Genomic DNA, 46,246 nt, shown 5'->3' with positions numbered 1-46,246 from the left:
ACTAAGACGTTGATAGGCTGGGTGTGTAAGTGCAGCGATGCATTGAGCTAACCAGTACTAATGATCCGTGAGGCTTAACCTTACAACACCGAAGGTGTTTTTAGAGAGATTTTCAGCGAAGTTCCGAGATTGGTTCTGATGGCTTCACGGAAGTGAGGCGGTTGGGATGAAACAGAATTTGCCTGGCGGCAATAGCGCGGTGGTCCCACCTGACCCCATGCCGAACTCAGAAGTGAAACGCCGTAGCGCCGATGGTAGTGTGGGGTCTCCCCATGCGAGAGTAGGACACTGCCAGGCATCAAATAAACGTTATCAGTGTGACGACTGGTAATGCGCAAATCGCAAAGCGCGAATTTGCCGGCATCGAGAGATGCAACGTAAAAGAATCGGTGGAGCGGTAGTTCAGTTGGTTAGAATACCTGCCTGTCACGCAGGGGGTCGCGGGTTCGAGCCCCGTCCGTTCCGCCACTTATTTAATTATGCCTGCTTTATTAGCAGGCATAATGTTAAGCGAGATTTAGGGGCGTAGCTCAGTTGGTAGAGCACCGGTCTCCAAAACCGGGTGTCGCGAGTTCGAGTCTCTCCGCCCCTGCCATATTAAGAACCCTTTGCGAAAGCAAAGGGTTTTTTTTTACCTATTATCCCTTCCCTTAGTGCATTCCCGCTTTGGAAAAGAGCGCTTTTGACGCATATGCCGAGGTTTGCTCGATCCTGGCTGCTTCATGTTCTTCCGAGCTTTACCCTGCACGCCTCCGGATTCTCTTATCGTTTTGCATTATCTTCTCTCAGAAGGCGATGGGCGGCTTTTGGCATGATAGACAGTCATTACCACGATGACGGCATTTAAGGCCGCCATAATGCTTTAGGCTGCGGTATTTAAAGGTATTTTAAGTAATTGCCGAATCAAAGGCTGTTGATCGCTGTTTTGCAACCAGACGGCATACAGTGGGCGGATAATCGGCGGGATCTCAGTAGTGGCCACCAGCTGCGGATACTCCTTTTCCCACTGGCTGGGCAGGAAAGCGCATCCGCCCGTGGTTTCCAGCAACTGACGCGTCAGATGAGCGGAGGTAGTCGTGAGGACCGGCACGTTATCACCTTCCAACATGCGGCTTTCCTGTTGGTGGAAGTCGGCTCCCCATTCCAGCTTGATGTAGGGCATTGGGGCCTGTTTGTCACGATACGCGGATGAGAACAGGCGTAATGAGAAATTGCTTAGCTGTTGGCTGGCCAATTCGTCCATCTTCGGCGGTTCGGTGGTGATCAGTAAATCGAGCTGCCTTTCATGCAGTTGTTTTACCAAAGAGTGCCTTAATGCCACCCTGGCTTCGAGCTGCAGCGCCTCGCGTTGTTGATAGAGCGCCTGCAACCAAGGGGTCAGATAGGCCTCCCACAGCGAAGCGGTAGCGCCGATCGACAACTCGGTGTGTTGCAGCGAACGCACGACCTCCTTCTTCGCCAACTGCCAGGTGTTCATCAGGCTTTCGGCATAGGGCAGAAGCCGCTCACCGGCAGGCGTCAGGCGGATATTATTGCGATGACGGGTAAATAAATTTGCGCCCAGCTGGTTTTCTAACTGACGGATGCGGAAACTGACCGCGGACTGCGTTAAGTACAAAGATTCTGCGGCTCTGCCAAAGTGACGCGTTCTACTGACCTCCAAAAAGGTTTTCAGTAATTCGGTATCCACACCTATCTCCAAAAAAATTTGTCGTTAAGATTTAAATGTTTTGTTTTACACGCTGTCAAGCCTATCTAATACTCCGCGCCATAAACAGCACGGCCATAAGAGAATTAGGAGCGTGTCAGATGGCGGATAGCTTCACCACGACCAATCGTTTTTTTGATAATAAACATTACCCTCGCGGGTTCTCCCGTCACGGCGATTTCACCATTAAAGAGGCGCAATTGCTAGAGCGTTTCGGCTACGCGTTTAACGAGCTGGACTCGGGTAAACGCCAGCCAGCGACTGAAGAAGAACAGCTGTTCGTCGCAGTGTGCCGAGGTGAGCGCGAAGCGGCTACCGAGCAGGAAAAAGTATGGGCTAAATATCTGGCGCGCACACGTCGCCCGAAGAAATTCCATACTCTGTCCGGCGGTAAACCGCAGGCTGACGCAGTGGAAGATTACAGCGACAGCGAAGACTAAAGACGATGGGGCCTGCGGGCCCCATTTTCATTCCAGACTACGATGCAGCTGTAACAACAGACGGTCCATACTGCGATAGCCCAGCGCTTCGCTGAGGTGGCGCCTGTCGAGCTCAGTATCTCCCGCCAAATCCGCCAGCGTGCGAGCCACTTTCAGGATGCGCTGCCAGGCGCGTACCGATAGCCCTAACGCGTTTAATGTCGCTTCCAGAAACTCGGCGTCTGCCGGCTGCAACACGCAATCCCGTTCTACTTCGCGGTTGCTCAACAGCGCATTGACTTTACCGGCGCGTTCGAGCTGGCGGGCGCGTGCCAGTTGCACTCTTTCCTGAACCAGCTCACTGCTTTCTCCCTGCGTTTGCCGCTTACTGAGCGTACCCGGCGGCAACAGCGGCACTTCGATAGACAGATCGAAACGGTCGAGAAAAGGCCCTGACAGCCGAGCCAGATAGCGCAACACCTGCTGCGGCGAGGCGCGGTTGTGCAACCCCTGATAATGCCCTGTCGGGCTGGGGTTCATTGCCGCGATCAACTGTACTCTGGCAGGGAAACAGACCTTGGCGTTGGCGCGTGAAATCACGATCTCGCCGGATTCCAACGGCTCGCGCAGCGCATCCAGGACCTTACGCTCGAATTCCGGTAGCTCATCCAGAAACAGCACGCCGTTATGCGCCATCGAGATCTCGCCCGGACGCGGCAGTGAGCCGCCGCCGACCAATGCCGCCATCGATGCGCTGTGATGCGGCGCGCGAAACGGCCTCTGGCGCCATGGCAGAGCGCTCAGAACAGGGTGTTGCAAGCTGGCGATCGCCAGGCTTTCCAGCGCCTCAGGCTCCGTCAGCGGCGGCAGTAAGCCCGTCAGTCGGCTGGCCAGCATGGTTTTGCCTGTGCCCGGCGGCCCAATCAGCAGCAGGTTATGCCCGCCGGCGGCGGCGATCTCCAGCGCCCGCTTGGCCTGCTCCTGGCCGATGATGTCGCGCAGATCGGCGTTTTCGTACGCATTGCCGGCTGCGGGGGGTGTGATGGCCACCGGCAGTTCGCCCTGGCCGAGTAAAAAAGCACAGACCTCCAACAGGTGTTGGGCGGTATGGGATTGTGACTGTGCGATCAGGCCGACCTCGGCGGCGTTGTCCGTCGACAGGATCAATTGTCGCCCGGCGTCAGCCGCCGCCAGCGCCGCCGGGATGGCGCCTCTGACCGCACGCAGTGCGCCGGACAGCGCGAGCTCGCCAAGAAACTCGTAGCGTGCCAACGGTGCGAGGGGCAGTTGCTCGGAGGCGGCGAGGATCGCCAGCGCTATCGGCAGATCGTAACGCCCGCCTTCTTTCGGCAGATCGGCCGGTGCCAAATTGACGGTGATGCGCCGGGCGGGAAAGGTGAAACCGTTGTTGATCAGGGCGCTGCGCACCCGATCGCGCGCCTCTTTTACCGTGGTTTCCGGCAGACCGACCAGCGTCAGGCCGGGCAGGCCATTGCTGATATGCACCTCCACCGTCACGGAAGGGGCCTGAACGCCGATGATGGCGCGGCTATAGATTACCGCCAGTGACATATCGCTCTCCTTGCTGAGGGCGGCATGATGCGCGATTTATCCAGGTACCGCGCGGCGTTCTTGGCATTTTTTCCATGAAACTCGCAGCATAATCACTGATTTTCATCGAATTGAACGAGATTGTGCGAACCGCCTCGCAACCTGCGGCAATACCCATTAACAATTCGCTGAAGGCTGCAACACATTAGCGGCCCATACGCATTGCAACCATAGGGTTAACGGGTGTATTTAACAATTGATTAAAAGAAAAATCACTTCTTTAACACACTCCGACCGCCGCCGCAGTCTGCCCGGCAGCCGCTAAACCTCCTGACTTCGTACTCTACGGTAGGGATAACACTATGTTTGGTTGGACCCCGCTGCAACGCAATGCGGCAATCGCCAGTTTTTCAAGCTGGACGCTCGACGCTTTCGATTTTTTCGTGCTGGTATTTTTACTCAGCGACATCGCACAATCCTTTCACGTCGGCCTGGAACAGGTCACGTTGGCGATTCTGCTCACGCTGGCGGTGCGCCCGATCGGCGCGCTGATCTTCGGGCGTGCGGCGGAAAAATATGGCCGCAAACCGATCTTGATGCTGAATATCGTCTTCTTCTCGGTGTTTGAGCTGCTCTCCGCCGCCGCGCCCTCGTTGACGGTCTTCTTGCTGTTACGAGTGTTGTACGGCGTTGCGATGGGCGGTATCTGGGGTGTGGCGTCGTCATTGGCGATGGAAACCATACCGGACCGCTCGCGCGGCCTGATGTCGGGCATTTTCCAGGCCGGCTATCCGTTCGGTTATCTGCTGGCGGCGGTGGTGTACGGCCTGCTGTTCGAAACGGTCGGCTGGCGCGGAATGTTCGTTATCGGCGCGGCGCCGATCCTGCTGCTGCCGTTTATTTATTATTGCGTGCAGGAGTCGCCGGTGTGGCTGGCGGCACGTGAGCGCAAAGAAAGTACGGCTTTATTGCCGGTGTTGAAGAGCCACTGGAAGCTATGCTGCTATCTGGTGCTGCTGATGGCGGCGTTCAATTTCTTCTCTCACGGCACGCAGGATCTGTATCCGGTGTTTCTGAAAGTTCAGCACGGTTTCGACCCTAAAACCGTCAGTATCATTGCCATTAGCTACAATATTGCGTCAATTATCGGTGGCGTTTTCTTCGGTTCATTATCGGAAAAAATCGGTCGTAAAAAAGCGATCATTATCGCCGTGTTGCTGGCCTTACCGGTGATCCCATTGTGGGCATTTTCCAGCGGTTCGCTAATGTTGGGGATCGGCGCTTTCCTGATGCAGTTCATGGTGCAGGGTGCCTGGGGCGTGATACCGACCTACCTGACCGAACTGGTGCCGGCCAACACCCGTGCGGTGCTGCCGGGGTTCGTGTACCAGCTGGGCAATCTGATCGCCTCGGTCAACGCTACGCTGCAAGCCACCATCGCCGAGCATCATGGGCATAATTACGGCTTGGCGATGGCGATCGTTGCCGGTACGGTGGCGGTGGCGATCGCCCTGTTGGTGTTCTTCGGCAAGGATACGCGCGGCAAGGCGATCACCGACGCGGTGAGAAATCCGGGCGTGCGCGCCAACGTGTGAAAGAGAGGCGATTCGCGTGAGGTATGACCAGATTGCGCCGAATAATAACGCAAAAAAAGTGTTGTCATGTCGCGCGCGGCTGTGGTACCTCTGTAAGCATTAGTTCTGAATGAGCACAGTGAACAAACCCATTATGAAAGCCTTTGCCCAAGTGATTAGCCTAGTCGTGATTAGCGTGGTGGTGATTATTATCCCACCGTGCGGGGCTGCACTTGGACGAAGAAAGGCTTAGCAAACAAGCCGGAATCGCAAGAGAACCCCCGCACCGTCAGGTCCGGGGGTTTTTTATTGGCAAGAGAAAAGTGGAGCAAGGGGCAGAACATGAAAAACAGAACAAAATCCTGCAGTTGTCGAAGTAAGGCGGGGAAATAACCATGAATGGCGCTCAGTGGGTAGTTCAAGCGTTGCGTACGCAGGGGGTGGATACCGTATTCGGCTATCCGGGCGGGGCAATCATGCCGGTGTATGATGCGCTGTACGACGGCGGCGTGGAACACCTGCTGTGCCGCCATGAACAGGGCGCCGCCATGGCCGCCATCGGCTACGCCCGCGCCACCGGCAAAGTCGGTGTCTGTATCGCCACTTCCGGCCCCGGCGCCACCAACCTGATCACCGGCCTGGCTGATGCGCTGCTCGATTCCGTTCCCGTTGTCGCCATCACCGGTCAGGTGGGGTCCGCGCTGATCGGCACCGATGCCTTTCAGGAGATCGATGTTCTCGGCCTGTCTCTGGCCTGCACCAAGCACAGCTTCCTGGTGGAATCGCTGGACGCCTTGCCGGGCATCATGGCGGAAGCGTTCGCCATCGCCGCCGGCGGCCGTCCCGGCCCGGTGCTGATCGATATCCCGAAAGACATCCAGCTGGCGCAGGGCGACCTGCATCCGCACCTGATGCCGGTCGATGAAGCGCCGGCGTTCCCGGCGGCGGTGTTGGCAGAGGCGGCCGAGCTGCTGGCGCAGGCGCACAAACCGATGCTGTACGTCGGCGGCGGCGTGGGCATGGCCCAGGCGGTGCCGGCGCTGCGCGAGTTCATCGCCGTGACCCGCATGCCGAACGTCGCCACCCTGAAGGGGCTGGGCGCGCCGGATGCGCAAGATCCGCTGTACCTCGGTATGCTGGGCATGCACGGCACCAAGGCTGCCAACCTGGCGGTGCAGGAGTGCGATCTGTTGATCGCCGTCGGCGCGCGTTTCGATGACCGCGTGACCGGCAAGCTGAACGCCTTCGCGCCGCACGCCAAAGTGATCCACATGGATATCGACCCGGCGGAGATGAGCAAGCTGCGCCAGGCGCATGTCGCCCTGCAAGGCGATCTGAAAACGTTGCTGCCGGCGTTGCAGCGCCCGCTGAACATCGCCGCCTGGCAGCAGCAGGTGATAGCGCTGAAAGCCGAGCACGTCTGCCGCTACGATCACCCCGGCCAGCCGATCTACGCGCCGCTGTTCTTGCGCCAGCTGTCCGCCCGCAAGCCGGCCAACAGCGTGGTGACCACCGACGTGGGCCAGCACCAGATGTGGAGCGCGCAGCACATGACGTTCGAACGCCCGGAGAATTTCATCACCTCCAGCGGCCTCGGCACCATGGGGTTCGGCGTGCCGGCGGCGGTGGGGGCCCAGATCGCGCGCCCGCAAGATACGGTGATCTGCGTCTCGGGCGATGGCTCCTTCATGATGAACGTGCAGGAGCTGGGCACCATCAAGCGCAAACGGCTGCCGCTGAAGATCGTGCTGCTGGACAACCAGCGTCTCGGAATGGTGCGCCAATGGCAGCAGCTGTTCTTCGACGGCCGCTACAGCGAAACCAACCTGTCCGATAACCCCGACTTCCTGATGCTGGCCGCCGCCTTCGGCATTCCCGGCCAGCGCATCAGCCGCAAGGATCAGGTGGAGGGCGCGCTCGAGGCGCTGTTCAACACCGAAGGCCCTTATCTGCTGCAGGTCTCTATCGACGAACTCGAAAACGTCTGGCCGCTGGTACCGCCGGGCGCCGGCAACGAAACCATGTTGGAGGAAATATCATGATGCAGCATCAACTCTCGATCCAGGCGCGTTTTCGCCCCGAAATGTTAGAGCGCGTATTGCGGGTCGTGCGTCATCGCGGCTTTCAGGTTTGTGCTATGAATATGGTTTCCCCGACCAACGCCGACAGCATCAATATCGAATTGACCGTTGCCAGCCCGCGCCCGGTCGCCCTGTTGTCATCTCAGTTAAGCAAACTGCTGGACGTCTCCTGCGTCGAGATCCAGCAGCCAACATCACAACAAATACGCGCCTGAGGCGCCGAGAAGGATAAATAACAATGACAAAGAAAGCCGATTACATTTGGTTCAATGGTGAGATGGTTCCTTGGGCCGAGGCCAAAGTGCACGTGATGTCGCACGCGCTGCATTACGGCACGTCGGTATTTGAAGGCGTACGCTGCTACGACTCGCATTTGGGGCCGGTGGTATTCCGTCATCGCGAGCATATGCAGCGCCTGCATGACTCGGCGAAAATCTACCGCATGCCGGTTTCGCAAAGCGTTGACGAGCTGATGGAAGCCTGCCGCGCCACGCTGCGCAAGAACAACCTGGTCAGCGCGTACATTCGCCCGCTGGTGTTCGTCGGCGATGTCGGCATGGGCGTCAACCCGCCGGCCGGTTACAAAACGGACGTGATTATCGCGGCGTTTCCTTGGGGCGCTTATCTGGGTGAAGAAGCGCTGGATCAAGGCATCGATGCGATGGTCTCCTCCTGGCACCGCGTCGCACCAAACACGATCCCCACTGCGGCCAAGGCCGGCGGTAACTATCTTTCCTCCCTGCTGGTGGGCAGCGAAGCGCGTCGCCACGGCTATCAGGAAGGCATCGCGCTCGACGTGCACGGCTACATTTCCGAAGGGGCGGGCGAGAACCTGTTTGAAGTGAAAGACGGCGTGATTTACACCCCGCCGTTCACCTCTTCGGCATTGCCGGGCATCACCCGTGACGCGATCATCAAGCTGGCGAAAGACATGGGCTTCGAAGTGCGTGAGCAGGTGCTGTCTCGCGAATCGCTGTACCTGGCCGACGAAGTGTTCATGTCCGGCACTGCGGCGGAGATTACGCCGGTACGCAGCGTGGACGGCATTCAGGTCGGGATCGGCAAATGCGGCCCGGTGACCAAACAGATCCAACAGGCGTTCTTCGGCCTGTTCAGCGGCAAGACAGAAGACAAATACGGTTGGCTGGATCCGGTAAATCCGTAACAAAAAGGTTCGCCTCAACGCGGACGACAAGACAGACAAGATAAGAATATCCAGGCGGTTCGTTCGCCGCCTGCCATAAATACATTTGGAGTGAAAAGAGCATGCCTAAGTACCGTTCCGCCACCACCACCCACGGCCGCAATATGGCGGGTGCCCGCGCATTGTGGCGCGCGACCGGGATGACCGACGCCGATTTCGGCAAGCCGATTATCGCCGTGGTCAACTCCTTTACCCAGTTCGTGCCGGGCCACGTGCATCTGCGCGATCTGGGCAAACTGGTCGCCGAACAGATCGAAGCCTCCGGCGGCGTGGCCAAAGAGTTCAACACCATCGCGGTGGATGACGGCATCGCCATGGGCCACGGCGGCATGCTCTATTCCCTGCCGTCGCGCGAGCTGATCGCCGACTCGGTCGAATACATGGTGAACGCCCACTGCGCCGACGCGATGGTGTGCATCTCCAACTGCGACAAGATCACCCCGGGCATGCTGATGGCGGCGTTGCGCCTGAATATTCCGGTGATCTTCGTCTCCGGCGGCCCGATGGAAGCCGGCAAGACCAAACTCTCCAACCAGATCATCAAGCTGGATCTGGTGGATGCGATGATCCAGGGCGCGAACCCGAACGTCAGCGACGCCGACAGCGAGCAGATCGAGCGTTCCGCCTGCCCGACCTGCGGCTCCTGCTCCGGCATGTTTACCGCCAACTCGATGAACTGCCTGACCGAAGCGCTGGGCCTGTCGCAGCCGGGCAACGGCTCGCTGCTGGCCACCCACGCCGATCGCAAGGAACTGTTCCTCAACGCCGGCAAGCGCATCGTCGAGCTGACCAAACGCTATTACGAGCAGGATGACGAAAGCGCGCTGCCGCGCAATATCGCCAACAAGGCGGCGTTTGAAAACGCCATGACGCTGGACATCGCCATGGGCGGCTCGACCAACACCGTGCTGCACCTGCTGGCTTCGGCGCAGGAAGGCGAGGTGGACTTCACCATGGAAGACATCGATCGCCTGTCGCGCAAAGTGCCGCACCTGTGCAAGGTGGCGCCGAGCACGCAGAAATATCACATGGAAGACGTGCACCGCGCCGGCGGCGTGATCGGCATCCTCGGCGAGCTGGACCGCGCCGGCTTGCTGAACCGCGAGGTGAACAACGTATTGGGGCTGACCCTGCCGCAGACGCTGGAAGCCTACGACGTGATGCTGACCCGCGACGAAAGCGTCAAGAAAATGTACTCCGCCGGGCCGGCCGGTATCCGCACCACGCAGGCATTCTCCCAGGATTGCCGTTGGGATTCGCTGGACACCGACCGCAAGGAAGGTTGCATCCGCACCCGTGAGCACGCTTACAGTCAGGACGGCGGATTGGCGGTGCTGTACGGCAACCTGGCGGAAAACGGCTGCATCGTCAAAACCGCCGGCGTGGACAAAGAAATCCTCACCTTCCGCGGCCCGGCCAAAGTGTATGAAAGCCAGGACGACGCGGTAGAAGCGATCCTCGGCGGCAAAGTGGTGGCGGGCGACGTAGTGGTGATTCGCTACGAAGGGCCGAAAGGCGGGCCGGGCATGCAGGAAATGCTTTACCCAACCACCTACCTGAAATCGATGGGGCTGGGCAAGGCGTGTGCGCTGATCACCGACGGGCGTTTCTCCGGCGGCACCTCCGGGTTGTCCATCGGCCACGCTTCGCCGGAAGCGGCCAACGGCGGCCTGATCGCCCTGGTGCAGGACGGCGACATGATCGCGATCGACATTCCTCATCGCGGCATCCAGCTGGATGTCAGCGAGCAGGAGTTGGCGGCGCGGCATGAGGCGGAACTGGCGCGCGGTGACGCGGCCTGGACGCCGAAAAACCGTGAACGTCAGGTGTCCTTCGCGCTGCGCGCCTACGCCTCGTTGGCCACCAGCGCCGACAAAGGCGCGGTGCGCGACAAGAGCAAACTGGGGGGATAAGCAGCATGGCGGTCTCTCAACCCCTACCCAGCGCCCCCTGCGGCGCGGAATATCTGCGAGCGGTACTGCGCTCGCCGGTTTACGAGGTGGCGCAGGTCACCCCGTTGCAGGCCATGAGCAAAATCTCTTCGCGCCTCGGCAACACCATTTTGGTGAAGCGCGAAGATCGCCAGCCGGTGCACAGCTTCAAGCTGCGCGGGGCCTATGCGATGATCGCCGGGCTGGACGAAGAGCAGAAGGCGCGCGGCGTCGTGACGGCTTCGGCCGGCAACCACGCGCAGGGCGTCTCCTTCTCCGGTAAACGGCTGGGGATCAAAACGCTGATCGTGATGCCGGTGTCCACCGCGGACATCAAGGTGGATGCGGTGCGCGGCTTCGGCGGCGAAGTGTTGCTGCACGGCGCCAATTTCGACGAGGCCAAAGCGAAGGCAATCGAGCTTTCCCATCAGCAAGGCATGACTTTCGTGCCGCCGTTCGATCACCCGACGGTGATCGCCGGGCAGGGCACGCTGGCGATGGAGCTGTTGCAGCAAGACGCGCATTTGGATCGGGTCTTCGTACCGGTCGGCGGCGGCGGCTTGGCCGCCGGGGTGGCCGTGCTGATCAAACAGCTGATGCCGCAGATCAAAGTGATCGGCGTCGAAGCGGAAGACTCCGCCTGTCTGCGCGCGGCGCTGGATGCCGGCCATCCGGTGGATCTGGCGCGCGTCGGGCTGTTCGCCGAAGGCGTGGCGGTGAAGCGCATCGGCGACGAAACGTTCCGCCTGTGCCGTGAGTATCTGGACGACGTGATCACCGTGGACAGCGACGCCATCTGCGCGGCGGTCAAAGATCTGTTCGAGGATGTGCGCGCCATTGCCGAACCTTCCGGCGCGCTGGCTTTGGCGGGGCTGAAAAAGTACGTCCAGCAGCACAACATTCAGGGCGAGCGGCTGGCGCACGTGCTGTCCGGCGCCAATCTCAACTTCCACGGGCTGCGCTACGTTTCCGAGCGTTGCGAATTGGGCGAACAGCGCGAAGCGCTGCTGGCGGTGACCATTCCGGAACGGCAGGGCAGCTTCCTCAAGTTCTGCCAACTGCTGGGCGGGCGCTCGGTGACCGAATTCAACTACCGCTACGCCGATGCTGACAACGCCTGCATTTTCGTCGGCGTGCGGCTGACGCGCGGCCACGCCGAACGGCGGGAGATCATCGACGAACTCAACGCCGACGGTTATCAGGTGGTGGATCTGTCGGACGACGAGATGGCTAAACTGCACGTGCGCTACATGGTGGGCGGGCGTCCGTCGAAGCCGCTGCGCGAACGGCTGTACAGCTTTGAGTTTCCGGAGTCGCCGGGCGCGCTGCTGAAGTTCCTGCAAACGCTGGGCACGCACTGGAACATTTCGCTGTTCCACTATCGCAGCCACGGTACCGACTTCGGCCGGGTGCTGGCGGCCTTCGAACTGGCGCAATCCGAGCCGGAATTCGAGCGGCACCTGCAGGCGCTGGGCTACGATTGCCACGATGAAACCGACAACCCGGCGTTCCGCTTCTTTTTGCAGGGGTGAGTCGGATTGATAAGTAACCGTGACGCATGAGTCAGTTTATGGGTTGCGCGGTTGTGATTTTGTCGTGCATTTTTATACTGCCAAAACTTCTGACGTATAGGGATGCACGACAATGAAAACTGCTTTTTCTACGCCGTTCGGTTCTCCCGAAGACGATTTGACCAACGCCGAGTTTGCCCGCCTGTTGGGCAATACCGGCGTACAAGAATTCTATCGCGATATTAATCTGCAAGCCTTGCAGGACTCGCTGGACTGCAGCCTCGCCTTTCATGGCGTGGGAATTATTTTTTCCGACGGGCAAAACTCATTTTTAGTCCGCCCGACGCAGCACACCGGTTACTCGAACGCTTCGCAGGTTACCCACGTGGTCATCAGCAAAACGGTGGCTCATACCTCGCGCGTTGCCGCGACCAATACGCTGTCGGAAGCGTTGAGCAAACCCAGCGTCAGCAAAGAGCTGGCCTCGGCCGCGCTGTCGTGTGGAACGCTGCTGGTATCGGTCTTTTTACTGGCGTCGGGCAGCGTCGCCGTGCCATTTACCGGCGGTACCAGCTCAGCGGTGGCTTATCTGGGCTATGCCGGCATGGCCGCCAGCGCGTTGCAGTGCGGTAATGGGCTGTACCGCGTCAACAAGCTTTATGACGGGAAAGGCGATGAATTGGCTCAGCTCGATTCAGAGCAGTGGTATATCGCCACCAGTACCGTGCTCGATGTGATCTCGCTGGCCAGCGCCGGGGCTGCCCTGAAGGAAGCGACGATGACCTATCGCGCCATGCGCCGCATTTCGGCGCGCAAGGCGACGGAGTGGCTGAAAAGCATGCCCCGCAGCGAAAGGAAGCGACTGACCGAAAACATCATTCGGGCGGAAAATCCGGGAATTTCCAACAACGTCTTGAAAGAGATGGTGAAGAACGGCCTGTACCCGAAACGCTACCCGACGGAAGCGATCCAAAACGGGCTGCGCCAGCAATTGCACTCGGCGCTCAATAACGCGTTGACGTTTGTCGGCAGCGGCATCAGCGGCACCCTGTCGGCGCCGGTGAATGTGAAAACCACCGGGCAGTATTTTGTGGGCATTATGCAGAAATTGCCGCAGATGGTGAGGTAATGGCGGAGTGGATGATTAAACGCCTGATCGTGCAGGGTCGGGAGATGGAAAGCCAAATCGCGGCGCGCGATCGCGCTCTTTTCGCCGGTGTGGATGCGCAGCTCGAGCAGCATTTCATGACGCCGGGCCAGCGGTTGTCGCCGCCGGGCGTCGGCAACGTCATGTTGTTGATGGTGTGCCTGACGCTGGGGCTGGCGGGCGTGATGGGTCTGGTCACGGATGTGGCGGCCGCCTGGAGCGGCAAGACCTCCGCCGCCGTGTTGATGGGCAGCGGCGCGATCGTGGCGGTGTGGATGACGTTGATCCTGTTCCAACTGGTGCAGGGTAAAAACAGCGGGGTGGTATTGTTGCAATATTACCTTGGCATGCTCGGTCTGTGTTGCCTCGGCGCCGCGGCGGCGTGGGCGGCGGGCATGACCGGCATCGCCACCGGCGCCCTGCTGCTGGGGGGCGTGGTTGGCGGTGCGCTGTTCAGCAACCGGGGGGCGTTCTACCTGTATGTCGCCTATTTCCGCACGCGTCGGCGTGTGTTTATCAAACGCCGTTGGCAGAGGGAAGATCTGCGCAACACCCGATAAACCGTCAGAACGGAAAAACTTATGACGCAACCTTTCTCCGGCTTTAGCCAGCAGGGCCTGAATTTCCTGCAGCAGGTGCGGATCGAGAACGATAAGGCCTGGTTCGACGGCAATCGCGACATCTACGATCGCGAGCTGCTGGCGCCGTTTCGCGCGCTGGTGGAGCAACTGGCTCCCGGCATGCTGGCGATCGACCCGCAGTTCGAGACCCGCCCGGCGATCGGCAAAACGCTGTCGCGCATTCATCGCGATACGCGGTTTTCTCACGATAAATCGCGCTACCGCAGCCGCATGTGGCTGACGTTCAAGCGCCCGAGTAAAGACTGGAAAGACGCGCCGGTCTACTTTTTCGAACTGGGGCCGGACATGCTGCGCTATGGGCTCGGCTACTACAGCGCCAACAAGCCGACCATGGATCTGTTCCGCCATACGCTGAGGCAGCGGCCGCAGTCTTTCCTGGAGGTAGCCGCCTGCTGCCGGCCGCCGTTCGAGCTGGTGGGTGAGAGCTACAAGCGCCCGCTGGTGAAGGACCAGGCGGCGGAGATCGCCACCTGGTACAACCGCAAGTCGTTTGCGGTGATGGTGACGGACAGCGAAGTGGAAAAGCTGTTCAACGCCGATCTGGCGCCGCTGCTGGCCGGGGCATTTTTGCAGCTTGAGCCGCTCTACCACTGGTTGATGCAGGTAGAGACGATGAAGCAGATCGATCCGGCAGACCTTTGAAACCCCGCGTCAGCGGGGATGCAGCAACCGCCAAAAGGCGTCGATCAACGGATCGCTGAGGCGCTTTTTCTGAACGCAGACCCCCAGTTCAAACGGTTCGACCATCGAGATGTTATCCAGCTGCGAGATGCGGTTACGTACCGGCTCCGGGCTGTTGTCCACCACCACGCTTGGGATCAGCGCGATGCCGCAGCCCAGGGCCACCATCGACACGATGGCCTCGTGGCCGCCGACGGTAGCGTAAATCAGCGGATTGCTGATGCGATGGCGGCGGAACCACAGCTCGATGCGTTTTCGCGAGGGGCCGTGCTCCGGCAGGATGAACGGGATCTCGGCCCAGTCGGGCTTGTCGGCGAACGCCTGGCTGCGCACCGCACAGGGCAGCGCCGGCGCGATCAGCACTAGCGGAATTTCGCCGATTTTGGTGAACGCCACGCTGGCGGGCAGCGTTTCCGGCCGGCCGGCGATGCCGAGATCGGCCTCGTTGGACTGCACCTTGTCGACCGCGTCGGCGGCGTCGCCGGTGGTCAGCTTGATCTCTACCAGCGGGTGCTGCGCGCGGAAGCGATCGAGGATTGGCGGCAGGTGGCTGTACGCCGCGGTCACCGAGCAGAACAGCCGCAGTTCGCCGCTCAGCGAAGGGCCGTGCTGGCCGAGCGAGTGCTTCAGCTGCTGATACTGCAGCAGCGTCTGTTGGGCGAATTCTTTCAGCTGTTCGCCGGCGTCGGTGAGCTGCACGGTGCGGTTGTCGCGCAGGAACAGCGGCTGCCCGAGGATCTCTTCCAGCCGCTGGATCTGGCGGGAGAGCGTCGACGGGCTGACGTGCATCGCCTTGGCGGTGCGCCCGAAGTGATGGCTTTCGGCCAGATGCAGGAACAGCTTTAAATCACGTAAATCCATATCGATACGCTCGCAGTGAGAGTGTTGCAAAAATTGCAATGTCACGTTCTCAATATATCAATTTAAGCAACGCATTTCCTGTTATACATTGAGTTTAACGAATCTCCGCACAGACAGGGCGGGGAATGAAAATAACAATGCAAGACAACATCAAACCGGAGTACCACCATGGCTAACTATTTCAACACATTGAACCTGCGTCAGCAGTTGGCGCAATTGGGTAAATGCCGCTTTATGGCGCGCGACGAATTTGCTGACGAAGCCGGCTACCTGAAAGGTAAAAAAGTGGTGATTGTCGGCTGTGGCGCCCAGGGCCTGAACCAGGGGCTGAACATGCGCGATTCCGGTCTGGATGTCGCCTATGCCCTGCGCAAAGAAGCGATCGACGAGAAGCGCGCTTCCTGGCGCAAGGCGACCGAAAACGGCTTTAAGGTCGGCACCTACGAAGACCTGATCCCGCAGGCGGATCTGGTGGTCAACCTGACGCCGGACAAGCAGCACTCTTCCGTAGTGCGTGCGGTGCAGCCGCTGATGAAAGACGGCGCGGCGCTGGGTTACTCCCACGGCTTCAACATCGTTGAAGTGGGTGAGCAGGTGCGCAAAGACATCACCGTGGTGATGGTCGCGCCGAAGTGCCCGGGCACCGAAGTGCGTGAAGAGTACAAGCGCGGCTTCGGGGTGCCGACCCTGATTGCGGTTCACCCGGAAAACGATCCGAAAGGCGAAGGCATGGCGATCGCCAAGGCCTGGGCGGCGGCGACCGGCGGCCACCGCGCCGGCGTGCTGGAATCTTCCTTCGTGGCCGAAGTGAAATCCGATTTGATGGGCGAGCAGACCATTCTGTGCGGCATGCTGCAGGCGGGTTCGCTGCTGTGCTTCGACAAGCTGGTTGCTGAGGGCACCGATCCGGCTTACGCCGAGAAACTGATCCAGTTCGGCTGGGAAACCATCACCGAAGCGCTGAAGCAGGGCGGCATCACGCTGATGATGGATCGCCTGTCCAACCCGGCCAAGCTGCGTGCCTATGCGCTGTCCGAACAGCTGAAAACCATCATGGCACCGCTGTTCCAGAAGCACATGGACGACATCATCTCCGGCGCTTTCTCCAGCGGCATGATGGCCGACTGGGCGGAAGACGACGTGAAACTGCTGACCTGGCGCGAAGAGACCGGCAAAACCGCGTTCGAGAATGCGCCGCAGTTTGAAGGCAAGATCGGTGAACAAGAGTACTTCGATCATGGCGTGCTGATGGTGGCGATGGTGAAAGCAGGCGTCGAGCTGGCGTTCGAAACCATGGTCGATGCCGGTATCATCGAAGAGTCGGCTTACTACGAGTCACTGCACGAGCTGCCGTTGATCGCCAACACCATTGCGCGTAAGCGTCTGTATGAAATGAACGTGGTCATCTCCGATACCGCGGAGTACGGCAACTACCTGTTCGCCAACGCGGCGGTGCCGTTGCTGAAAGACTTCATGACTACCCTGCAGGCGGGCGATTTGGGCAAAGCCGTGGCGGGTACGGCGGTGGATAACGCGCAACTGCGCGACGTGAATGAAGCGGTGCGCAGCCACCCTATCGAAACCGTTGGCCGTAAACTGCGTGGCTACATGACAGACATGAAACGCATCGCCGTCGCGGGCTGATTTTCCGCAAGGCAAAGCACAAAGAGCCGGCAGCGATGCCGGCTTTTTTATGCTTCCGGCGGTGCGATAAGCTGCCGCTCGAGACAGCGCCGGATCGCGTGTTTGGCGTTCGTGACCCCCAGCTTACGCACCGCATTGCCGATGTGAAACTTCACCGTACGGGTTTTGATCCCCAGGATCAGTGCGATCTCGTGGTAGGTTTTGCCCTGGCTGGCCCAATAGAGAATTTCCCCTTCGCGCGGCGAGAGTCGATCCGTCCGGTTCGCCTCGGCATTGGCCAATGTCAGCGCGTGCTGGTGGGTATCGACCAAGACCATCTGCAGGTTGGCCCTTTCGTCTTCCATCAGCTGCCGCAGTTCGGCGTCATCGGCCGCCGTCGCGCTGATCGACAAGATCGCCAGGTTGTTGTCGTGATCGTGCAAAACAAAGCTGCAGCCGTGCACGATGTCGTACTCCCGTGCCTGGCTGAAGATCTTCCGGTAATGCCGATCCTCGGTGGTGATTGGGGTGTCGTGCCACATAAAGGGCGCGCAGCGACTATGGGCGGCGCGCACGACGGGGTCGATGCGTTGATAGCGATTGTCGCTGTAGATGTTCAGCCATTCTTGCGGGTAGCTCGATACCAACAGATGGCGATCGGGATGGTGTTTGTTGAAGGTCAAATAAGCATATTTGAATCTGCCGAAGGCGTGCAGCCGGCTGTCCAGATGCAGTCTTGCGGCGACGGCGTTGGCGAATGTGACGGCCATCGGTAACCTCCCTGTCGTTCGGCGATTCAGCCCGACCTGCACCAAAGTCCAGCTAGTCAGTGCGGCGGATTGAAATTTATACTCGGCTAATAAATTCAAAAAGTCGGCAATGCCAAGACCTGAGCTTAGCAGTTCTGGGTATCAATAAGCCAACGCCAGGGAAATTCTTCAATCATCCTCTCATCAATACGTCTGGGAGCCATTGCGCCGGCGGCGAGGTCACCTCGCCGTCGTCTTATTGGTTGGGCATCGCTGCTGCGGGAATGATGGCGCCGCGATGTTGGATCACCGATGCGGCGAGCAGATGGCCGCGCTGCGCCGCCTGCTGGGCGCTGCCGCCGTTCAGGCGTACCGCCAGGTAACCGGCGCTGAAAGCGTCGCCTGCTGCGGTGGTATCCACCACGCGCTCCGGCGGCATTGCGATCGCCGGTACCTCAAGCCGCTCTCCCTCCACGCTGAACACCAGGCAGGCCTCTGCGCCGCGTTTGATAACGATCTCGCCGACGCCGAGCGCCTGCGTGCGTGCCACCACCTGTTCAACCGGCTGCGCGCCCCACAGCAACGCTTCGTCATCCAGCGTCAGGAAGGCGATGTCGGTGCAGGCCAGCACCTCACGGTAGGCCTGCTGCGTTTCCTCACGGCTTGGCCACAGGCGCGGACGGTAGTTGTTGTCGAAGATGACTAGACCACCGTTGGCACGGCAGCGGCGCAGCAGCGCTAGCAGCTTCGTGCGGTCGGCAGGCGCGAGGATCGCCAGGCTAATGCCGCTGAGGTACAGGTAATCGAATTGCGCCAATCGGTCGCACAGTGCGTCGGCCTGTGGGCCCGCAAGCCAATACCGGGCGGCTGCGTCGTTGCGCCAGTAGTAAAAGGTGCGTTCGCCGGCGGCGTCGGTTTCGATCACGTACAGGCCCGGCAGTTTGTTGTCCAACTGCTGAATCAACCCGGTTTCGATGTTCTCCTGCCGCCAGGCCTGCAGCATCTCGCCGCTGAAGCTGTCGGTGCCGAGTGCGGTGACGTAATGCACCTGCAGCGTCTGTTCCGGCATTTGGCGGGCAAGGTAGACGGCGGTGTTGAGGGTATCGCCGCCAAAGCCGCGCGTCAGCTGTGCGCCCTGCTGTGACAGCTCGATCATGCATTCGCCGATCACGGCGAGATTTCGGATAGTCATCGTCAATAAGCCCTGGCTAAAGAAGAAGCAACAGCCGCCAGTCTCCACGTAAGGCGGTCAGGGAGTCAATAAATTAAAACAGTGTTTTAATTTTTTATGATCGCGATCGACCAACGCCAACAGGGTGAAGAGGAAAGCCTGCGGTAATTCGTGCTTAAAGTTTTACGCGGCGCGGCCGATAAGCTGGGTAAAGAAACAGCGGCAGCGCTCTCACTTCCCCGCCACGGCGATAGTACCGATGATAACCAACCTGATCTCGGGTCTGCTGGCGCCCTGTTTTGCCCTCTATGCCTGCGCCAAATCGCGGCGCTACTGGCGGCAATGCCGGCGCTTGTATACCTTCCAGCCGATTTATCGCACCAGCGGCGCGTTGCTGGCGGTGGAACTGCTGACGGCGGTGTATCACCCAAATGAGCCGGGCAAACGGCAATCCCCGGAACAGTATTTTGCCTCGCTCGGCGTCGCCCAGCGTTTGCGGGTGATCCAGGAGCAGTTGGCGCTGTTGCAGCGCTGGCAGGCGTTGTTCATTCGCCACGCGGTGATGGTGTCGGTCAATATCGATGGTATGGCGCTGCAAGCGTTGCAGCGCCATGACGCGTTGCAACGGCAGATCGCCGAGATGCCCTACCTGCGCTTCGAGCTGGTGGAGCAAGCCGCAACGGCGTCAAACCGCCCGTTACAGCAGATCGTCGGCGGCGAACGGTTGTGGCTGGACGATTTCGGCAGCGGGCTGGCCAACTTCTCCGCCGTCGGCGCCTGGCGCTATCAATACATCAAGGTGGCGCGCGAATTGTTCACCTTGCTCAAACAGTCGGAAGAGGGCGTACAGCTGCTCGGCACCCTGATCAAGATGATGAATCAGCACAGCGACGGGGTGATCGTCGAAGGCGTGGAAACCGAACAGGAGTGGCGGCTGGTGCAGCGTTCCGGCGCGTTGGCCGCGCAGGGTTACTATCTTTCCCGCCCGGCGTGCTTTGAAACTTTACACAGCGTACCGACGCTGTTTGCCGCGCCCGGCGCGCCGGCGTGAACTCCGGCCTATCCTCAGCTAGGCTTAAACGGGGCTGCTCATTCCTTTTCCTTTCATTCGGCAGCCCGGTTTATGTGCTGAGGGAGCCCTATGACAAGAACAGGAAAGGTTTTCAGCTGGCTGGGCGGCATTGTGCTGCTGGTGCTCGCCGCGCTGGCGATCTTCATCGCCACCTTCGACTGGAATCGACTCAAGCCTACCATCAACGACAAGGTGTCGGCCGAACTGCGGCGGCCCTTCGCTATCCGCGGCGATCTGGGCGTCGACTGGTCGCGTAACCCTGAGGAGGGCGGCTGGCGCGCCTGGGTGCCCTGGCCGCATATTCACGCCGAAGACGTGTGGTTGGGTAATCCGAAAAACATCCCCGGCGACAGCATGGTGACGCTGCAGCGCGTCGACGCCAGCATCGCACCGCTGGCGCTGCTGAGGAAAGAACTGCTGATCCCGCGCATCTGGCTCAAGCAGCCGAATGCGTCGTTGCAACGCCTGGCCAACGGCGACAACAACTGGACGTTTGACCTGGCCGGCGGCCAGGATCCCAAGCAGCCGCCTTCCGCCTGGTCGTTCACTGTGCACGATATCGTGTTCGACAAGGGACAGATCGCCTTTAAAGACGCCACGCTGAAGGCGGATTTCCGCGCCGTTATCGATCCGCTCGGCAAACCGCTGCCGTTCAGTGAAGTGACCGGCAAACAGAGCGGCGGCAAGGTCGCTACACCCGATTATGTTTTCGGCTGGCAAGTGAAAGGCAAATATAACGGCGAACCGCTGAGCGGCAGCGGCAAGATCGGCGGCATGCTGTCACTGCAGAGCGCCGATCTGCCGTTCCCGCTGCAGGCCGACGTGCGCTCCGGCAGCACCCGGGTGGCGGTGGCGGGCACCTTGTCCGATCCGCTGAACCTCGGCGGCCTGGACGTGCAGCTGAAATTTTCCGGTGAAAGCCTGGGGAATCTCTATGGCCTGACCGGCGTGCTGCTGCCGAACACGCCGCCGTATGCGACCGATGGCCATCTGATTGCCCGCCTGCACCAGCCGGGCGGCGCCGTGTTCGAATATCAGAAATTCGACGGCAAAATCGGCGACAGCGACATTCATGGCGACTTGAAATACGTTGCCGCTAAACCGCGGCCGACGCTGAGTGGCGCGGTGAGCTCCCGGCAGCTGAGGCTGGCGGATCTGGCGCCGCTGATCGGCGCGGATTCCAACGCTGCCAAAGCCGGCCGCGGCGAGAAGAGCCGCCAGCCGGCGGATAAGGTGCTGCCGGTTGAACAGTTCGATACGCAAAGCTGGAGCAAGATGGATGCGGACGTGAAGTTTGCCGCCGCGCGCATTGAACGCGGCAGCGATTTGCCGCTGAGCGATCTGGCCACGCACCTGAAGCTGAACAATGGCGAATTGCGCCTGGATCCGCTGCGCTTCGGCATGGCGGGCGGCAGCCTGAACGCCGTGGTGCGCCTCGACGGCGGCAAAAAGCCGATGCGCGGGCAGGTGGATATGCATGCACGCAAACTTCAGCTTAAACAGCTGTTGCCGAATGTGGAGGCGATGAAGCGCAGCCTCGGGCAGATGAACGGCGACGCCAGGCTGACGGGCAGCGGTAATTCGGTGGCCGAGCTGCTGGCGACCAGCAACGGCGATCTGCGCCTGCTGATCAATAACGGGGTGATCAGCCGTAGCCTGATGGAGATCCTCGGTCTGAACGTCGGCAACTATCTGGTGGCGCAATTGTTCGGTGACGACGTGGTAGGCATCAACTGCGCGGCGGCGGACGTCGGCATCCGCAGCGGCGTCGCCGCGCCGCGGCTGTTCGTGTTCGACACCGAGAACGCGGTGATCAACATCACCGGTAACACTAACCTCGCCACAGAGCGGCTGGATTTATCCATCGATCCGGAAAGCAAGGGGATGCGCGTGCTGACCCTGCGATCGCCGCTGTACGTGAAAGGCACCTTCAAGCACCCGGACGCCGGGGTGAAAGCCGGGCCGCTGATCGCGCGCGGCGCGGCGGCGGTGGCGTTGGGGGCGGTGCTGACGCCGGCGGCGGCGCTGCTGGCGCTGGTCTCGCCCAGTGAAGGCGGCGAGGAGAACCAGTGCGGGCAGATCCTGCGGGAGATGAAAGGCAAAAAATAATCAGGCGCGCGGCGGTGGCGTAAGCAGCCGGCAGTCGTGATCCTGGATCTCTTCCGCCGAGGCCAGGGTGAACGGCAGCAGGCTGCGCTCGGTCGCCAGCAGCAGGAAATCGCCGTCCGGCAGCGCGGTCATCGCCAGGCCGAAGCTGCCCATGCGCCCGTCGGCGCGCGGCAGGTCGGCAGCCAACAGGCGGAAGGCGCCCTGTTGCTCCAGCTCGGCAGGGGTTACCCGCCGCCCCAGATAGTCATGTCCCAACAGGCCGCCGGGCAGCGGTTGCCATTGCTCGATGAAATCGGGGCCGATCTGCGCCAAGCGCTGTTTTACCGCCGGCAACAGGCAGGAGATATGAATGTGCAGCTGGTTTTGCGTGCGGCCATATTCCGAATTGATGGCCAGTGAAATATCACCGTCGTCGATGGGTTTGCCATAGCGTTCCGCCATCACGTGGCGCGCGCGCCAGGCCTGGGCGAAGAAATTCGGCGTGGCGGCATCCAGCACCGCCGGGCTTTCTATCCCGGTGATTTTGGCGCTGGGCATCAGCAGGTATTGCAGCGGTCCGTTGCGATCTTTAAACACCACGAAGCCGGCCTGCACATCCACCTGCTTGCAGGGCGCCGGGTTGTCATGCGCTTGCTGATTGGGCAGACATTGCTGGCTGACGATGCGCCACAGCGCATCGGGATGGTCGGGCTTCAACCCGTAATAGAGCGCGATGGCGAGAGCCGCCAGCAGCGCAACGCAGACAAATACCCCACGACGCAGAGACATCGGCCGATCCTGTTACCGAGATAAACATCCAGCATAGCCCGGTTTTATGACAGGAAACGAACAACGCGTGCGGCCCCCGCAGTGAGGGGGCCGCAGGGGATCACAGCGACTGGTGGCGGGTTTCTTTCATCAACAGCAGAGCCAGTAGCGTCAACCCGGCCATTGCCGCCAGGTACATGCCGACGTAGAACAGCCCGTAGTGGGCCGCTAGCCAGGTGGCGATATAAGGCGCCACGGACGCGCCGAGAATAGACGCGACGTTGTAGGAGAACGACGCGCCGGTATAGCGCACTTCGGTCGGGAACAGCTCCGGCAGCAGCGCGCCCATCGGGCCAAAGGTCAGCCCCATGATGCTCAGGCCGCACAGCAGGAAGCCCATCACCAGCGCCTGGTTGCCGGAACCCAGCAGGGTCGGGAACAGGAACGCGAAGCCGATCATCAGCAGGGTAATGGCGATCATGGTCTTGCGACGGCCGAACGCGTCCGCCAGCAGGCCGGCGATGGGCACCATCACGCCGAAACCGATCACCGCCACCATCAGCATCCACAGGAAGCTGTTGCGGGAGTAACCGAGCCCCAGCGGCTGCGGCGCAGTGCCGTAGGTCATCGAATAGACCGTCATCAGATAAAACAGCGTGTAGGTCGCCAGCATGATGAAGGTGCCGAGGATGGTGGCTTTCAGATGCTTGCTCAGCAGCGTGCCGAGCGGCACTTTCACCTGTTTGCCGGCCTTGGCCGCTTTGGCGAACACCGGCGTTTCATGCAATGACACCCGGACGTACAGGCCAATCAGCACCAATGCGGCGGAGAGGATGAACGGCACGCGCCAGCCCCATTCCATAAATTGCTGGTCGCTCAGCAGCCACGAGAGCAGCAGGAAGGTGCCGTTGGCGAAGAAGAAGCCGATCGGGGCGCCCAACTGGGGGAAGGAGCCGTACAGCGCACGTTTTTTGGCCGGCGCGTTCTCCGTTGCCAACAGGGCGGCGCCGCCCCATTCGCCGCCCAGCCCCAGACCCTGGCCAAAGCGCGCCAGCGCCAGCAGGATAGGGGCGAAGATGCCGATGGTTTCATAGCTCGGCAGCAGGCCGATCAGCACGGTGGAAATCCCCATGGTCAGCAGCGAGGCGACCAGCGTCACCTTGCGCCCCACGCGATCGCCGAAGTGGCCGAACAGCGCAGAGCCGATAGGCCGCGCGACAAAGGCGACGGCGAAGGTGGCCAGCGACTGCAGCGTCGCGGTGGTCGGGTCGCCCTGCGGGAAGAAGATGTGCGGGAACACGATCACCGCGGCGGTGGCATAGATGTAAAAGTCGAAGAACTCGATGGCGGTGCCGACCAGCGAGGCGACGATGACTTTCCCGCGGGAATTCACCGGTGTAGACGCGTCGTCGGCGTCGAGTGGGGGTGCGATGGTGGCTTGCATATCTATTTCTTATTGTTGGAGGGGGTAAAAATCCATCTTAGTGACAGCATTCCGCCTTTTCAACGCTGTAACTCTGGGCTGCGCCGCCGCTAACCGGTTAAAAAGACTAATGTTTTACCGGGCTTCTTTTCTGTAGCGTTAAACGTTGAGAAATGGGTTTCATACAGAGGGAATGGCTGTAAAAACGGGAAAGAAAAGTGAATGGGTAGTTTGTTATGCTGGTTTTCCGAATGTCATGCCGCATGATTTAGAGGGATTGACTGGGTTTTTGCTTATTAACCAGAGGAAAGTGCCGGCGTGTGCGATAACACCGGCACGATTGCGTGGCTTCAGGGGGCCGGTGGCTCGCGTTCCGGCAAGGCTTTGTCGCCTTTGTAGTCGGCGGTAGCGATCCAGGCGGCACAAAACAGCGTCAAACGGGCGAAGAAGTAGAAGAACGCCATCAGCCCGATCACCGAGCCAAAGGCCGCGCCGGAAGGCGATTTCGCCACCTGCGGCAGCGTCATCGTCATCACGAACTTGATCACCTCAAATCCGATGGCGGCGAGCAAGGTACCGCGCAGCAGCGCTTTTTTCTTCGGTTTGTGGCGCGGCAGCATCCAGAAAATCCACAGGAACAGCAGATAGTTGGCGAAAATCGAGATCGACAGCGCGATCGTCGTCAACGCCGGCCGCAGCCATTCGATGCCGTCCAACCCCAGCGCGTTGACGATCGCCGCCTGTGCCGATCCGGCGACCGAGGTCAGCGACAGCGTAATGATGAGCGCGACCACCAGGCCGGTCAGCGAGATGAAGTCGCGGGTGTACTTGAAATAGATTTTCTCCTGATCCTGCGGATTGCGCTCCCAGACGTCACGCGACTGTGCGCGGATCGCCTCGCGCAGGTTGCCCATCCAACTGATGCCGGAATAGAGCGCCAGCGCCAGACCGGTCAACCCCACGGTGGTACGCTGCTGAATGGCGGTGTTGACGGTGTTCTTCAGCGTGCTGGCCAGCGTCGGATCGCTGATGCTGCCGACGATCCGGTTGATCAATCGGGCCAGCAGATCCGGGTTGGAGGCCAGCACGAAACCGGCGGCGGCGAATGACACCATCAGGATCGGGATCAGCGAGAGGAATGAAAAATAGGTGATGGCGGCGCCGAACTGGCTACCCAGCCGATCGTTAAAGCGTTCGGCCGCGCGCAGCAGGTGCGCAACGCTCGGCCAGGCTTTGATGCGTTCAATCAGACGTGAAAAACCACCAATGCGGCGGTCGAGGGTCTCATGGCCGGTCTTGATGGCGATAAGCGGCTTCGGCGGCGTATCTTGTGCGGGCTGGCGGCGTTCCTGGTCTGGTCCTGTAGGCATTACTTCACGATTTCCTTAACGTTAAACGGCATGTATCCGTATTGATTATAGCCAAAGCCTCGCGGCGTTTTGAGCGCCGGGGCGGCAAACGGTCAATTTCCGAGCTTAACGCGTTAGCGCCTGGCATGAAATGCCGACGATGGCGCGATAGGTAAAATTCCTATGAAAAGCCCGTGGCGCCTCGGTTTTTTTCACTTCCCTACCTCCAATTTTTATCTGTTTCGTCGGCGAGAAAGCGTTTACTCATGATGTGGCGTCGCGCTTTACCGACCGCCGCTCCGCTGCAGCCGTAGGGGCTGGAACGGTCTCATCCGTCATCAACAGAAAAACTGGAAGGTCTTATGAAATTGCTTAATCACCCCACCTGCCGTCCGTTTACCGAAGCGGGCAATCTGTCGCAGCTTTCCGCCTACTATGAAGAGGAGAGGCATATCATGTGGATGCTGCTGCGCGCTGCGCCCCGCCCCTGCTTCAACCAGGCGCTGATCGAAGACATCATGACGCTGGCGCAGGCGGCGAAGGAGTCTTCGCTGCGATTCGATTTCTGGGTCACCGGCTCGCTGGTGCCGAACATGTTCAACGTCGGCGGCGATCTGCAGTTCTTCGCCGAAGCGATCAAAAACCGCAGGCGCGAGGCGATGATGGCCTACGCACGGGCCTGCATCGACTGTGTGCATGCCGCTGCGCGCGGTTTCGACACCGGCGCGGTCAGCATTGCCATGGTTGAAGGTAGCGCGCTGGGCGGTGGCTTTGAAGCAGCGCTGGCGCACCATTTCGTGTTGGCGCAGAACAATGCGCGCATGGGGTTCCCGGAGATCGCGTTCAACCTGTTTCCCGGCATGGGCGGTTACTCGCTGGTGGCGCGCAAGGCGGGCATGCGCTTGGCTGAGGAGCTGATTTGGGGCGGCGAGTCGCACACCGCAGAGTGGTTCGAGAGCCGCGGGCTGGTGGATCAGCTGTTCCAGCCCGGCGATGCCTATATGGCGACGCGCACTTTCATCGATACCATCCGGCCGAAGCTCAACGGCATGCGCGCCATGCTGCGGGCGCGTCAGCGCGTATTGCAACTGACGCGTTCCGAGCTGATGGATATTACCGAGGATTGGGTCCACTCGGCCTTTACCATTGAGGAAAAAGATCGCGCCTACATTGAGCGGCTGGTGATGTTGCAGGATCGCCACACCCTGAACCTGCGTCGTGCCGGCTAACGTTAACGCGCCCGCCTCACGCGGAAGGTGAGCGCGGGCGATAGGACTGCAGCCAATGCTCCAGCTGTTCCGGGAGCATTGGCCGCGCAAACAGAAAGCCCTGTTTTTCGTCCACGCCGACCTCGTCGAGGAAGTGGTTTTCGCTCTCGGTCTCCACCCCTTCGGCGATCACCCGGAAGGCCAGCGCCTCCGCCGCCGCGACGATCGCGCGTACCAGCGATTGTGATACCGGATTGAAATTCACCCCGCGCACGAAGCTTTTATCCAGCTTGATGGCGTCCAGAGGTATACGCGCCAGCTGCGCCAGTGACGAATAGCCGGTGCCGAAGTCGTCGAGATGCACCTGCGCGCCCAGTTCGCGTAGCCGGGTGATCAGCGCGCGCGCGCGGTTCTCGTCTTCAATCAGACTGCTTTCGGTCAGCTCGAAGTCCAGCAGACAGGGGGCCATGCGATGGTGGCGCAGCACCCCGAGCAGGTCGTTGACGATGCCGTCGTCGGCCAACTGCCGGGCGGAGAGGTTGACCGCTACCCGCAGGTTCAATCCCTGTTCTTGCCACTGCGCTGCCTGGCTGGCGGCGGTCTGCAGCACCCATTGGCCCAGCGGGCCGATCAGGCCGGACTCCTCGGCGTAGGAGATGAACTGCAGCGGCGGGATCAGGCCGCGCTCCGGCGAATCCCAGCGCACCAGCGCTTCCACACTGTGCACTTCGCCGCTGCGCGCGTCGATTTTAGGCTGGTAATACAACACCAGCTGATTTTGCTCCAGCCCTTTACGCAGATTGGTGTCCAGCCACATGTATTCGGCGACGCGTTTGTTCATCTCCGGCGAGAAGACGGTATAGGTGCGTTTGCCGTGCTCCTTGGCGACGTACATGGCGGTATCGGCGCTGCGGATCAGGCTGTCGAGATCGTTGCCGTGCTCCGGGCACAGCGCGATGCCGATCGAACAGCCGGTATACACCTCAATCAGGCCGATGCGGAAAGGGGTTTTCAGCCTGTCGATAATGCGCTGCGCCAGCGTTTGCAGGCGCTCGCGATCGGTTTGCGGCGCCAGCACCAGAAATTCGTCGCCGCCGAGGCGGGCGAGCACCTGATCCGGGCTCAGGCAGCCGAGGATCGCCAGCGCGACTTCGACCAGCAGCCGATCGCCGAACATATGGCCGTAGGCGTCGTTGACCTTTTTGAAGTTGTCGAGATCGAGGTACACCAGGCCGAAGCTCTCTTCGCTGCGCGTAGCGATGGCGTGGTTGATCTTATCCTGGATGGCGTTACGGTTAGGCAGGCCGGTGATAAGATCGGTGTTGGCCAGCACCCGCAGCCGTTCCTGCGCACGGCGTTCTTCGGTGATGTCGGTGCCGGAGCAGATCAAAAACACCTCGTTCTTGCCGCTGCCGCTGTGCACGAACTTATTGCGGAACAGAAACAGCCGTTCGCCCTTGACCGTCTTTACCCAACGCTCCACCTCATAAGACGATCCGTTGCGGAAGAAGCCGGCGATGTTGCGCCGCGAGGCGGCGGCTTCTTCCGGGCTCATAAACAGCTGGAAAACGTTTTTGCCGATCACTTCGTGTTCGTGCAGCCCGGTGTACTCCTCGCTCAGCCGGTTGAAACGCTGAATGCGGCCGTGCTGATCGACGATCACGATCACCGAGTTGGCTTCGGACACCACCTGCTCGGCAAAGGAGAGGCCGTGCACCAGATCGCGCGCCACGGATGGGGTGTCGCTGAAGGCGGAAGCGGTGCCCGCCCATTCGAGGTTGTTGACGCGGCGCCCGACCAGATGCAGATGCAGCGGTTCGCCGGCCAGCGTAATGGTCAGCTCAAGGCTGGCGGTTACGCCGGTTAGACGGCGAATTTTCGCCGCGTCCATGGCGCTGAGTGCCACCGCGACGTGGGCTTTGCCCTTAACGGCGGACAGCTCCAGGGCATTGCTGTCAAACGCCAGCCGCCAGTGGGGGCTTTGGGTGCCGAAGTGGGCGTTAAGAAGCTCAGGGCCTTGGTCTGCGGGCATGATGATTCCTCAAAAGAGCACGGGCGGCCGGTCGGCGCAGCTCCGGGCAGCCTGTTGGCCCGAAAGCGATCGCCGTACGCATCTGTGCATCATATAACAGGTTTTTGCAGGCGGGACGGGTGATGGAAACTATTATATAAGCAATGATTAGTTTTGCGGTGTAAATGTCGCCCGGCGGCCGCTTGCCTTAAAGTGTAGGAGAACATCGGATCCTATGATGCTTGTACTGACTTCCCCCTGCTATCGGAAAACGGTTGAGGCAAGATTGCCGTGTTGGCGAGTAAATTATAGCGGTGAGGGGAAAGCGGAAAAATAACTCCACCGGGGGGATTTTTGCCGAGAAATTAAAATTTCCATCAAATAAACGCCATCTTCATAGTTTTCTCATAATTGGTGAATAAATCCGAGACGGGTTTTAAAAAGTTTACACACCCTCGCATTACTTGAATTTTATCAGCCTATTATTATCTCCGACGACGAATGAGCCTGTTAACGTACAGCGCTCCTGATGAAGAAAAACTTTTAAGGAAATGATTATGCGTAAATTGACGGCTTTATTTATTGCTTCCACGCTGGCTCTGGGTTCTGCTTCCGCGGCGTTCGCCGCCGATACGGTGACTGCCCCGGCGGCGGATGCGGCGCCGATGAAAATGATGCATCACAAGGGTGAAGGTAAAGGCGGCCCGTTCGCCGGGTTGAACCTGACCGAGCAGCAGCGCCAGCAGATGCGCAATATTATGAAAGAGTCGCACCAGAAGCGCGGGCCGGGCATGAAAGAAGAACGCCAGGCGCTGCACAATCTGGTCGCTTCCGACAGCTTTGACGAAGCGAAGGCGAAGGCGCAAATTGACGCGATCGGCAAAGCACAATCCGAACGCATGCTGGAACGCGCCAAAGCGGAAAATAAAATGTATAACCTGCTGACACCTGAGCAGAAAAAACAATACAATGAGAATTATCAGAAACGCGAGCAAAAGATGATGGACCACATGAATAAAATGAAGGAGCAGATGTCCTCCGGTCAGTAATATCCGCTCGCGGTGAGTAAAAAAGGGCCAGGCTATTTGTCTGGCCCTTTTGCTTACCTCACTACACGTCCCGTTAAATAACGGGTTTTCCCTGGTGTTGTGCGCGAGTAAAACAGTCTGTTAACCTTTATTGATATTTTTGAATTGTCGGGTTGTTTCCGTCAAAGCCACTTCGGTGGGCAAGCGCTCCATGGAGCTGGCACCATAGAATCCGTTGACTAAAGGGCAGTGTTGCATAATGTAGGCTGCATCCTCTGGCGTTGCGATAGGGCCGCCATGACACAGAACGATCACCTCTTCGCGCACGCGTTTCGCGGCTTGAGCCCACTCGTTGATCAGGGGAACGCAACCCGCCAGCGTCAGCGCCGTTTCCGCACCGATATTGCCACCGGTGGTCAGCCCCATATGCGGTACGATGATGTCGGCACCGGCCTGCGTCATCGCGATGGCATCTTCTGCGCTGAACACATAAGGTGTGGTCAGCAGATCCTTTTCATGCGCCAGGCGAATCATGTCGACTTCCAGCGCATAACCCATGCCGGTTTCTTCGAGATTGGCGCGGAAGTTGCCGTCGATCAAACCAACCGTCGGAAAATTCTGTACGCCGGAAAAGCCGATCGCCTTGATGTCATTAAGGAATTTATCGAACTGACAGAACGGGTCGGTACCATTGACCCCGGCTAAAACCGGCGTGTGTTTGACGACCGGCAACACCTCTTTTGCCATATCCATAACGATGTCGTTCGCATTACCGTAGGCTAGCAAACCCGCCAGAGAACCTCTGCCCGCCATGCGGTAGCGGCCCGAGTTATAAATGACGATCAGATCGATACCGCCGGCTTCCTCACATTTTGCTGAGAGGCCGGTTCCGGCTCCGCCGCCGATGATCGGCTCGCCACGGGCAATCATTTCTCTGAATTGAGTCAGCAGTTCCTGACGGGTATTTTTAGCCATGTTTAGCTCCAATCAAAAATGAGCGATCTCCCTGAACTGTTGCACGGCGAAGGCGGCAAAGCGGGGATCGTTAATGTTATAAGGGGTCTTGATCAGGCGGCGTTTTTCCGTGACGCGCAATGTAGTTTCCAACGCGTCGGCAAAGGCGGCCAACGCCTCCGGATCCCAAAACGGTTGCCCTGGCGCATCCAGTGCGGAAACGCCGCCCTCGGGTATCAGGAAACGCACATCGCCTTCGCAAGCATTGAGTTTGTCGCCGATCCAACGGCCCATCAGCGCATTCTCTTCCGGCGTAGTGCGCATCAGCGTGACTTGGGCATTGTGCTGATAAAATTGGCGCTGAGCGTATCGAGCTGGAACGCTGTCCGGGTGGGAAAAGTTCACCATATCCAGGGCGCCACAGGATATCACGCAGGGAATGCCGGTGCGTGCGAGAGCGCCAAAACGATCCTCGCTGCACGCCAGTACGCCGCCGAACAGGTAGTCACAAACTTCGGTGGTGGTCAGATCCAGCACGCCGTCCAACAAATGGCTATCGATCAGTTTTTCCATCGCTCTGCCGCCGCTGCCGGTGGCATGAAACACCAGGCAATCCAAGCTCTCTTCGAGCGCCGCCGTGGCGGCTTGAATACAGGGGGTGGTCACACCGAACATCGTGAGGCCGACGGCCGGTTTGCTGTCGACGGTCGCTTGAGCGGCGAAGCGAACGGCGCCGGCGATTTGATGCGCTGCGTTGCCCAGCACGGTGCGGGAGATGCGGTTCAATCCGGCAACGTCAGTGACGGAATACATCATGCAGATATCGCTGGCTCCGACATACCCGGAGACGTCACCGGAGGCCATGGTGGAAACCATCAATTTAGGTAAACCGATCGGCAGCTGTTGCATAGCGGGGGTGATCAATGCGGTACCGCCGGAACCGCCTAATCCGAGTATTGCAGCGACGTTACGGCGCGACAGCATGAACCTTTCAAACGCCTGCGCCATAGCGGCAATCGCCTTGCCTCGATCGCCACAAAAGACGGCGCGTTCGCCATCAGGATGGCAGTGAGCGACAGTAGCGGCAGAGATATCGGCCTGGTAGCTGCCGGGTGCTAACGGTTGGGTGGAAAGATCGACGGTCAGCGTGGGTAACCCGGTTTCGGCGATCAGGCTGCGCACATAAGCCAATTCCCGTCCTTTGGTATCCGCTGTGGTTGCAATGTAAATCACTGCCTGATTGTCGTTCATTAGCCTCTTCCTGACGTAGGGTTCAGATGGCCGACACGCTGATTTATAATTTATATTTTAATATGTTAGTAAAAATGAATTCCCTGGTGCTGACTAAGAGAGCTGAGCGTAGTCGGTGAATTCCTCATCATAATGAGACGGTAGTATCATTTATGCAAGTCTAATTCGTATCGAATGAGATGAAAGTCTCATTTTCGGCGTGAGGGAAAGCGAGCCCTGCGTACGCTGCATGGCGTAATAGCTGACAAGTTTGTTACAGTGGACTTTATTCGCCAAGTCTATGTTAGACGGGCGTAGAGAAAGAAGAGGTTGCTGTGCCATTAATCGTATCTACCCGCTTGACTCATATCCGGGCCAGAACTCGTAAGCTGTTGCTTGACAGCGCGATGGAATTGTTCGATGGCGGTGCCTTTCCTTCGATAACGGAGTTGGCTCAACATGCGCAAGTTTCGCGTGCGACAGCTTACCGTTACTTCCCTACGCAAAGCGATTTGATCACCGCCGTTGTGGCTGAAAGTCTGGGGCCCATTTTGGAGTGGCAGCCGAAAGACGACAGCGCCGAAGCGCGGATACTGCAGCTGCTCAGTTTTGCTTATCCGCAAATGGAACAGCATGAGGGGGCGCTGCGAGCGGCCCTGCAGCTTTCGTTGCAGCAGTGGGCACTGGCTCGGTCCAACACCGATAAACCGGGTGAGAAGCTGGTGCGCGGCAACCGCAAGCGTCTGTTGGCGCTGGCGGTAGAACCGTTGCAGGGCAAACTGCCGCCGGATTCTCTACAGAGAGTGATTCATGCTTTCTCGCTGATTTACGGCTCGGAGGTATTCCTGGTGTTGAAAGATATCTGGGGGCTGGAACTTGAGGGCATTCAGGACGTCACGCAATGGATGGCCAAAGCCATCCTGCGTCAGGCGGAAGAGGACGCGACGAACCGCAAAAAAACATCAGCAGGATAATCCAATTTTTGCCGATGACCGAGTGAAAAACCAGCATAATTCACTGAGTGAATATTGGCAAAATTTATAATTAAAAGTGATAAAAGACGCCTGTTAAGCACTTTTCAGGCGGCCATCTCCTTCATTCGAACTTTGTTTATATTTTTATTTATCAGCGTATTAAGGTTTTTCCTCTCACTTATTATCGCCGCTTCGCTACCGGCAAACGTCATTGCTATTTCTTATTGGCGTTGGCCTGATTCACCCCTGAAACGTTCTCTCATTCTACCGGACTGCCGAGTGACACATTAAGCGCACTTGAGATTGTTGTGCTTTATTTATTTGGTGTTACCAAACTGTTACACAAAAAATCTTATAAAACATTTGCAAACAACAACGGACGGTATCTGGGATGGAGAAGAAACTTAGAGGAGTCAAATCCGCTCGGGCGGCCTTCGGCTGGCCTGAAATCGGAGTTCATCGCGCACAATGGAGCGCGATGCTGATCTGCCTGACGGCGATCGGCGGGGCGCAGGCCTCCAGCTATATAGAGAACGGCAAAGCGGGCGATCCGGCCAGTTGGCGCAGCAGTGAGTTCAACGCGGAATGGGGGCTGGGAGCGATCCACGCCGACCAGGCCTACGCCGCCGGTTATACCGGAAAAGGCATCAAACTCGGTATTTTCGATCAGCCAGTCTACGCCAAGCACCCCGAATTTTCCGGCCCAGATAAGGTGATCAATCTGGTTACCCATGGCACTCGCGAATACACCGATCCCTATATTCCAGTGAAAAAAGGCGATGACTTCCGCTATGACGGTACGCCAAGCACCGACTCCAGTGGCAAATTAGGCTCGCACGGCACCCACGTGGGCGGCATCGCCGCCGGCAGCCGCGACGGTGGCGCCATGCATGGGGTGGCATTCAACGCGCAGATCATCAGCGCAGAAAACGGCGACCCCGGCCCGGAGGACGGCATTGTGCTCGGTAACGACGGCGCGGTTTACCAGGCCGGCTGGGAGGCGCTGGTGGCCAGCGGCGCGCGCATCATCAATAACAGCTGGGGCATCGGCATTACCGATAAATTCGCCAAGGGAGGCAAAGATCCCGCTTATCCTCATTTCACGGTGAACGATGCGCAAAAGCAGTTCGATCAGATCAAGGTTATCTTGGGCACCAAGCCCGGCGGCGCCTATCAGGGCGCGATCGACGCGGCGCGCAGCGGCGTGGTCACCATCTTCGCCGCCGGTAACGATTACAACCTGAACAACCCGGACGCCATGGCCGGCCTGGCGTATTTCGTGCCGGATATCGCGCCGAACTGGCTGTCGGTCGCCAGCCTGCAGGATCCCACCAATACCGGCGATTACAGCATCAGCACCTTCTCTTCCCGCTGCGGCTATACCGCCAGTTTGTGCGTCTCGGCACCGGGTACCCGGGTGTACAGCTCGGTGATTGAAGGCACCAGCGTGGAGAATCTGACGACTGGCTACGCCAAATACAGCGGTACCTCGATGGCGGCGCCGCACGTGGCCGGCAGCGTTGCGGTGCTGATGGAGCGTTTCCCGTATTTGAATGGCGCACAGGTGGCGGAAGTGCTGAAAACCACCGCCACCGACATGGGCGCGCCGGGCATCGACGCGCTCTACGGCTGGGGGATGATCAACCTGGGCAAGGCCATCAACGGCCCGGGCATGTTGGTGACCGCTGAGGATATTCCCGAAGAGTTCCGCATCCCGGATCCGACGGGCGTGGCTTATGGCCCGACTCAGTTCGTGGTCGATCTGCCGGGCGTCGGCGCGGTGCTGGACCAGGGTAAATCGACCGAGCGCGTCTGCAGCAGCGATCTTTGCGGCCTGGACTTCTGGAGCAACGACATCTCCGGCCACGGCGGCCTGACCAAGCAGGGCATCGGCACCCTGGTGCTGACCGGTAACAACACCTATGCCGGCCCGACGCTGGTCAATCAGGGGCGGCTGGCTGTCAACGGTTCGGTCACCTCGGCCGTCAGCGTGCAGAGCGGCGGTATTGTCGGCGGCAGTGGCACGGTCGGTTCGCTGACCGCCCGTGATGGCGGCACCGTGGCGCCGGGCAACTCGATCGGCACCCTGAACGTGGCGGGCAACGTCAGCTTCGAGCCGGGCTCGCGCTACGCGGTGGAAGTGGGCCCGAACGGCCAGAGCGATCGGATCCAGAGCAGCGGATCGGCGACGATCGGCGGCGGCGAGGTGGCGGTGACGCTGGAGAACAGCCCCAACCTGCTGACGCAAAGCGAGGTGCGCAGCCTGCTGGGCCAGCAGTACACCATTTTGAGCGCGCAGCAGGGGGTGAGCGGGCAGTTTGACGCGGTGGCGCCGAACTACCTGTTCCTCGGCACCGGGCTGAGCTACCAGCCGACCGGGGTGACGCTGAGCGTCGGGCGCAACGGCACGAGCTTCGCCAGCGTGGCGCAGACCTCGAACGAGCGGGCGGTGGCGGTGGCGGCGGATGCGCTGGCGGCGGGCAACCCGTTGTACGAGAGCCTGCTCACCAGCGGCACGGCGGGCGAAGCGCGGCAGGCGTTCCGTCAGCTGTCGGGGCAAATCCATGCGGATATCGCCTCGGCGCTGGTGAACGACAGCCGCTACCTGCGTGAGGCGCTGAACGGGCGTCTGCGTCAGGCGGAAGGGCTGGCGAGTTCGTCGGCCATCAAGGCGGACGAGGGCGGTGCCTGGGCGCAGCTGCTGGGGGCGTGGGACCACGCGTCGGGCGACGCCAACGCCACGGGTTACCAGGCCTCGACCTACGGGGTGCTGGTCGGGCTGGACTCGGCGGTCGCGGGCGACGGGCGGCTGGGGGTGGCGACCGGCTACACCCGCACCTCGCTGCACGGCGGGTACGGGTCGAAGGCGGACAGCGACAACTACCACCTGGCGGCGTACGGCGACAAGCAGTTCGGGGCGCTGGCGCTGCGTGGCGGGGCGGGCTACACCTGGCATCGCATCGACACCAAGCGGTCGGTGAACTACGGGATGCAGTCGGACCGTGACACGGCGAAGTACAGCGCACGCACCGAGCAGCTGTTCGCGGAAGCGGGCTACAGCGTGCAGGGCGAGTGGCTGAACCTGGAGCCGTTCGTGAACCTGGCGTACGTGAACTTCGAGAACAACGGCATCGCGGAAAGCGGCGGCGCGGCGGCATTGCGCGGCGACAAGCAGCATACCGACGCGACGGTGTCGACGCTGGGCCTGCGTGCGGACACCGAATGGCAGGTGAGCGCGGGCACGACGGTGGCGCTGCGCAGTGAGCTGGGGTGGCAACACCAGTACGGCGGGCTGGAGCGAGGCACCGGGCTGCGGTTCAACGGCGGCAACGCGCCGTTCGTGGTGGACAGCGTGCCGGTCTCGCGTGACGGGATGGTGCTGAAGGCGGGAGCGGAAGTGGCGGTGAACGAAAACGCCACGCTGTCGCTGGGCTACGGCGGACTGCTGTCGCAAAACCATCAGGACAACAGCGTCAACGCCGGTTTCACCTGGCGCTTCTAAGCAACATCGACTCAATCCTTGTACGGGAACCGTCTGCGGGCGGTTCCTTTTTCACATCCTGCTAATGAGAACCCGGCGCACCTGGGGCGTCGGCCAATAACAAGCAAAAGGTAAGGAAATGACAACAACAATGGGTTTTGATAGCAAAGGAAACGCTCGCCGCTCGCCGTGGCGGCTGAACGCGTTGGTCTGCTGCATGGCGCTGGCGGGGTATGCACAGGCGGCGCCGCACGAGGTGAACGGCCAACCCGGCGATCCGGCCAGCTGGCGCAGCGCCGAATTCAACGCCAACTGGGGGCTGGGGGCGATCCACGCCGATGAGGCCTACGCCGCCGGCTACACCGGCAAAGGGCAGAAGGTGGGCATTTTCGACACTCCGGTCAACCGTCATCCCGAGTTCGCCGGTGACGGCAAACTGATCAACGTCGTCACCGAGGGCTACCGCGCCTATACCGATCCACACCGGCCGGGGATTAACGCCGGCGATCGTTTTTACTTCGACGGCACCTTCCACTTCTACAGCGGCTCGCAGGGCATGCTGAGCAATCACGGGGTGCACGTCGCGGGGATCAGCGCGGCGAACCGCGACGGCATCGGCATGCACGGCGTGGCCTTCGATTCGCAGGTGATCAGCGTCGATAACGATAACGACGGCCCGGCCTACGGCGAATTCCTCGGCCTGGACGGCGCCGTCACCAATGCCGGCTGGCAGGCGATGATCAACAGCGGTGCACGGGTGATCAACAACAGCTGGGGCGTCAGTATTCCCGATTTCCTGTCCGACGGCGGCCGCGATCCTAACGCGCTGCACTTTGAGCTGAAGGATGCGCAGGAACAATTCGATCAGGTCAAACCGCTGCTCGGCAGCCTGGCCGGCGCAGGCTATCAGGGCGCGATCGATGCGGCGCGCAAAAACATTCTGGTGCTGTTCGCCGCCGGCAACGACGGCAACTACAACCAGCCGGATGTGATCAGCGGGCTGGCCTACTTCGTGCCGGACATCGCGCCGAACTGGCTGTCGGTCGCCAGCGTGGCGCAGGATGCGGCATCGACCAACAGCGTGCCTTATACCATCAGCAGCTTCTCTTCCCGCTGCGGCTATACCGCCAGCTTCTGCGTCTCGTCGCCGGGCAGCAAAATCTACAGCACCGTGGCCAACGGTTCCGATCCGGCCAACCTGGTGTCGGACTACGGCAATAAAAACGGCACCTCGATGGCGACGCCGCACGTGACCGGCGCGGTGGCGGTGTTGCTGCAGCGCTTCCCGTACATGAGCTCGGCGCAGATTGCCGACGTGCTGAAAACCACCGCCACCGACATGGGTGCGCCGGGCATCGACGCGCTCTACGGTTGGGGGATGATCAACCTGGGCAAGGCTATCAACGGCCCGGGCATGTTCTATACCGTCGAAGATATTCCTGCGGAGTTCCGCATCCCGGATCCGACGGGCGTGGCCTATGGCCCGACCCAGTTTGTCGCCAATATTCCGGGGAGGGGCGCCGAGGTGGATGCCGGCACGCTACACGCCAGGAAATGTGATGATGTCCACTGTGGATGGGAAATCTACTCCAACAACATTTCCGGCCACGGCGGCCTGACCAAAGAGGGCGCGGGAACCCTGGAGCTGACCGGCACCAACACCTATGCCGGCCCGACGCTGGTCAATCAGGGGCTGCTGGCCGTCAACGGCTCGGTCACCTCGGCCGTCAGCGTGCAGAACGGCGGCATCGTCGGCGGCAGCGGCACGGTCGGTTCGCTGATCGCCCGTCAGGGCGGCACCGTGGCGCCGGGCAACTCGATCGGCACCCTGAGCGTGGCCGGCAACGTCAGCTTCGAACCGGGGTCGCGCTACGCGGTGGAGGTGGGCCCGAACGGCCAGAGCGATCGGATCCAGAGCAGCGGATCGGCGACGATCGGCGGCGGCGAGGTGGCGGTGACGCTGGAGAACAGCCCCAACCTGCTGACGCAAAGCGAGGTGCGCAGCCTGCTGGGCCAGCAGTACACCATCCTGAGCGCGCAGCAGGGGGTGAGCGGGCAGTTTGACGCGGTGGCGCCGAACTACCTGTTCCTCGGTACCGGGCTGAGCTACCAGCCGACCGGGGTGACGCTGAGCGTCGGGCGCAACGGCACGAGCTTCGCCAGCGTGGCGCAGACTTCGAACGAGCGGGCGGTGGCGGCGGCGGCGGATGCGCTGGCGGCGGGCAACCCGGTGTACGAGAGCCTGCTCAACAGCGGCACGGCGGGCGAAGCGCGGCAGGCGTTCCGTCAGCTGTCGGGGCAAATCCATGCGGATATCGCCTCGGCGCTGGTGAACGACAGCCGCTACCTGCGTGAGGCGCTGAACGGGCGTCTGCGTCAGGCGGAAGGGCTGGCGAGCTCGTCGGCCATCAAGGCGGACGAGGACGGCGCCTGGGCGCAGCTGCTGGGGGCATGGGACCACGCGTCGGGCGACGCCAACGCCACCGGCTATCAGGCCTCGACCTACGGGGTGCTGGTGGGGCTGGACTCGGCGGTTGCGGGCGACGGGCGGCTGGGGGTGGCGACCGGCTACACCCGCACCTCGCTGCACGGCGGTTACGGGTCGAAGGCGGACAGCGACAACTACCACCTGGCGGCGTACGGCGACAAGCAGTTCGGGGCGCTGGCGCTGCGCGGCGGGGCGGGCTACACCTGGCACCGCATCGACACCAAGCGGTCGGTGAACTACGGGATGCAGTCGGACCGTGACACGGCGAAGTACAGCGCGCGCACCGAACAGCTGTTCGCGGAAGCGGGCTACGGCGTGCAGGGTGAATGGCTGAACCTGGAGCCGTTCGTCAACCTGGCGTACGTGAACTTCGAAAACAACGGCATCGCGGAAAGCGGCGGCGCGGCGGCACTGCGCGGCGACAAGCAGCATACCGACGCGACGGTGTCGACGCTGGGGCTGCGTGCAGACACCGCGTGGCAGGTGAGCCCGGGCACGACGGTGGCGCTGCGCAGCGAGCTGGGGTGGCAGCACCAGTACGGCGGTCTGGACCGTGGCACCGGGCTGCGGTTCAACGGCGGCAATGCGCCGTTCGTGGTGGACAGCGTGCCGGTGTCGCGTGACGGCATGGTGTTGAAGGCAGGGGCGGAAGTGGCGGTGAACGAGAATGCCACGCTGTCGCTGGGCTACGGCGGACTGCTGTCGCAAAACCATCAGGACAACAGCGTCAACGCCGGCTTCACCTGGCGCTTCTGACGTTCAGCAGCGATCTCAAGGACAACGGAGCCGGCATGCCGGCTCCGTTTTTATTTGCGGCTGTGGGGTGAGTCCGTATGATGGCGCGGCGCCAGGGCAATAAAAAACCGGGACCCTGACGGATCCCGGCTTAAAAGTGGGTAAAACAGATTAGCGCTAAAGGCTCAAGCCCCGTTTGATTTGCGCAGTCCGAGCGATGTGGACATCGTCTCAGTAGCGGCAACGGAACAAATTTTCCCTGGTGTTACTATGGTTATTATTAAAAAACGTGCTGGTGTTATTTTTTATAGTGTATTGCTGTATGTCTCTTTTGATACCATGTTTGACGATGCAACATGGTATGTCAAGCAACGTTTTTAACGCATAATTGCATGAGATGCTAGTTTTAGATGTGGCTTTTTCAGCAGAAATAATCAAAACGACTGATAAATCAGTAAAAAAAATCGAAGGAACAAATGGATAACAATCACCAAAAATTCGATTCACAGTCGATTGCCAATCGGGTCAGGGAGCTGTTTTTACATTACGGGATTGGAAAACGTCAGCATGCCCGCGAGCTCAGCCGCATCTTGGATCTGAGTTTTTCACATGCGCACCGCAAACTGAAAGGGCAAAGCCCCTGGACGCTGGAACAGATCAACAGCGTCGCGGCCGCGCTCGGAGAAACGCCGGCGGCGATCGCCGATTTGAGCGCCGAACACGAGACTCCCGAGCCAAACATGGCGCGCGATGCCATCTTTGTCGTGGCGGGGGTGGCGATACCTTGCGTCGGGCACATCGGCGACGAGCTTCCTGCCGGGCGGCCGGCGGAATTTGTGGCGCTGCGCGTGGAAGGGCAGTGGCATATCTATCGCACCGATGAGGCGCCGGCAGGCCCGCGTTACGGCGTCGATCTGATCGAAATCCGGCCCGGCTTCGGCGACGACGAGCGGCTGAGCATCGCGGTATTGGACGATTCGCATCAGGCGGCCGATGAACTGGCCAAGTATCTGGGTGGCTGCGGGTTCAACGCGGTGGCGTTTTACGACGTCGACAGTTTCTGTCAGGCGTTGCAGCAAAGCCTGTTCGACGGTTATGTGGTGGACTGGTTGATCGGTGAGGAAACGGCGGATCGCTGTATCGCTACCATCCGCGCCTCCGACAATCCGGACGCGCCGGTACTGGTGCTGACCGGTGAACTGGGCACCGACCGACGCGAATCGGAAATCGCTCAGGCGATGCGCGAGTACGATGTGCTCGGCCCTTATGAAAAACCGGTGCGGCTCCATGTGATCGAAGCCGCACTGCAACGCTGTTTTAATCTTTAGCGGGGAACACCTCGGCCAGCGCGCTCGACAGCGCATCCAGTCGAACCGGCTTCATCAGGTAGTTATCGAACAGGGCGCGCTGATCCGCCGTTAACTGCTCCGGCGTGTAGGCGCTGATGCCGATGATCGGCACATGGCGGTTGGGGCCGCGACGGTTGCGCAGCTGCCTGGCCAGAGCAGCGCCGTCGATGCCCGGCATCTGCAAATCCAGCAACAGCGCATCGTAAGGACGTCTGAGCAGCTTCTGCAGCGCGCGTTCCGGCGAGTCGCACAGTTCGTGCTGGTAACCCAGCTTGTCCAGCAGCGCCGCAAAGGCGTCACCCACCGACTTGTTGTCATCCACCACCAGAACCTGCTGCGGCTTATGCTGCAGAGAGGCATTGGCAGCGGCGGGCTCGTCGGCACGTTCGTCTTCACTGATCTGCACCGGAATGCTGACGATAAAGGTGCTGCCCTTCTTGATTTCGCTGTACACCGTGATGGTGCCGTTGAGCAACGTCACCAGGCCGTGCACGATCGCCAACCCCATCCCCACGCCGGCATACTGCTTGGTATGCGACTGATCCAACTGGGTAAAGGGCTTGAAGATCTGATCGAGCTGGTCTTTTTCGATACCGATGCCGGTGTCAGTCACTTCGATAATCAACGAACTGCCGCCCGGTTGGCGGCGCAGGCAGCTGTGCAGCGTAATGCTGCCGCTTTCGGTGTACTTGTAGGCGTTGGTCAGCAGGTTGACGATAATCTGCCGGATGCGCAGCGGATCGGAGTGCACCAGCAGGTGGCTGCATTCCACTTCACAGCTGAGTTTGACCTGTTCTTTGCGGGTCAGGGTGGCGATTTCGTTGGCGGTCTCCGCGATCAGCTTCTGCGCGTCGAACGGTACGATGCGCAATTCCATCATGCCGCTGTCGAGGTGCGCGTAGTCGGTCAGATCTTTCATCTGGCTTTCGATTTGCTGCGCGGCGGTCTCCAGCCGCTGGAAGGTGTCCGCATGCTCTGCCGACACCCGGGTATTCACCAGCACGTCGATGGCCGACATCACGCTCTGCAATGAGGTGCGCAGCTCGTGGCCAATAGCGCCGAGGAAGGCGTTTTTGGTGCGCGTCGCTTTCTCCGCCTCAATCGCCTTGGCCTGTTGGCGAATGGTCAGCCGCTGCTGGCGGAACACGATCAGGGTGATGGCGATCAGCGCGATCACCGAGAACATGACGATCACCAGCCCATAGAAAATAATGTGCCGCTTCTCGATGTAGTCCTCATAGGCGGCGGTGCGCTGCTTCACCTCGGCATGGTCGGTCAGGTTGGCCATTTCGATGGAGTAAGGCTTGATGGCCTTCATGGCTGCGAAAACCTGGTCGAAGTCGATTTTCGGGCTGTCCAGCAGCTTATCGATGCGATCCATCTGCAGGCGCATCTGTTTGACCACTTCCGGGTAGCCCGGCTCGGCGTACAGCGGCTGGGTCGATTCGGAGACGGTTTCCAGCACGTAAAAACGCGAATAGAGGATTTCGAACCGCAGCCGCAGGTTGTCGTTGTCCACCTGCGGCGCGTGACTTTGCTGTTCGACCAGCGTGTCGAACTCCGCCAGCTTGATGGAGAACTTGGCGATCGACCAGGAGTAGTTCTCCTGCGTGCCGGCGATGGCATACAGCCCTTTCTTCGACAGGGTGGCGCTGTAGTAATAGAGCGTGACGGTCGAAGCCACTAAAAACAGCGCGGCAAAGATGGCCGGGATCGCCAGCCTGCTGCCGTTCTTAAAGGTCGTCAGCTTCATTTGATCACGATCCTGTCGACTTGCCAGATAAAGCGTGAATTGTACAACGGCGAGTTCAGTTCAGGCCCGGCGGCGTCACGCGGGTACACCAGGAACAGCGGGCCGAAGTTTCTGAGCTTCAGCATTTCCCCGTCCATCTTGTAGGCCAGGATCATGTTGTATTTCGTGACGTCGGACAGCGGCACGTCGATGTAATAATCGTTCAGCGCGTAGAAGGTCAGCGTCTCGCCCTTGGCGCCGACGCGCTCCAGGATATCGGCCACCGAAATCCCTTCGAATTTTCTCTGCGGCGTCCAGGACGTGGAGGTGGTGATGCTGCGCACCGGCATCGCCAACAGTTGTTTATCGGTGAACAGATAGCTTTTGTTGACCGGGTCGGTCACGTTGTCGATCTTGCCCGCCACTTCCAGGGTAAAGCTGAGGGCGCTGCTCTGGGCGATAATCAGGGCCACGCAGGCTATCGCAAGGGTTTTGCATAGTTTGAACAGCATCGGTGTTCTCCAGAGGCGCGGGGAGGTTGTATCAGTCCCGCTAATTTATCAGGCAGAATAATGGCAGAAAAAGCAGGCGGGTGCGAAGGGAATAGTAAACCGCACAAAAAGAACAGGTCTGGGTCGGTCGGCCCGTGCGCGTAACCTTTCCCTTCCGTTTGTCAGCCGTTCCGATGTGCTTTCAACAGCTGGGCCAGCTGCGTCAGGCCTGCCGTTAGCTCGTCCAGTGAGGGGGAACCCAGGCACAGGCGAATGCCCGATTCACTTTCGCCGTCATTGACCATGACCGCGGCCGGCGGCGTGACTTTAACGCCCGCCAACGCGGCGGCGGCGGCCACAGACTCGGCGGTTTCGCGCGGCATCGGCAGCCAGACATGGTAAGCGTCGGGATGCGATACGCATTCGTCGGCATCGAATATCGAGGTAGCCAGATGCACTCTTCGCTGAGCCTCATGGCGCAACGCTTGCGGTATCGCCTCGATTGCGCCGCTGGACAACCACTCCCCCACCACGGCGCAAGACAGTGGCGAAGGTGCGAAGGGAATATCTTGCAAGGCTTCTTCCGCCGCGGTTTGCATGTCGGGCGGTAGAGTCAGCATACCGATCCGCAACCCCGGGCCGAGCGTTTTCGACAGGCCATTGACATGGAACACCCGCTCGGGTGCCAACGTCGCGAGCGCAGGCACTGCTGAATGCCCTAGGGCATACACGCCATCCTCGATGATCCAGACATTCGCCTGCCGGCATATCTCGACGATAGCCCGCCTGCGCTCGGCGCTCATGGTGGCGGTCGTCGGGTTATGCAGCGTCGGTGTCAGATAGACCGCAATATGGCCGGAGGAGACACGCTCGAGCGCGCTCGCCAGCGCCTGCGGCACCATGCCTTGCGCATCGATCTCCACGCCGATCAGGCGATGGCCTTTACGTCGGGCCAGCGCGATCGCGCCGGGGTAGGTCAGCCTCTCGGTCAGTATCGTCCCGCGTGGCCCGCAGGCCAGGTCAAATGCCAACGAAATCGCCTGACGGGCATTGCTGGTCAGCGCCAGGTGCGACGGTTCGATCGTGACGCCGGCGTTTTCCAGCCAGCGGGCCAACAGACGCCGATGTTCCAAGTGCCCGGTCGGAGGGGAATAGAGGTTCAGATGATCTGCATCCATTTTCCGTGCGATGCCGGCCAGCGTGCGTGCCAGCAAACGGTCAGTCAGCATCGCCGGCGGCGCATTGGACGAGAGATCGATTTCACGTTCTTCACGGGCGCGGCGGATCGCCACGAACATCCCGCGCCCCTTCACGCTGCGGACCAGCCCGCGTCGTTCCAGGATGGCGTAGGCTTTGGTCACCGTGCCCAGACCGATCGCCAATTGCCAGGCGAGGGGGCGGTGTGCCGGCAAACGATCGCCTCCTTGCAGCTTGCCCTCGATAATGTCGTCAGCCAACGCCAGCACCAGCCGTTCGACGGTAGTGGCTTCCACGTTGGCCAGGCGGGGTTGCCAGGGGGATTGAAGCCGCATGGTCGCTCTCCGGAGAAAGAATATAGTGTCACGTGACACTATTTAAATAGGCGAAAAGTGTAACACATACTATGTTGGTGAGGAGTCCCGGCGTTTTCAACAACGGCTCGGCCGTAAGGCGGGCCAGCGGAGTTTTTCCATGATGGTCAGTCAGCTTGCATTGGTTTACGGCGCCTATCTCCTCGCTACCGCCAGCCCCGGCCCCAGCAACATGGCGATCATGGGCGTGGCGATGCGTGACGGCCGCAGGCCCGCATTGGTGCTGGCCGCCGGCGTGATGACCGGATCGCTGTGCTGGGCGATGTTGGCCGCGACCGGCCTTTCCGCCGTGTTGGCCACGTATGCGCAGGCGCTGTGGACCATCAAAATCGTTGGCGGCGTGTATATGCTGTATCTGGCGCTGCGCGCTGGAAAGTCCGCGTTACGGACGTCCGCCGCGGCGCCGGGCATGGCCGCAGGGCGCGATGCGCGGCCTTATCGGGCGCTTTATCGGCAGGGCGTGCTGATGCACCTCGGCAATCCCAAGGCCATCATGTCCTGGATGGCGATCATGTCGCTGGGATTGCGGCAAGGCGCGCCTGAGCAGGTTTTACCGGCAATTATTGGCGGTTGCGCGCTGCTCGGCGTGACGATTTTCGGGGGGTATGCCCTGCTGTTCTCAACGGCGCCGATGATCGCGTTTTACACCCGGGTGAGGCGCTGGATTGAAGGAACGCTTGCGCTGCTGTTCGCTTTGGCGGGCCTGGAGCTGTTGATATCGCGGGGGTAATGAACGCCCGGCGTTAACCTGAGGAGAGAAGCGATGGTTTTTGGCATGCAGATGGTGGATGTCTTTGGCGCCGGGCCGCTTGCCGGCAATCCGTTGGCGGTGATCACGGGCGCCGGAGCGTTGTCGACGGAAGACATGCAGTGTTTGACGCGTTGGTTCAACCTGTCGGAGACGGCCTTTTTGCTGCCGCCGACGCACCCCCAGGCGGATTACCGGGTGCGGATATTCACCCTGGATCGTGAAATGCCGTTTGCCGGACACCCGACGCTGGGCAATTGTCATGCCTGGCTCACTGCGGAGGGGATGCCGCGCAATAGGGCGGAGATCATCCAGGAATGTGGGGCGGGCTTGGTGAGCATTCGCCGCGAGGCAGGACGGCTGTGTTTTGCCGCGCCGCCGTTGATTCGCTCCGGGGCGCCCTCAGAAGAGACGTTGGCCGACGCGCTGCAGTTTTTAGGTATCGCGCCTGAGGAGGCGCTCGATGCCGCCTGGATCGATAACGGTCCGGGGTGGCTGGGGATCCGGCTGGCCAGCGCTGAGCGGGTACTTTCCCTGACGCCGGCGAGAAGCTGGCCGCGCAGAGTGGACATTGGCGTCGTCGGCCCACATGCCGATGGTGACGCAGCCTTCGAAGTTCGCGCCTTTTTGAGCGATCATCTTGGCGCTATCGTCGAAGATCCGGTCACCGGCAGCCTCAATGCCTCGCTGGCCC

At 60.3% G+C, this 46,246-nt stretch carries 36 protein-coding genes, 2 tRNA genes and 2 rRNA genes (1 of these 40 running past the window's edge); 26 read left to right on the top strand and 14 right to left on the bottom strand.

Annotated elements, in window-relative coordinates:
* The 4 genes from ACJ8IL_RS11395 to ACJ8IL_RS11380 form a co-directional block, all read left to right on the top strand.
* Positions 1 to 82 (top strand): 23S ribosomal RNA (locus ACJ8IL_RS11395); the annotation flags it as partial.
* A 99-nt stretch (positions 83 to 181) separates the two neighbouring features.
* Positions 182 to 297, top strand: a 5S ribosomal RNA gene (gene rrf / locus ACJ8IL_RS11390).
* Between the two features lie 94 nt (positions 298 to 391).
* A tRNA-Asp gene (locus ACJ8IL_RS11385) sits at positions 392 to 468 on the top strand.
* Between the two features lie 51 nt (positions 469 to 519).
* A tRNA-Trp gene (locus tag ACJ8IL_RS11380) sits at positions 520 to 595 on the top strand.
* A gap of 267 nt (positions 596 to 862) precedes the next feature.
* Here ACJ8IL_RS11380 and hdfR read toward each other — a convergent pair.
* On the bottom strand, positions 863 to 1,690 hold the full coding sequence (gene hdfR, locus ACJ8IL_RS11375) for an HTH-type transcriptional regulator HdfR (RefSeq protein WP_025304646.1): 828 nt from the start codon (positions 1,688 to 1,690) through the stop codon (positions 863 to 865).
* 119 nt (positions 1,691 to 1,809) lie between these two features.
* Here hdfR and ACJ8IL_RS11370 point away from each other — a divergent pair, with 119 nt between their 5' ends.
* Positions 1,810 to 2,148, top strand: coding sequence for a DUF413 domain-containing protein (locus ACJ8IL_RS11370; protein WP_004929946.1), 339 nt, complete (start codon positions 1,810 to 1,812; stop codon positions 2,146 to 2,148).
* A gap of 27 nt (positions 2,149 to 2,175) precedes the next feature.
* On the opposite strand, the gene ACJ8IL_RS11365 is transcribed toward ACJ8IL_RS11370, so the two are convergent.
* Positions 2,176 to 3,699 (bottom strand): YifB family Mg chelatase-like AAA ATPase, encoded by a 1,524-nt coding sequence (locus ACJ8IL_RS11365; protein ID WP_197811478.1) that lies wholly within the window; start codon positions 3,697 to 3,699, stop codon positions 2,176 to 2,178.
* Positions 3,700 to 4,040: 341 nt separating this feature from the next.
* Here ACJ8IL_RS11365 and ACJ8IL_RS11360 point away from each other — a divergent pair, with 341 nt between their 5' ends.
* The 10 genes from ACJ8IL_RS11360 to ACJ8IL_RS11315 all read left to right on the top strand — a co-directional run bounded on the left by ACJ8IL_RS11360 (position 4,041) and on the right by ACJ8IL_RS11315 (position 14,409).
* Positions 4,041 to 5,273: an MFS transporter gene (locus ACJ8IL_RS11360; protein ID WP_442516547.1), complete on the top strand. Its 1,233-nt coding sequence runs from the start codon at positions 4,041 to 4,043 to the stop codon at positions 5,271 to 5,273.
* A 133-nt stretch (positions 5,274 to 5,406) separates the two neighbouring features.
* Positions 5,407 to 5,505 (top strand): ilv operon leader peptide, encoded by a 99-nt coding sequence (ilvL, locus tag ACJ8IL_RS11355; protein ID WP_013814970.1) that lies wholly within the window; start codon positions 5,407 to 5,409, stop codon positions 5,503 to 5,505.
* Positions 5,506 to 5,647: 142 nt separating this feature from the next.
* Positions 5,648 to 7,294 carry an acetolactate synthase 2 catalytic subunit gene (ilvG, locus tag ACJ8IL_RS11350; RefSeq protein WP_334274082.1) on the top strand — a complete coding sequence of 549 codons (1,647 nt, stop codon included), beginning with the start codon at positions 5,648 to 5,650 and terminating at the stop codon, positions 7,292 to 7,294.
* Positions 7,291 to 7,548 carry an acetolactate synthase 2 small subunit gene (gene ilvM / locus ACJ8IL_RS11345; protein WP_049294986.1) on the top strand — a complete coding sequence of 86 codons (258 nt, stop codon included), beginning with the start codon at positions 7,291 to 7,293 and terminating at the stop codon, positions 7,546 to 7,548. Before ilvG ends, ilvM begins: the two co-directional genes overlap by 4 nt.
* Positions 7,549 to 7,571: 23 nt before the next feature.
* A complete protein-coding gene (locus tag ACJ8IL_RS11340; protein WP_033636413.1) occupies positions 7,572 to 8,498 on the top strand; it encodes a branched-chain amino acid transaminase in 927 nt (308 codons plus the stop codon).
* 101 nt (positions 8,499 to 8,599) lie between these two features.
* The gene (ilvD, locus tag ACJ8IL_RS11335) at positions 8,600 to 10,450 is read left to right on the top strand and encodes a dihydroxy-acid dehydratase (RefSeq protein WP_015379395.1); all 1,851 of its coding nucleotides are present in this window, start codon (positions 8,600 to 8,602) and stop codon (positions 10,448 to 10,450) included.
* A 5-nt stretch (positions 10,451 to 10,455) separates the two neighbouring features.
* Positions 10,456 to 12,000, top strand: coding sequence for a threonine ammonia-lyase, biosynthetic (gene ilvA / locus ACJ8IL_RS11330; protein ID WP_442516546.1), 1,545 nt, complete (start codon positions 10,456 to 10,458; stop codon positions 11,998 to 12,000).
* A 112-nt stretch (positions 12,001 to 12,112) separates the two neighbouring features.
* A complete protein-coding gene (locus ACJ8IL_RS11325) occupies positions 12,113 to 13,108 on the top strand; it encodes a hypothetical protein (protein ID WP_025304642.1) in 996 nt (331 codons plus the stop codon).
* A complete protein-coding gene (locus ACJ8IL_RS11320) occupies positions 13,108 to 13,686 on the top strand; it encodes a hypothetical protein (RefSeq protein ID WP_197781707.1) in 579 nt (192 codons plus the stop codon). The genes ACJ8IL_RS11325 and ACJ8IL_RS11320 overlap by 1 nt, the downstream gene beginning before the upstream one ends.
* Positions 13,687 to 13,707: 21 nt before the next feature.
* Positions 13,708 to 14,409 (top strand): DUF2461 domain-containing protein, encoded by a 702-nt coding sequence (locus ACJ8IL_RS11315; RefSeq protein WP_193402968.1) that lies wholly within the window; start codon positions 13,708 to 13,710, stop codon positions 14,407 to 14,409.
* Between the two features lie 9 nt (positions 14,410 to 14,418).
* Here the strand turns inward: ACJ8IL_RS11315 and ilvY are convergent, their stop codons facing one another.
* Complete coding sequence (gene ilvY / locus ACJ8IL_RS11310) at positions 14,419 to 15,309, bottom strand: HTH-type transcriptional activator IlvY (protein WP_004929971.1); 891 nt, start codon at positions 15,307 to 15,309, stop codon at positions 14,419 to 14,421.
* Between the two features lie 168 nt (positions 15,310 to 15,477).
* Between ilvY and ilvC the strand changes: the two genes are divergently transcribed.
* Positions 15,478 to 16,953: a ketol-acid reductoisomerase gene (gene ilvC / locus ACJ8IL_RS11305; protein WP_025304638.1), complete on the top strand. Its 1,476-nt coding sequence runs from the start codon at positions 15,478 to 15,480 to the stop codon at positions 16,951 to 16,953.
* 47 nt (positions 16,954 to 17,000) lie between these two features.
* On the opposite strand, the gene ACJ8IL_RS11300 is transcribed toward ilvC, so the two are convergent.
* Both ACJ8IL_RS11300 and ACJ8IL_RS11295 read right to left on the bottom strand, forming a co-directional pair.
* A complete protein-coding gene (locus ACJ8IL_RS11300; protein WP_049294981.1) occupies positions 17,001 to 17,702 on the bottom strand; it encodes a LuxR family transcriptional regulator in 702 nt (233 codons plus the stop codon).
* A 235-nt stretch (positions 17,703 to 17,937) separates the two neighbouring features.
* Positions 17,938 to 18,873: a sugar kinase gene (locus tag ACJ8IL_RS11295; RefSeq protein ID WP_442516545.1), complete on the bottom strand. Its 936-nt coding sequence runs from the start codon at positions 18,871 to 18,873 to the stop codon at positions 17,938 to 17,940.
* Positions 18,874 to 19,111: 238 nt separating this feature from the next.
* Between ACJ8IL_RS11295 and pdeH the strand changes: the two genes are divergently transcribed.
* Positions 19,112 to 19,903: a cyclic-guanylate-specific phosphodiesterase gene (gene pdeH / locus ACJ8IL_RS11290; RefSeq protein ID WP_025304635.1), complete on the top strand. Its 792-nt coding sequence runs from the start codon at positions 19,112 to 19,114 to the stop codon at positions 19,901 to 19,903.
* 90 nt (positions 19,904 to 19,993) lie between these two features.
* Positions 19,994 to 22,033 (top strand): AsmA family protein, encoded by a 2,040-nt coding sequence (locus ACJ8IL_RS11285; RefSeq protein WP_197811481.1) that lies wholly within the window; start codon positions 19,994 to 19,996, stop codon positions 22,031 to 22,033.
* On the opposite strand, the gene ACJ8IL_RS11280 is transcribed toward ACJ8IL_RS11285, so the two are convergent.
* The 3 genes from ACJ8IL_RS11280 to yhjD form a co-directional block, all read right to left on the bottom strand.
* The gene (locus tag ACJ8IL_RS11280) at positions 22,034 to 22,801 is read right to left on the bottom strand and encodes a CDP-diacylglycerol diphosphatase (protein WP_423509717.1); all 768 of its coding nucleotides are present in this window, start codon (positions 22,799 to 22,801) and stop codon (positions 22,034 to 22,036) included.
* Positions 22,802 to 22,901: 100 nt separating this feature from the next.
* A complete protein-coding gene (locus tag ACJ8IL_RS11275; protein WP_016930463.1) occupies positions 22,902 to 24,224 on the bottom strand; it encodes an MFS transporter in 1,323 nt (440 codons plus the stop codon).
* A gap of 329 nt (positions 24,225 to 24,553) precedes the next feature.
* The gene (gene yhjD / locus ACJ8IL_RS11270; protein WP_025304632.1) at positions 24,554 to 25,573 is read right to left on the bottom strand and encodes an inner membrane protein YhjD; all 1,020 of its coding nucleotides are present in this window, start codon (positions 25,571 to 25,573) and stop codon (positions 24,554 to 24,556) included.
* A 341-nt stretch (positions 25,574 to 25,914) separates the two neighbouring features.
* Between yhjD and ACJ8IL_RS11265 the strand changes: the two genes are divergently transcribed.
* Positions 25,915 to 26,781: a crotonase/enoyl-CoA hydratase family protein gene (locus tag ACJ8IL_RS11265; protein ID WP_025304631.1), complete on the top strand. Its 867-nt coding sequence runs from the start codon at positions 25,915 to 25,917 to the stop codon at positions 26,779 to 26,781.
* A gap of 16 nt (positions 26,782 to 26,797) precedes the next feature.
* Here the strand turns inward: ACJ8IL_RS11265 and pdeR are convergent, their stop codons facing one another.
* The gene (pdeR, locus tag ACJ8IL_RS11260) at positions 26,798 to 28,792 is read right to left on the bottom strand and encodes a cyclic di-GMP phosphodiesterase (protein ID WP_025304630.1); all 1,995 of its coding nucleotides are present in this window, start codon (positions 28,790 to 28,792) and stop codon (positions 26,798 to 26,800) included.
* Between the two features lie 536 nt (positions 28,793 to 29,328).
* Between pdeR and spy the strand changes: the two genes are divergently transcribed.
* The gene (gene spy, locus ACJ8IL_RS11255) at positions 29,329 to 29,820 is read left to right on the top strand and encodes an ATP-independent periplasmic protein-refolding chaperone Spy (RefSeq protein ID WP_197836033.1); all 492 of its coding nucleotides are present in this window, start codon (positions 29,329 to 29,331) and stop codon (positions 29,818 to 29,820) included.
* A 120-nt stretch (positions 29,821 to 29,940) separates the two neighbouring features.
* Here the strand turns inward: spy and ACJ8IL_RS11250 are convergent, their stop codons facing one another.
* Together ACJ8IL_RS11250 and ACJ8IL_RS11245 are read right to left on the bottom strand one after the other, a co-directional pair.
* Positions 29,941 to 30,774, bottom strand: coding sequence for a phosphoenolpyruvate hydrolase family protein (locus tag ACJ8IL_RS11250; protein WP_049209485.1), 834 nt, complete (start codon positions 30,772 to 30,774; stop codon positions 29,941 to 29,943).
* Positions 30,775 to 30,786: 12 nt separating this feature from the next.
* Complete coding sequence (locus ACJ8IL_RS11245) at positions 30,787 to 32,004, bottom strand: Tm-1-like ATP-binding domain-containing protein (protein WP_173890403.1); 1,218 nt, start codon at positions 32,002 to 32,004, stop codon at positions 30,787 to 30,789.
* A gap of 314 nt (positions 32,005 to 32,318) precedes the next feature.
* Here ACJ8IL_RS11245 and ACJ8IL_RS11240 point away from each other — a divergent pair, with 314 nt between their 5' ends.
* The 4 genes from ACJ8IL_RS11240 to ACJ8IL_RS11225 all read left to right on the top strand — a co-directional run bounded on the left by ACJ8IL_RS11240 (position 32,319) and on the right by ACJ8IL_RS11225 (position 40,989).
* Positions 32,319 to 32,957: a TetR/AcrR family transcriptional regulator gene (locus tag ACJ8IL_RS11240; protein WP_049209482.1), complete on the top strand. Its 639-nt coding sequence runs from the start codon at positions 32,319 to 32,321 to the stop codon at positions 32,955 to 32,957.
* A gap of 478 nt (positions 32,958 to 33,435) precedes the next feature.
* On the top strand, positions 33,436 to 36,459 hold the full coding sequence (locus ACJ8IL_RS11235; RefSeq protein WP_442516544.1) for an autotransporter outer membrane beta-barrel domain-containing protein: 3,024 nt from the start codon (positions 33,436 to 33,438) through the stop codon (positions 36,457 to 36,459).
* Between the two features lie 118 nt (positions 36,460 to 36,577).
* Positions 36,578 to 39,682: an autotransporter outer membrane beta-barrel domain-containing protein gene (locus tag ACJ8IL_RS11230; RefSeq protein WP_442516543.1), complete on the top strand. Its 3,105-nt coding sequence runs from the start codon at positions 36,578 to 36,580 to the stop codon at positions 39,680 to 39,682.
* A 455-nt stretch (positions 39,683 to 40,137) separates the two neighbouring features.
* Entirely contained in the window at positions 40,138 to 40,989 is an 852-nt protein-coding gene (locus ACJ8IL_RS11225; protein WP_025304624.1) for a helix-turn-helix domain-containing protein, read from the top strand.
* On the opposite strand, the gene ACJ8IL_RS11220 is transcribed toward ACJ8IL_RS11225, so the two are convergent.
* The 3 genes from ACJ8IL_RS11220 to ACJ8IL_RS11210 form a co-directional block, all read right to left on the bottom strand.
* Positions 40,979 to 42,763: an ATP-binding response regulator gene (locus ACJ8IL_RS11220; protein WP_025304623.1), complete on the bottom strand. Its 1,785-nt coding sequence runs from the start codon at positions 42,761 to 42,763 to the stop codon at positions 40,979 to 40,981. The genes ACJ8IL_RS11225 and ACJ8IL_RS11220 overlap by 11 nt on opposite strands.
* On the bottom strand, positions 42,760 to 43,254 hold the full coding sequence (locus ACJ8IL_RS11215; RefSeq protein ID WP_049205620.1) for a molybdopterin-dependent oxidoreductase: 495 nt from the start codon (positions 43,252 to 43,254) through the stop codon (positions 42,760 to 42,762). The genes ACJ8IL_RS11220 and ACJ8IL_RS11215 overlap by 4 nt, the downstream gene beginning before the upstream one ends.
* A gap of 161 nt (positions 43,255 to 43,415) precedes the next feature.
* Positions 43,416 to 44,765 (bottom strand): aminotransferase-like domain-containing protein, encoded by a 1,350-nt coding sequence (locus ACJ8IL_RS11210; protein WP_193402972.1) that lies wholly within the window; start codon positions 44,763 to 44,765, stop codon positions 43,416 to 43,418.
* Positions 44,766 to 44,904: 139 nt separating this feature from the next.
* On the opposite strand from ACJ8IL_RS11210, the gene ACJ8IL_RS11205 reads away from it, so the two are divergent.
* Both ACJ8IL_RS11205 and ACJ8IL_RS11200 read left to right on the top strand, forming a co-directional pair.
* Complete coding sequence (locus tag ACJ8IL_RS11205; protein ID WP_043139101.1) at positions 44,905 to 45,534, top strand: LysE family translocator; 630 nt, start codon at positions 44,905 to 44,907, stop codon at positions 45,532 to 45,534.
* Positions 45,535 to 45,567: 33 nt separating this feature from the next.
* Positions 45,568 to 46,246, top strand: the 5' portion of a protein-coding gene (locus ACJ8IL_RS11200; RefSeq protein WP_442516542.1) for a PhzF family phenazine biosynthesis protein. Its footprint extends 173 nt past the window's final position; the window shows 679 of its 852 coding nt (coding positions 1-679); it begins with the start codon at positions 45,568 to 45,570; its stop codon lies off the right edge, out of view.

Source organism: Serratia sp. CY47444 (assembly GCF_052168635.1).
Classification (GTDB): domain Bacteria; phylum Pseudomonadota; class Gammaproteobacteria; order Enterobacterales; family Enterobacteriaceae; genus Serratia; species Serratia bockelmannii.
Note: the sequence above shows the minus strand (reverse complement) of the source record. Positions and strands in the feature narration are given on the sequence as shown.

What these genes read in the sequence shown, in the direction of transcription:
- ACJ8IL_RS11365 (WP_197811478.1), bottom strand. Translation starts at nt 3,699, where the DNA reads ATGTCACTGGCGGTAATCTATAGCCGCGCCATCATCGGCGTTCAGGCC.
- ilvG (WP_334274082.1), top strand. Translation starts at nt 5,648, where the DNA reads ATGAATGGCGCTCAGTGGGTAGTTCAAGCGTTGCGTACGCAGGGGGTG.
- ACJ8IL_RS11230 (WP_442516543.1), top strand. Translation starts at nt 36,578, where the DNA reads ATGACAACAACAATGGGTTTTGATAGCAAAGGAAACGCTCGCCGCTCG.
- ACJ8IL_RS11250 (WP_049209485.1), bottom strand. Translation starts at nt 30,774, where the DNA reads ATGGCTAAAAATACCCGTCAGGAACTGCTGACTCAATTCAGAGAAATG.
- spy (WP_197836033.1), top strand. Translation starts at nt 29,329, where the DNA reads ATGCGTAAATTGACGGCTTTATTTATTGCTTCCACGCTGGCTCTGGGT.
- ACJ8IL_RS11315 (WP_193402968.1), top strand. Translation starts at nt 13,708, where the DNA reads ATGACGCAACCTTTCTCCGGCTTTAGCCAGCAGGGCCTGAATTTCCTG.
- pdeR (WP_025304630.1), bottom strand. Translation starts at nt 28,792, where the DNA reads ATGCCCGCAGACCAAGGCCCTGAGCTTCTTAACGCCCACTTCGGCACC.
- ACJ8IL_RS11320 (WP_197781707.1), top strand. Translation starts at nt 13,108, where the DNA reads ATGGCGGAGTGGATGATTAAACGCCTGATCGTGCAGGGTCGGGAGATG.
- ACJ8IL_RS11210 (WP_193402972.1), bottom strand. Translation starts at nt 44,765, where the DNA reads ATGCGGCTTCAATCCCCCTGGCAACCCCGCCTGGCCAACGTGGAAGCC.
- ACJ8IL_RS11265 (WP_025304631.1), top strand. Translation starts at nt 25,915, where the DNA reads ATGAAATTGCTTAATCACCCCACCTGCCGTCCGTTTACCGAAGCGGGC.
- pdeH (WP_025304635.1), top strand. Translation starts at nt 19,112, where the DNA reads ATGATAACCAACCTGATCTCGGGTCTGCTGGCGCCCTGTTTTGCCCTC.
- ACJ8IL_RS11220 (WP_025304623.1), bottom strand. Translation starts at nt 42,763, where the DNA reads ATGAAGCTGACGACCTTTAAGAACGGCAGCAGGCTGGCGATCCCGGCC.
- ilvD (WP_015379395.1), top strand. Translation starts at nt 8,600, where the DNA reads ATGCCTAAGTACCGTTCCGCCACCACCACCCACGGCCGCAATATGGCG.
- ACJ8IL_RS11215 (WP_049205620.1), bottom strand. Translation starts at nt 43,254, where the DNA reads ATGCTGTTCAAACTATGCAAAACCCTTGCGATAGCCTGCGTGGCCCTG.
- ACJ8IL_RS11275 (WP_016930463.1), bottom strand. Translation starts at nt 24,224, where the DNA reads ATGCAAGCCACCATCGCACCCCCACTCGACGCCGACGACGCGTCTACA.
- ACJ8IL_RS11280 (WP_423509717.1), bottom strand. Translation starts at nt 22,801, where the DNA reads ATGTCTCTGCGTCGTGGGGTATTTGTCTGCGTTGCGCTGCTGGCGGCT.
- ACJ8IL_RS11225 (WP_025304624.1), top strand. Translation starts at nt 40,138, where the DNA reads ATGGATAACAATCACCAAAAATTCGATTCACAGTCGATTGCCAATCGG.
- ACJ8IL_RS11285 (WP_197811481.1), top strand. Translation starts at nt 19,994, where the DNA reads ATGACAAGAACAGGAAAGGTTTTCAGCTGGCTGGGCGGCATTGTGCTG.
- ACJ8IL_RS11295 (WP_442516545.1), bottom strand. Translation starts at nt 18,873, where the DNA reads ATGACTATCCGAAATCTCGCCGTGATCGGCGAATGCATGATCGAGCTG.
- ilvY (WP_004929971.1), bottom strand. Translation starts at nt 15,309, where the DNA reads ATGGATTTACGTGATTTAAAGCTGTTCCTGCATCTGGCCGAAAGCCAT.
- ilvA (WP_442516546.1), top strand. Translation starts at nt 10,456, where the DNA reads ATGGCGGTCTCTCAACCCCTACCCAGCGCCCCCTGCGGCGCGGAATAT.
- ACJ8IL_RS11370 (WP_004929946.1), top strand. Translation starts at nt 1,810, where the DNA reads ATGGCGGATAGCTTCACCACGACCAATCGTTTTTTTGATAATAAACAT.
- ACJ8IL_RS11205 (WP_043139101.1), top strand. Translation starts at nt 44,905, where the DNA reads ATGATGGTCAGTCAGCTTGCATTGGTTTACGGCGCCTATCTCCTCGCT.
- ACJ8IL_RS11340 (WP_033636413.1), top strand. Translation starts at nt 7,572, where the DNA reads ATGACAAAGAAAGCCGATTACATTTGGTTCAATGGTGAGATGGTTCCT.
- ilvM (WP_049294986.1), top strand. Translation starts at nt 7,291, where the DNA reads ATGATGCAGCATCAACTCTCGATCCAGGCGCGTTTTCGCCCCGAAATG.
- ilvC (WP_025304638.1), top strand. Translation starts at nt 15,478, where the DNA reads ATGGCTAACTATTTCAACACATTGAACCTGCGTCAGCAGTTGGCGCAA.
- ACJ8IL_RS11300 (WP_049294981.1), bottom strand. Translation starts at nt 17,702, where the DNA reads ATGGCCGTCACATTCGCCAACGCCGTCGCCGCAAGACTGCATCTGGAC.
- yhjD (WP_025304632.1), bottom strand. Translation starts at nt 25,573, where the DNA reads ATGCCTACAGGACCAGACCAGGAACGCCGCCAGCCCGCACAAGATACG.
- ACJ8IL_RS11245 (WP_173890403.1), bottom strand. Translation starts at nt 32,004, where the DNA reads ATGAACGACAATCAGGCAGTGATTTACATTGCAACCACAGCGGATACC.
- ACJ8IL_RS11325 (WP_025304642.1), top strand. Translation starts at nt 12,113, where the DNA reads ATGAAAACTGCTTTTTCTACGCCGTTCGGTTCTCCCGAAGACGATTTG.
- ilvL (WP_013814970.1), top strand. Translation starts at nt 5,407, where the DNA reads ATGAAAGCCTTTGCCCAAGTGATTAGCCTAGTCGTGATTAGCGTGGTG.
- ACJ8IL_RS11360 (WP_442516547.1), top strand. Translation starts at nt 4,041, where the DNA reads ATGTTTGGTTGGACCCCGCTGCAACGCAATGCGGCAATCGCCAGTTTT.
- ACJ8IL_RS11235 (WP_442516544.1), top strand. Translation starts at nt 33,436, where the DNA reads ATGCTGATCTGCCTGACGGCGATCGGCGGGGCGCAGGCCTCCAGCTAT.